This window comes from Aminicella lysinilytica (genome assembly GCF_004362975.1).
Lineage (GTDB): Bacteria > Bacillota > Clostridia > Peptostreptococcales > Anaerovoracaceae > Aminicella > Aminicella lysinilytica.
Genome location: NZ_SNXO01000008.1, coordinates 1 through 57671, shown reverse-complemented (window position 1 = coordinate 57671; position 57671 = coordinate 1). Strand labels below are relative to the sequence as shown.

General features: G+C 44.6%; 55 protein-coding genes and 1 riboswitch (1 of these 56 running past the window's edge). Of the genes, 11 read left to right on the top strand and 44 right to left on the bottom strand.

What is annotated here, in order from left to right; translation table 11 throughout:
- The 8 genes from EV211_RS03455 to murI all read right to left on the bottom strand — a co-directional run.
- On the bottom strand, window positions 1-587 hold the 5' portion of the coding sequence (locus tag EV211_RS03455; protein ID WP_133528039.1) for a deoxyguanosinetriphosphate triphosphohydrolase. Its footprint begins 430 nt before the window's first position; only the first 587 of its 1017 coding nucleotides appear in the window; its start codon is at window positions 585-587; its stop codon lies beyond the left edge, outside the window.
- Window positions 588-601: 14 nt separating this feature from the next.
- Entirely contained in the window at window positions 602-1030 is a 429-nt protein-coding gene (gene dut, locus EV211_RS03450) for a dUTP diphosphatase (RefSeq protein WP_133528038.1), read from the bottom strand.
- A gap of 1 nt (window position 1031) precedes the next feature.
- Entirely contained in the window at window positions 1032-2285 is a 1254-nt protein-coding gene (locus EV211_RS03445; RefSeq protein WP_133528037.1) for a M16 family metallopeptidase, read from the bottom strand.
- Complete coding sequence (locus tag EV211_RS03440) at window positions 2282-2470, bottom strand: hypothetical protein (protein WP_133528036.1); 189 nt, start codon at window positions 2468-2470, stop codon at window positions 2282-2284. The genes EV211_RS03445 and EV211_RS03440 overlap by 4 nt, the downstream gene beginning before the upstream one ends.
- A 107-nt stretch (window positions 2471-2577) precedes the next feature.
- Window positions 2578-2982, bottom strand: a complete 405-nt coding sequence (locus EV211_RS03435; RefSeq protein WP_133528035.1) for a CYTH domain-containing protein — start codon at window positions 2980-2982, stop codon at window positions 2578-2580.
- Between the two features lie 131 nt (window positions 2983-3113).
- The gene (locus EV211_RS03430; RefSeq protein ID WP_133528034.1) at window positions 3114-5096 is read right to left on the bottom strand and encodes an MBL fold metallo-hydrolase; all 1983 of its coding nucleotides are present in this window, start codon (window positions 5094-5096) and stop codon (window positions 3114-3116) included.
- Between the two features lie 26 nt (window positions 5097-5122).
- Window positions 5123-5674, bottom strand: a complete 552-nt coding sequence (locus EV211_RS03425) for a hypothetical protein (RefSeq protein WP_133528033.1) — start codon at window positions 5672-5674, stop codon at window positions 5123-5125.
- 21 nt (window positions 5675-5695) lie between these two features.
- Window positions 5696-6511: a glutamate racemase gene (murI, locus tag EV211_RS03420; RefSeq protein ID WP_133528032.1), complete on the bottom strand. Its 816-nt coding sequence runs from the start codon at window positions 6509-6511 to the stop codon at window positions 5696-5698.
- Between the two features lie 65 nt (window positions 6512-6576).
- Between murI and pepF the strand changes: the two genes are divergently transcribed.
- Genes pepF through EV211_RS03405 form a run of 3 tightly spaced genes read left to right on the top strand, consistent with a single transcriptional unit; the run spans window position 6577 to window position 10101 of the window.
- Window positions 6577-8376: an oligoendopeptidase F gene (gene pepF, locus EV211_RS03415; protein ID WP_133528031.1), complete on the top strand. Its 1800-nt coding sequence runs from the start codon at window positions 6577-6579 to the stop codon at window positions 8374-8376.
- 9 nt (window positions 8377-8385) lie between these two features.
- A complete protein-coding gene (locus EV211_RS03410) occupies window positions 8386-9189 on the top strand; it encodes an NAD(+)/NADH kinase (protein WP_133528030.1) in 804 nt (267 codons plus the stop codon).
- 15 nt (window positions 9190-9204) lie between these two features.
- Window positions 9205-10101, top strand: coding sequence for an RluA family pseudouridine synthase (locus EV211_RS03405; protein ID WP_133528029.1), 897 nt, complete (start codon window positions 9205-9207; stop codon window positions 10099-10101).
- 24 nt (window positions 10102-10125) lie between these two features.
- Here the strand turns inward: EV211_RS03405 and EV211_RS03400 are convergent, their stop codons facing one another.
- A complete protein-coding gene (locus EV211_RS03400) occupies window positions 10126-11031 on the bottom strand; it encodes a DUF975 family protein (RefSeq protein WP_133528028.1) in 906 nt (301 codons plus the stop codon).
- A 24-nt stretch (window positions 11032-11055) separates the two neighbouring features.
- Window positions 11056-11874 carry a DUF975 family protein gene (locus EV211_RS03395; RefSeq protein ID WP_133528027.1) on the bottom strand — a complete coding sequence of 273 codons (819 nt, stop codon included), beginning with the start codon at window positions 11872-11874 and terminating at the stop codon, window positions 11056-11058.
- An 89-nt stretch (window positions 11875-11963) separates the two neighbouring features.
- On the opposite strand from EV211_RS03395, the gene EV211_RS03390 reads away from it, so the two are divergent.
- From EV211_RS03390 to EV211_RS03380, 3 genes are all read left to right on the top strand, one after another.
- Window positions 11964-12599: a thiamine diphosphokinase gene (locus tag EV211_RS03390; RefSeq protein ID WP_133528026.1), complete on the top strand. Its 636-nt coding sequence runs from the start codon at window positions 11964-11966 to the stop codon at window positions 12597-12599.
- Between the two features lie 26 nt (window positions 12600-12625).
- Window positions 12626-12725: riboswitch (TPP riboswitch) on the top strand.
- A 45-nt stretch (window positions 12726-12770) separates the two neighbouring features.
- On the top strand, window positions 12771-13412 hold the full coding sequence (gene thiT / locus EV211_RS03385) for an energy-coupled thiamine transporter ThiT (protein WP_133528025.1): 642 nt from the start codon (window positions 12771-12773) through the stop codon (window positions 13410-13412).
- A 53-nt stretch (window positions 13413-13465) separates the two neighbouring features.
- Window positions 13466-14242 (top strand): enoyl-CoA hydratase-related protein, encoded by a 777-nt coding sequence (locus tag EV211_RS03380; protein WP_133528024.1) that lies wholly within the window; start codon window positions 13466-13468, stop codon window positions 14240-14242.
- A gap of 69 nt (window positions 14243-14311) precedes the next feature.
- Here the strand turns inward: EV211_RS03380 and EV211_RS03375 are convergent, their stop codons facing one another.
- The 16 genes from EV211_RS03375 to trmL form a co-directional block, all read right to left on the bottom strand.
- Window positions 14312-14560 (bottom strand): hypothetical protein, encoded by a 249-nt coding sequence (locus tag EV211_RS03375; protein WP_133528023.1) that lies wholly within the window; start codon window positions 14558-14560, stop codon window positions 14312-14314.
- 76 nt (window positions 14561-14636) lie between these two features.
- Window positions 14637-16250, bottom strand: a complete 1614-nt coding sequence (locus EV211_RS03370; RefSeq protein WP_133528022.1) for a HAMP domain-containing sensor histidine kinase — start codon at window positions 16248-16250, stop codon at window positions 14637-14639.
- Complete coding sequence (locus tag EV211_RS03365) at window positions 16237-16932, bottom strand: response regulator transcription factor (RefSeq protein WP_133528021.1); 696 nt, start codon at window positions 16930-16932, stop codon at window positions 16237-16239. Before EV211_RS03365 ends, EV211_RS03370 begins: the two co-directional genes overlap by 14 nt.
- 12 nt (window positions 16933-16944) lie before the next feature.
- The gene (locus tag EV211_RS03360) at window positions 16945-17394 is read right to left on the bottom strand and encodes a COG2426 family protein (RefSeq protein WP_243108540.1); all 450 of its coding nucleotides are present in this window, start codon (window positions 17392-17394) and stop codon (window positions 16945-16947) included.
- A complete protein-coding gene (locus EV211_RS03355; RefSeq protein ID WP_166635354.1) occupies window positions 17391-18428 on the bottom strand; it encodes a lysylphosphatidylglycerol synthase transmembrane domain-containing protein in 1038 nt (345 codons plus the stop codon). The genes EV211_RS03360 and EV211_RS03355 overlap by 4 nt, the downstream gene beginning before the upstream one ends.
- On the bottom strand, window positions 18403-19089 hold the full coding sequence (locus EV211_RS03350; protein ID WP_133528019.1) for a polysaccharide deacetylase family protein: 687 nt from the start codon (window positions 19087-19089) through the stop codon (window positions 18403-18405). The genes EV211_RS03355 and EV211_RS03350 overlap by 26 nt, the downstream gene beginning before the upstream one ends.
- Window positions 19080-20171, bottom strand: a complete 1092-nt coding sequence (locus EV211_RS03345) for an MGDG synthase family glycosyltransferase (RefSeq protein WP_133528018.1) — start codon at window positions 20169-20171, stop codon at window positions 19080-19082. The genes EV211_RS03350 and EV211_RS03345 overlap by 10 nt, the downstream gene beginning before the upstream one ends.
- Window positions 20172-20272: 101 nt before the next feature.
- Window positions 20273-21901: an acyl-CoA dehydratase activase gene (locus EV211_RS03340; protein ID WP_133528017.1), complete on the bottom strand. Its 1629-nt coding sequence runs from the start codon at window positions 21899-21901 to the stop codon at window positions 20273-20275.
- Window positions 21898-23169 carry a 2-hydroxyacyl-CoA dehydratase subunit D gene (locus EV211_RS03335; RefSeq protein ID WP_133528016.1) on the bottom strand — a complete coding sequence of 424 codons (1272 nt, stop codon included), beginning with the start codon at window positions 23167-23169 and terminating at the stop codon, window positions 21898-21900. Before EV211_RS03335 ends, EV211_RS03340 begins: the two co-directional genes overlap by 4 nt.
- Before the next feature lie 77 nt (window positions 23170-23246).
- Entirely contained in the window at window positions 23247-25253 is a 2007-nt protein-coding gene (locus EV211_RS03330) for a sodium-translocating pyrophosphatase (protein WP_133528015.1), read from the bottom strand.
- Between the two features lie 101 nt (window positions 25254-25354).
- On the bottom strand, window positions 25355-25588 hold the full coding sequence (secG, locus tag EV211_RS03325) for a preprotein translocase subunit SecG (RefSeq protein WP_133528014.1): 234 nt from the start codon (window positions 25586-25588) through the stop codon (window positions 25355-25357).
- A gap of 89 nt (window positions 25589-25677) precedes the next feature.
- Window positions 25678-26427, bottom strand: coding sequence for a triose-phosphate isomerase (gene tpiA / locus EV211_RS03320; protein WP_133528049.1), 750 nt, complete (start codon window positions 26425-26427; stop codon window positions 25678-25680).
- Between the two features lie 20 nt (window positions 26428-26447).
- On the bottom strand, window positions 26448-27632 hold the full coding sequence (locus tag EV211_RS03315; RefSeq protein WP_133528013.1) for a phosphoglycerate kinase: 1185 nt from the start codon (window positions 27630-27632) through the stop codon (window positions 26448-26450).
- Window positions 27633-27651: 19 nt separating this feature from the next.
- Window positions 27652-28671 carry a type I glyceraldehyde-3-phosphate dehydrogenase gene (gene gap / locus EV211_RS03310; RefSeq protein WP_133528012.1) on the bottom strand — a complete coding sequence of 340 codons (1020 nt, stop codon included), beginning with the start codon at window positions 28669-28671 and terminating at the stop codon, window positions 27652-27654.
- 94 nt (window positions 28672-28765) lie between these two features.
- Window positions 28766-30148, bottom strand: coding sequence for an RNA polymerase factor sigma-54 (rpoN, locus tag EV211_RS03305; RefSeq protein ID WP_133528011.1), 1383 nt, complete (start codon window positions 30146-30148; stop codon window positions 28766-28768).
- A 61-nt stretch (window positions 30149-30209) separates the two neighbouring features.
- Entirely contained in the window at window positions 30210-30680 is a 471-nt protein-coding gene (gene trmL / locus EV211_RS03300; RefSeq protein ID WP_133528010.1) for a tRNA (uridine(34)/cytosine(34)/5-carboxymethylaminomethyluridine(34)-2'-O)-methyltransferase TrmL, read from the bottom strand.
- Between the two features lie 118 nt (window positions 30681-30798).
- On the opposite strand from trmL, the gene EV211_RS03295 reads away from it, so the two are divergent.
- Window positions 30799-31770, top strand: coding sequence for a homoserine dehydrogenase (locus EV211_RS03295; RefSeq protein ID WP_133528009.1), 972 nt, complete (start codon window positions 30799-30801; stop codon window positions 31768-31770).
- Window positions 31771-31781: 11 nt separating this feature from the next.
- Entirely contained in the window at window positions 31782-32282 is a 501-nt protein-coding gene (locus EV211_RS03290) for an SEC-C metal-binding domain-containing protein (RefSeq protein WP_133528008.1), read from the top strand.
- A 630-nt stretch (window positions 32283-32912) separates the two neighbouring features.
- Here EV211_RS03290 and nth read toward each other — a convergent pair.
- Entirely contained in the window at window positions 32913-33536 is a 624-nt protein-coding gene (nth, locus tag EV211_RS03285) for an endonuclease III (protein ID WP_133528007.1), read from the bottom strand.
- Between the two features lie 102 nt (window positions 33537-33638).
- Between nth and EV211_RS03280 the strand changes: the two genes are divergently transcribed.
- On the top strand, window positions 33639-34301 hold the full coding sequence (locus EV211_RS03280; RefSeq protein WP_133528006.1) for a GntR family transcriptional regulator: 663 nt from the start codon (window positions 33639-33641) through the stop codon (window positions 34299-34301).
- Window positions 34302-34359: 58 nt separating this feature from the next.
- Here EV211_RS03280 and clpB read toward each other — a convergent pair whose 3' ends face one another.
- Together clpB and EV211_RS10665 are read right to left on the bottom strand one after the other, a co-directional pair.
- Window positions 34360-36951, bottom strand: coding sequence for an ATP-dependent chaperone ClpB (gene clpB / locus EV211_RS03275; RefSeq protein WP_133528005.1), 2592 nt, complete (start codon window positions 36949-36951; stop codon window positions 34360-34362).
- A gap of 168 nt (window positions 36952-37119) precedes the next feature.
- Window positions 37120-37287, bottom strand: a complete 168-nt coding sequence (locus EV211_RS10665; RefSeq protein ID WP_166635353.1) for a hypothetical protein — start codon at window positions 37285-37287, stop codon at window positions 37120-37122.
- Between the two features lie 297 nt (window positions 37288-37584).
- On the opposite strand from EV211_RS10665, the gene EV211_RS10870 reads away from it, so the two are divergent.
- Both EV211_RS10870 and EV211_RS10865 read left to right on the top strand, forming a co-directional pair.
- Entirely contained in the window at window positions 37585-37872 is a 288-nt protein-coding gene (locus EV211_RS10870; RefSeq protein WP_243108539.1) for an IS110 family transposase, read from the top strand.
- Between the two features lie 15 nt (window positions 37873-37887).
- Window positions 37888-38433 (top strand): transposase, encoded by a 546-nt coding sequence (locus EV211_RS10865; protein WP_243108538.1) that lies wholly within the window; start codon window positions 37888-37890, stop codon window positions 38431-38433.
- A gap of 16 nt (window positions 38434-38449) precedes the next feature.
- Here EV211_RS10865 and EV211_RS03265 read toward each other — a convergent pair whose 3' ends face one another.
- The 15 genes from EV211_RS03265 to EV211_RS03195 all read right to left on the bottom strand — a co-directional run bounded on the left by EV211_RS03265 (window position 38450) and on the right by EV211_RS03195 (window position 57508).
- The gene (locus EV211_RS03265; RefSeq protein WP_133528004.1) at window positions 38450-39310 is read right to left on the bottom strand and encodes a hypothetical protein; all 861 of its coding nucleotides are present in this window, start codon (window positions 39308-39310) and stop codon (window positions 38450-38452) included.
- 250 nt (window positions 39311-39560) lie between these two features.
- The gene (locus tag EV211_RS03260; RefSeq protein ID WP_133528003.1) at window positions 39561-43610 is read right to left on the bottom strand and encodes a hypothetical protein; all 4050 of its coding nucleotides are present in this window, start codon (window positions 43608-43610) and stop codon (window positions 39561-39563) included.
- Window positions 43611-43615: 5 nt separating this feature from the next.
- The gene (locus tag EV211_RS03255; protein WP_133528048.1) at window positions 43616-47872 is read right to left on the bottom strand and encodes a type II secretion system protein; all 4257 of its coding nucleotides are present in this window, start codon (window positions 47870-47872) and stop codon (window positions 43616-43618) included.
- Window positions 47873-47923: 51 nt separating this feature from the next.
- Complete coding sequence (locus EV211_RS03250; protein WP_133528002.1) at window positions 47924-48517, bottom strand: hypothetical protein; 594 nt, start codon at window positions 48515-48517, stop codon at window positions 47924-47926.
- Entirely contained in the window at window positions 48517-49104 is a 588-nt protein-coding gene (locus EV211_RS03245) for a hypothetical protein (protein WP_133528001.1), read from the bottom strand. Before EV211_RS03245 ends, EV211_RS03250 begins: the two co-directional genes overlap by 1 nt.
- Before the next feature lie 9 nt (window positions 49105-49113).
- Window positions 49114-50118, bottom strand: coding sequence for a pilus assembly protein PilM (gene pilM / locus EV211_RS03240; RefSeq protein WP_133528000.1), 1005 nt, complete (start codon window positions 50116-50118; stop codon window positions 49114-49116).
- A 15-nt stretch (window positions 50119-50133) separates the two neighbouring features.
- Window positions 50134-50895: a prepilin peptidase gene (locus EV211_RS03235; RefSeq protein ID WP_207667981.1), complete on the bottom strand. Its 762-nt coding sequence runs from the start codon at window positions 50893-50895 to the stop codon at window positions 50134-50136.
- A gap of 14 nt (window positions 50896-50909) precedes the next feature.
- Window positions 50910-51347, bottom strand: a complete 438-nt coding sequence (locus tag EV211_RS03230) for a hypothetical protein (protein WP_133527999.1) — start codon at window positions 51345-51347, stop codon at window positions 50910-50912.
- 146 nt (window positions 51348-51493) lie between these two features.
- A complete protein-coding gene (locus EV211_RS03225) occupies window positions 51494-51901 on the bottom strand; it encodes a prepilin-type N-terminal cleavage/methylation domain-containing protein (RefSeq protein WP_133527998.1) in 408 nt (135 codons plus the stop codon).
- Between the two features lie 122 nt (window positions 51902-52023).
- Window positions 52024-53232 (bottom strand): type II secretion system F family protein, encoded by a 1209-nt coding sequence (locus tag EV211_RS03220; protein ID WP_133527997.1) that lies wholly within the window; start codon window positions 53230-53232, stop codon window positions 52024-52026.
- Window positions 53233-53271: 39 nt separating this feature from the next.
- The gene (locus EV211_RS03215) at window positions 53272-54324 is read right to left on the bottom strand and encodes a type IV pilus twitching motility protein PilT (protein ID WP_133527996.1); all 1053 of its coding nucleotides are present in this window, start codon (window positions 54322-54324) and stop codon (window positions 53272-53274) included.
- 9 nt (window positions 54325-54333) lie between these two features.
- Entirely contained in the window at window positions 54334-56007 is a 1674-nt protein-coding gene (locus tag EV211_RS03210; RefSeq protein ID WP_133527995.1) for a GspE/PulE family protein, read from the bottom strand.
- 21 nt (window positions 56008-56028) lie between these two features.
- Complete coding sequence (locus EV211_RS03205; protein ID WP_133527994.1) at window positions 56029-56541, bottom strand: hypothetical protein; 513 nt, start codon at window positions 56539-56541, stop codon at window positions 56029-56031.
- Window positions 56542-56546: 5 nt separating this feature from the next.
- Window positions 56547-56873 carry a type IV pilus modification PilV family protein gene (locus tag EV211_RS03200; RefSeq protein WP_133527993.1) on the bottom strand — a complete coding sequence of 109 codons (327 nt, stop codon included), beginning with the start codon at window positions 56871-56873 and terminating at the stop codon, window positions 56547-56549.
- Window positions 56874-56896: 23 nt separating this feature from the next.
- A complete protein-coding gene (locus tag EV211_RS03195) occupies window positions 56897-57508 on the bottom strand; it encodes a hypothetical protein (RefSeq protein ID WP_133527992.1) in 612 nt (203 codons plus the stop codon).
- Window positions 57509-57671: the final 163 nt, after the last annotated feature.

Sequence of the window (57671 nt, the reverse complement as noted above, 5' to 3'; positions counted from 1 at the left end):
ATGGCGTCGTCTATATCATGGTTGATATAGGCTATCCTGTCGCTGATTTTAACGATCTGGCCTTCAGGAGTCGATGCCATCAAGGCGCCGGTATGATTTACTATGCCGTCTCTGACTTCATAAGTCAGATTCATACCCGGCTTGCCGTTATGCAGTTCCAGAATATCTACCACACGCAGACTCTGTTCATTGTGGTGAAAACCGCCCGGGAATATATCGTTCAGAACCATTTCTCCATTGTGACCGAATGGCGTATGTCCCAGGTCATGGCCAAGAGCTGTCGCCTCCACCAGATCTTCATTGAGATTCAAAGTCCTGGCAATAGTGCGTCCTACCTGTGTCACCTCCAGAGTATGAGTAAGTCTGGTCCTGTAGTGATCCCCTTCAGGCGCCAGAAACACCTGGGTCTTATGCATAAGCCTTCTGAAGGCCTTAGAGTGTATTATTCTGTCCCTGTCCCGCTGGAAATCCGTCCTGAAAGGACACTTTTCCTCAGAAACAGCCCTGCCCCGGCTATATAAAGACTTGCATGCCTTCTCTGACAGCTGTTCTATTTCTCTTTGTTCCAGATCTTCTCTTTTAAACATACTCTGCCCCCGCTCTACCTGCCTGTGTGACCGAAACCGCCCTCGCCACGCTGAGTATCGGTCAGTTCCTCAGCCTGTACCAGTTCCACCTGCTGGCAGGCAGTAATTATAACCTGCGCTATACGTTCTCCGTCATTTATGACAAAATCTTCCCGGCTCCAGTTGATCAGGGGCACTCTTATTTCGCCTCTGTAGTCGGAATCTACTGTACCTATGCCGTTTACAAGTCCTATGCCGTGCTTGATCGCAAGTCCGCTTCTGGCTCTCACCTGGGCTTCATAGCCCTGCGGTACCTCAAAATACAGGCCTGTAGGTATCAGGGCCCGCTCTCCGGCCTTCAGAACAAAAGGTTCTTTGCAGCTGGCGGATATATCGAATCCGGCTGATCCGGGAGTTTCGTACTTTGGTATCCTGCCGCTTTTGCTTATTATCTTCATTTTCATATTATTTACCCATGATGGATCCAAGATCCGTTCTCGTATTACTTACCACTACAGCCGAATAGTTATTGAAGTCACTCATGATTTCCTTGACTTCTTCTATCTTCTCTATAGTCACATCATCGTAGCCTTTGATCACTTCCTCCGGCATGAACACTCTATCGATCAGAATATAGTTTTTGCCGTTGAGTATCATTCTGGTAGATGTGCTCTCCTGGCTGAAAACATAGCTTGATTTCAGCTGTTCTTTAGAAGACTCAAGTTCATCTGCTGTGACCTTTTCCGATGCCAGCCTGTCCAGTTCTTCTTTGATGCCCATAATGGCCGCCCGGATCTTATCATGGCTGACTCCGGCATACACCTCGAAATACCCTCCGTTACCAAAGGTTCCCATTGACGAGAACACAGAGTAAGCCAGGCCCTTTTCTTCCCTTATATTCTGAAAAAGTCTGGAACTCATACTGCCGCCCATGATATTGTTGATTATCTGATATACGAAGGAGTTGTCATCGTTGAGAGTGGCTCCAGGAGCCCCCAGACAGATATGAGACTGCTGGATATCCTTCTTTATCACTTTATTTGACTTTACAAATGCCGCTGGTATAAACTGCGGCGCATCCTCTACAGTCTGCCTTAATGACATGAATTTATCCGAGAAATAGTCGCAGATATCGTCTGCATCGAATTTCCCTGCTACAGATACTACTATCCTGTCACGAACGTACTGTTTATCTACATAATTTCTGATAACATTGTGTGTTATCCTCTTTAGTGATGTAGGTGTGCCTATAATTGAATTTCCAAGTGGACCGCCCTTGAACAACTGCTCGATCAGAGTATCGTGGGCCAGGTCATCAGGCTGATCCTTGGTCATCTTGATTTCCTCACAGATCACCTTGCGTTCCTTATCCATCTCATTCTTATCGAAAAGTGAATTTTCCAGCATATCAACCAGCACATCTGCTGCATCTCTATAATTCTCCGATAAGGATTTTACATAGTAACATGTGGCTTCCTTACCTGTGAAAGCGTTGATCTGACCGCCTATGCGGTCGATGTCAGCTGCTATATCCTTTGCTGTTCTGTTTTCCGTTCCCTTGAACATCATATGCTCAACAAAGTGTGATATCCCCGCGTTTTTATCTGTTTCGTCTATGGCTCCTGCTCTTACCCAGATGCCTATGGCTATAGACTGTACCTGCGCCATTTCTTCCATAATGACTCTGACGCCGTTACTTAAGGTCCTTGTTTTGATCATTCTTCTCCATCCCCTTTATCCTTATTATTCAGTATAAGCATGACTAACAGCGCTATTGCAACAGCAACTAGCGCGATCATCTCTGCCTTTTTTCCGAAATAGTCTCCCAGTGCGCTGGTAAACATCATTATACCGAAGAATATCAGCAACACCACTATTATTATATATACCGCTGTCTTTTTCATTTAATACCTCGCTGCTGAACATTGTACCATTATTTCATTTGACCTGCAATAGATGAAAAACAGGTCACGACTAATGCCATGACCTGCTCCTCATCTATGTAAATATATTAAATCTTTCGGAAGATGCCTGCATCCTCCAATCCCTGTGTCAGCCAGCGAGGAACGTCTCCCTCAGTTCTGACCCCCATGATATACTCACCGGAAAGTGACCGCACAGCGCTGCCGTCATTAAAACGGCCCCTCGTCATATCCGCTGCGCCGGTACCTTCCGACCAGTATTTGAAATTAGTATCGAATGTTACTATTACATCGTCGTTGCGTCCGCTCATCTGAAGCCTTTCCATAGAAATCACCACTCGCGGATACCTCTCGACCCTTTTGCTGAATTGATTATATTTCTTACCGAACATGAGCTTGAAAACTCTGCTCTTCTTGTAATTATCGTATTCCAGATCCATGTATATGGATGCCATCAGTGTTCTGTATTGAGTTTCATTTAGTACGTATTCCATTTCGTCACCTCCAACTCTTTTTAACAGTTCCAAGTATAGCAACTGTTTTCGACAATATAATGTGCTCATATTGAAAGAATCAAGAATGATGTGTGTAGGTACTGTGTGTGAAATCCGTCTATCCCTTGGAATCAGAAGTTTTCAAGAATGTGATCGATTATGTACCAGGCATTTTCTTCAAAAGCTTCTCTTGGCTGTTTCTTGCTTCTGTCCTTTTCCCAGTACTTGTTGCAATAAGATCCAAATATTTCCTGACGTGTCTGTCCTTTGTCGCGGCATTGCAAAATGAAGTCTTTCTCCGATTCTGCCGCCCTGGCATAAGCCTGAAAGAAATACTCGTTCCTTCCCTCGGGAATAAGTCCGTAATGAGGGCAAATCACTCTTCTGGCTCCGTAAGCCCTGCATTTCTCAGCGGACCGCAAAGTGTCGCTATAGCTCTTTAATATGGATGTATGAACATCCCCCGGCGAATGGAGCACTCCCGTGCTTTCGCAGGCGAACATTATACTCTGAGGTTCCAGAACATAAGTCAGTGAGCAGTCTGTATGGCCTTTCGTTTCCAGTACAACAAAATGTGACCCGCCCAGGTCTACGGTATCGCCATCTTTCACGGCCATGTCCAGCCTGAAACCGTCTACGAGGACCGGCTCCCTGGAATCGCCAAATGAATCCCGTGCGGCCTCACCTAGCCGTTTCATTGTCCTCCTGGCTCCTCTGCTGGCAAATACTTTTTCTGCCTTGGCCGCTCCGACAACGATTGCATCCGGCCACTTCTGCAGAACATACGGCAACGCCCCTATATGATCGTAATGGGTATGAGACATAAGCACATAATCAAGTCCGCTCCTGCCTTTTTTCTCCAGTGCTTTGCTGATATTTTCTATGAGTTTCTCATGACAATAGGCCATACCGGTATCATAAAGGGCCGTTTTGTCCCGTCCGAAAACCAACAGGCTCTCACCGCCTGAGCCGGCCGTTACCCTGACTATGTTTTCAGGATAGTCGAATCTGCCTTCCTCTGTAAAATCGGAGAAATCGTCTGCCCTTCCATTCTTTTTCTTTTGTATCATTACCTTGAAAAAATTCACTGTCATCATAGTGATTATCGCCAGACCGTAATAACCTTCCACAGGATAAAGATAAGCAACTACGTTCTTGAAGCCCGTAAGCCCCACTGCAAATCCTATAATTATGGCTACGATTATGACCTTGCTTTTCCATGGTCTGTCCGGCAGTTTGGTGGTGAATCCGTAGAATGTGCTCGTTGCCGCCGAATAGATGGCAGCATACAGAACAACGCCATAGAGTATATTTGCAACTGTGGATATTCTCAGAGAATAACCCAACATTGGCAGGTCCAGAACATCTGTATAAGCCATATCCTTCTGCAAAGCCATAACGAGTACCAATGTCATGACTCCCAGGGCGAAACCTCCGATTACCGAACCTATGAAGGCCTGTCTTTTACTTTTGGCATTCAGAGATGCTGAAGCACCCATCGGTATCATGCCGAGCATATTGTACGCGACGAAAACGAAGGCAGCGAATATCCAGTCCGGCGCCATAACGCTTGGCTTAAAGCCTGATGTAGCGCCGCTTTGCTTTATGTCTGAAAATATAACAATGATGCTGCAGCCAACAACTATTGCAAAGAGCATGGGCACTATGAATTTAAACAGTTTGGATATACGCTCGAAATCTCCAAGGACAGTAATAGCAACAAGAAATGCTATGATACCGCCCCCTACGGCCTTGCTCAGGCCGAATTCCTGATTGAGGAAAGAACCTCCTGCCGCCGACATGGAGATAATAGTAGTAAATAAAAAAGCAGCCATAGAATATCCTATGCCTTCAATGACAACTCTATTATCCGTAAAAGATACTATAGTGCCTATGTCAGTGGTATCCTTTTCGATGGAAATATAGTTTATCATAAAAGCAATGGCCGCAAAGCACATAGCCGAAATGAATATTCCAAGATATGCTTTACTGCCAAAGACTCCGAAAAACTGCCAGCTCTCACGGCCGGATGCGAAGCCGGCCCCCATGACCGACCCCACATACATGGCCGCAACTCCTATGAAATTCAACTTTTTACTTATGGGCTTAGCCACTTACTGCCTTCCTCCTTGATTATCCTCTACTGGTCCATATCTGCCAGATCAGCAAATGTCATAATGAATTCGCTTAATTCATAATCCAATGCTTCAGTAAAATCGTATCTGTACACTTTGCCTCCGAGTTTTTCTTCCCTGCACAATGAAAGGGCATCTCTGACCGGTAATTCGCTTACTTCCTCTGTTTCATCGTCTACGCATTCCACATTGTCCGTATCGCTGTACCACTCTCTGAATTTCCCTAACTCGTCTGCAAGCTGCAGCATCGTTTCATCTGTATCATCATTATCGTTATCTCCGGTCACCGTCTGAGCCATGCCTATCATTACGCGCTTGATGTTCATCAGCAACGTAAACATATCTGTCTCGCCATCCGGCACCCAATCTTCTATCTGGTCGAAATAATTCTCCAGAAGTTCTGCAAATGTATTCAGATCTATATCCTCAAGCAGTTCATATATAAGGTCGCTGCTTATATCTTCGGAGGACTCCAACAGATCTGCGACATTCTCAAAATACTGAAAATCCGCACCGTTTTCCATATCCAGCATCTCATATAATCTTTCTTTATCCATTTTGACCTCCAATTTTAATTTCTATATATCTAAGTTCTTAAATCTTATATTCAGTTCATCCTGCTCCTTGCCCAGAATCAACTGTATCATGTTAACGAAGTTTTCCGATAAGTCACTGGCGTAGAAGAAATTCTCTCCGCCGTTAGGCCCTGCGAACATATTCCTCTTCTCCAGTTCTATATGCACAGCAGTTGCCACCTCTTTAGAAGAGTTGACAATATTAATGCCTGGATAAATGCGCTGCAGATTATCTTTTATCAAAGGATAATGAGTACAGCCCAGAACCAGGGTATTGATGTCATTGTCTTTCATAAAGTCATCCAGATAATACTTGATCGTCAGATCCATTATCTTATTATCTATTATGCCCTCCTCAATGAGCGGGACAAATGCCGGGCACGCCTTGGAGTACAAATGTTCCATTTCAGGATTCTTCTCTCTTATTTTCTTCTCATAGGCGCCGCTTCTGACAGTGACTTTGGTTGCCAGAATGCCTATCCTGTCCTGAGGGCTGCAATCTCTTGCAACTACCCTGGCCGTTGGTGAGATCACCCCGATCACCGGTATTTCCGGAAATGCCTTTCTAAGGTCATCCAGACAAGTCGCGCTTACAGTATTACAGGCGATCACGATCATCTTGACATTCTGCCGTGCCAGGAAATTGCCTATCTGCAGAGTGAATTGTCTTATAGTATCAGGAGACTTGGAACCGTATGGCGTCCTAGCTGTATCTCCAAAAAAAATAATTCTCTCGTCAGGCAGTTGCTTCATCAGATGAGGTATACTTGTCAGCCCGCCGATACCGGAGTCAAAAAAACCGATAGGTCTGTTGTCCATCTGTAAATCCTTTCATTTTTATGATATACTACATGTTAGCAATATTATACTACAAGGAGGTAGAAATGGGAAACAAAAAATTGAAAAGCAGAGACGAACTGGGTTCAGAATATAAATGGGATATTGAAGCTATGTACGACTCTGAGGATAAATGGAACAGCGATATAGCAGACTCTCTCGCAGCAGCTGAAGAATTCACGGCGTATCAGGGGCATTTAGGCGATTCCGCGGCTACTCTTGCAGATGCGCTCATAGCCAGCGATCACATCGAACAAAGGTTAGAGCGGGCATATGTCTACGCCAGGATGAAGCTGGATGAAGACAACAGAGTCTCAGCCAGCCAGGCAAGGCATGACAAAGCCATAACCACCATCGCGGCCGTGTCTGCCAGGTTAAGTTTTGTACTGCCTGAGATAATATCACTGCCGGAAGAGACAGTTGCCGGCTTCCAGAATCAGGAACCCCGACTGGCCCAATATAAGCATGTGCTGGAAAGTGCCATGCGCGAGAAGAAGCACGTCCTTTCAATCAAGGAAGAAAATCTTATGGCTCAGATGAGCGAAGTCACAGGAGCTACAAATACGATATTCACCATGCTTAACGATGCTGATATCAAGTTCGGCACAGTTACTGACGAAGATGGTGATGAAGTCACTCTGACTCATGGTAATTATATCAACTTCATGAGATCACAGAACAGAGACCTGAGGAAAGACGCCTATATGCACTGTTATGAGGCGTACAAAGGCCTTATCAATACTATCGCCACTAACTACAGTTACAATGTCAAAACCGACGTGGTGACTACCCGCATCAGACACTATGATTCTTCCAGGCAGGCAGCCCTTTCCGGCGACAATATACCTGAGACCGTTTATGATAATCTGGTTGCTTCGGTCAATGAGTATCTGCCTGTTCTTCATGAATATATGGAGACCCGCAAGGAAATGCTGAAGGTGGATCAGCTGAAGATGTACGATGTTTATGTGCCGCTTACAGATGTACCGGAACGTAATATTGACTTTGAAGAGGCTGTTTCCATTGCAAATAAAGGACTGGCCCCTCTTGGAGACGCATATCTGAAGAGGTTCAACGATGGCATCAGTCAGAAGTGGATAGACGTATATGAAAATGAAGGTAAGACCAGCGGAGCTTACAGTTTCGGGTCTTATGACAGTTATCCTTATGTTCTCATGAACTATGATAATAAACTGGAAGATGTGTTTACTCTCGTTCACGAGATGGGACATTCAATGCATTCAAGCTATACCAGAGAAGCTCAGCCATTTACCTACGGAGATCACTCCATATTCACCGCTGAGGTCGCTTCTACGGTCAATGAATCACTGCTCATGAAATATCTCCTGAAAACAGAGAAGGATCCGGCTATGCATAAGTACATTCTGAATATGTACATAGAAGCCTTCAGAACTACTCTTTTCAGACAGACTATGTTTGCTGAATTCGAGAAGCTGACCCATGATCAGGTGGAGAGTGGCGGCAGTCTGACAGCTGAATGGATGAATGAACAATATGATAAACTTAACAGTAAGTATTTCGGGCCTGCCCTTTCTCACGATGATTATATCAAATACGAATGGGCCAGGATCCCTCATTTTTACAGAAGTTTCTATGTTTATCAGTATGCTACAGGCTACTCTGCTGCTACAGCTATATCCAAGAAGATCATAGATGAAGGTGAACCGGCAAGAAACGCTTACATAGAATTCCTTAAAAGCGGAAGCAGCGATTACCCGGTGGAGCTTCTTAAGATTGCTGGCGTAGATATGGAAAGCAAAGAGCCTGTAAACATGGCTATGGAGACGTTTAAAAAATTAGTTGAAGAATTCAAAGGATTGATATAAGGTATATTTATGGAAAAGAAAATAATCATTTTTACAAGGGATGACGCTACATCCAAGAATACTGAACGTATACTGCGCAAGAAACTGGATAATACCGGCTATCTTGTCACATCTTCCTATTGCCCTGATGCAGACCTTCTGGTATGCATTGGTGGTGACGGAACTTTTTTGGAAGCTATACATAAATTTGATTTCCCAAGCATGCCCATCATAGGCATTAATACCGGGCATCTTGGGTTTTTCCAGGAAATAATGCCAGCCAAAATGGATGACTTTATTTTCAACTTTTCAAATAACAAGTATTCTTTACAGCCTTTATCGACTGTTAAGATACAGATCAATACTAAATCCGGGGAAACTTATGAACACATTGGACTTAATGAAGTAATAATCAAGAATTCCAACGCGAGGACAGTACATCTGAATATGTCCATCGGCGGAAGTTTCATTGAACGTTACAGCGGTGATGGCATACTCGTAGCTACTCCTGCAGGAAGTACTGCTTACAACTATTCACTGGGCGGAAGCATAGTAGACCCGAGGCTGAACCTGCTTCAGGTGACGCCTATGGCTCCTATGAACACCACAGCATATCGTTCCTTTACCTCCAGCGTGCTGCTTCCTTCAGAGTTGTCTCTGGACCTGATACCTGATATGTACGAGGAATCAGCTCTCAGCATCATTTACGACGGGTTCAGAAAGACATATGATAATGCCAGATCACTTACTGTGAGTTTTTCAGATATCAAGGTCAACCTGCTTCGTTTCGAAGGTTACGATTTCTGGACTAAAGTTAAAAGCAAGTTCCTGTAGAGAAAGCAGAGTTGAATGAGAGAATTTAGATTTACAATAACCAAAGAAGACGAAGGCGTGGCTATAAGAAAGCTCCTGAAGAACCATTTCGATTTTTCTTCGAGACTGTTTGCCAAACTCAGGGCCCAGAAACTTGTATTGCTGAATGACCGTCCGCTGGAGGGCTGGATGAAACCTGAAGAAGGCGATGTAGTAAGAGCTCTGATGCCTGAGGAAACCAGTCATTTTCCGCCAGAGGATATCCCCATCGATGCTGTTTATGAAGATGAGGATCTGCTTATAATAAACAAACAGGCAGGCTACATAGTCCATCCTACCAAGGGTCACCCTGTTCACACTATGGCCAACGGAATAATGAAATACATGAATGATACTGGCCAGTCCTTTAAGATAAGATTCGTAAACAGACTGGATATGGATACTACCGGTTTACTCATAGTAGCGAAGAATTCCCATGCTCAGGACGAACTTGTAAGACAGATGCAACGCAATGAACTTTCCAAGTACTATATGGCCATCGTTAACGGTATAGTCAAAGAAGATCAGTTCACCATAGATCTGCCCATAGGCCGCGTGGATCCTGATAAACCTGCCAGAGAAGTAACATATAGTGAAGCTGGAAGGCCTTCAGTGACCCATGCCAAAGTCGTAGAGAGATACTCCAAAGGTTATACGCTGGTAGAATTGAAACTTGAGACAGGCCGCACTCATCAGATAAGAGTACATATGTCTCATATAGGCTATCCTCTTGTAGGCGATTATCTTTACGGCGGAGACAATCCATGGCTCATCGAACGTCAGGCTCTTCATGCATATAAACTGCAGTTCAAGCACCCTGCTACGGGAGTGCCTGTTACAGTAACCGCTCCCCTGCCTGAAGATATGCAGAAAGTAATAGAGAAAGTCCGCTGAAGACTTTCTCTTTTTATTATCTATTTACTTCTCGATCGTCTCAGTTCCGGATCTTCCCGCTCTGAGTTTTTCATAGAATCCCACCAAAGTTGTATATCCGTACTCTGTCAGCAGCATGAACGGTATCGAACCTATCATTACTGTGATTGCCAGCGGAAGACTTATCATCTGATGTGAACCATTAGGAAAAATAGTGCTCACGAAGAATACCAGGGCTATCAAAGGTACCAAAGCCGCTATCAGCCATCCGATGAATGACATCATAAGACTGAAAAGTTTTCCCTTATGATGATCCATAAGCTCGTTGCTTTCGCTCAGGCACTTGAATATGCTCTTGCTCCTGTCATCGGCCATGATCAGGTAAGCCATGCTGTACTTCAGCTCAGAATAGACAACGAATACTATCGATACTACGAAAGCCACCAGTATCACTATCATAATGAGTACGAAGAACAGATGATTATAGATGATTATCTTGCCTACATTATCTACAGTTGCATAGACTAAAATATACGAAAAGGCACATACCAGAACAATCATCATAGGCCAGTAAATAAGCAGCGTTTTAACCACATACAGACCGACTGACTTCAGATAGTCTCTGAATCCGCTCACTATCCTTCCCTGCTCTGCATGGCCGTTTCTGGAGAAGTTTATGAAGAAATCAGCTCTTCCTAAAGCCATTGGCCCACACACCAGAAGTCCGTAAATAATAGTCAGTAAAGGTAAATCTATTGACTCCCCTTCTGAACTTATTACGAGAGTCCCCGAGTAAAATGTCATTATAATGCATTCAGCAAAAGATACTATTGCGAAATACAATAATACACCCCAGAAAACATTTATCCAATTATTTATTAATTTATCTCGTGCCGACAGGCGCATGATCTCCGCGCTGTCGGTCACGATAATATGTTTATCGTCATTCATAAACTAGTCTCCCTAAGATAATGATCAGAACTGACCCTGACCACTGTTATCTTTATTCTCATCAGACCCAGAGACGAAGTAATGGTCTGCTTCATTAAATGTCGGCTTTGATTTAAGATTGCCTGTCATCATATCATACATTACGGTCTGGCCTGTCTTGAGATATGCTACAGCTACGCAATAAAATGCTGTAGCAATGACCGACAAAGCGAAAGATATCACATCACTGCTGATTATATCCTTATTCGAAACGAGACCCAGCGGTATAGCTCCTAATATCATCCATCCGATATATGAAATATCCAGACAGAACAGTTTGGCTTTGTTTCCATACATCATATATTTACTCTCAGCGATGCACTGCATGATACCTTTAGATGAATCGTCGGCCAAGATGTAGAAAGCCTGGCTATATCTGAAGGCTGCAATTATCCCCGGTACTATGAGCAACAATGACCAGAAGAATGTAAACAACGCAACCATGACAGAAAGGCCAAAACACTTGAAGTAGTATTCAAATCCATTAAACACATAACCGGGATTAATGTCCTTCTTTCTGAAGAATGCTATCAGGAAACTGCACATACCAACTGCGAAGACGCCGGTAAAGAACATCTGATAAAATCCCGCCAGATATGATACTTTCACATTCTGCCCTACAACTTCATTATACTGCGATATGGTTCCTATTGAAATAAAGTTATTCATGAAATCAGGAATGATACCTATCATTACATCATACAAAAAAACTCCGAGAGCCACCGGTATCCAGTTATTGGTAAGAGCCTTTCTCGCTATGGCTCTCATTACTCTGCTCTCTTCATTAACAATTATTCTATCCAATTTGATTCTCCTTATTTATTTCTAACTCGTATTATTATATAATAGAAACAGGTTTAAGGCAAATCAAATTATTGAAATGGAGTTCTATCATGAATAAATGTCTGATAATCACATCCCACGTCGATGCCATAGAGAAGCTGGCTATAAACAGTGCCGACTATGATTGCGTCATTTGCGCTGATGGTGGTCTTCTGGTAGCGAATAAACTTAAAATAACTCCTGATCTGCTCATTGGCGACTATGATTCCATGGCTATGCCTGAAAACACAGATCTTATCAAACTACCTATGGAAAAGAACATGACCGACAGTGAAGCCGCTATAGATCTGGCTGTTTCCAAGGGGTATGATGACATAACCGTACTGGGTGGTCTGGGCGGCAGGTTCGACCACACTATGGGTAACATCGGCATGCTGGCCAAATACTCGGGCAGCAACACAGGGCTTACCTTTGTTGACGGTTGCAACCGTGTGTTCATGTTGGAGCCGGGCACCTATGAAATACCTAAGTCAGGTCACAGATATCTGGGTCTGATTGCCTACGGCGGCACAGTGACCAGCCTCACCATCAAAGGCGTCAAATACCCTCTGGTCAATCACCTTCTCACCGATGACACCACCCTAGGCGTCAGTAACGAGATCCTTTCAGATTCCGCCCACCTTAACTTCAGGAAGGGAAGACTTCTGGTAATTCTGTCTTCTGATGTTGACAATCACAGTAGATAGTATTATGATTGTAGTCGTTGCAATTAAATATTAGCTAGGGGAGCTTGAGCTGAGACTTGCCGCAAGGTAAAACCCTCATAACCTGATTCAGTTAATACTGACGTAGGGAAGCAGAAAGTCAGGAAGAATACTCTTCCATTCCCCTCCTTAACAGAACTAGGAGGTTTTTTTATGTTTAAGGATCTGCAAGGATTCATGGAATCCACTCGCGGACAGATAGTCGTTATCTGCGTGATAATAGTTATTTTCTTATTGATACTTATACCAAGGAAAGATCAGAAGAACAAAAAGGCTGATGTAAAAGCCATGACCATTTCTGCCCTATTGGTAGCTATCGCTATGGTACTTGGTCAGATACAGCTTTTCCGCATGCCCCAGGGCGGCGGTATCACGCTGCTTTCAATGCTGCCGATTGCCCTTTGTTCCTACTATCTGGGCACTCGCAGAGGCATAATGGCCGGCATGTGCCTGGGCCTTTTAAATCTGATCTTCGGACCTTATGTCATTCATCCACTACAACTTTTGCTGGACTATCCTATTGCCTTCGGTGCCATGGGTATGGGCGGTATATTCCGCAATCAGAAAAACGGTCTAACAAAGGGTTACCTCTTTGGCGTTTTCTGCAGGTATATATGTGCTGTGGTTTCCGGGATCGTTTTCTTCGGCGCCTATGCACCGGCAAATTTCAACGCTGTAACATGGTCACTCTGGTACAACCTGACCTACCTGGGAGTGGAAGCTGCTATTACTGTAGTCGTCATCTCTCTTCCTCCCGTCAAGAAAGCTCTTAAGGGGTTGAAAAGCCAGATATAAAATGTTAAGATATTAACAGAATGATAATGCTTTGAAGAAAGGGAGTTTTTCAAATGTACGAGAATATCAAATATGAAGTTAAAGAAGACATCGGTTATATCACCATCAACAGACCTCAGGCTATGAACGCTCTGAACATGGACGTTCTGAACGAGCTGACAGAAGCATTGGCTGAGATCGAAGCCGATGATAAAGTCAAGGTAGTAATAGTCACAGGTGAAGGTAAAGCCTTCGTTGCAGGCGCTGACATCGCTCAGATGAGCAAACTCAACGCAATTGAAGGCAGAGCTATGATGGCAGCCGGCCATAAAGTAATGAACACCATAGACCAGATGGAGAAACCGTTCATCGCAGCAGTAAACGGATTTGCTCTTGGCGGAGGTTGTGAACTTTCAATGGCCTGCGATATCAGAATAGCTTCTGAGAAAGCAAAGTTCGGCCAGCCTGAAGTCGGTCTAGGCATCATACCTGGATTCGGCGGAACCCAGAGACTTGCAAGATTCGTTGGCAAAGGAATGGCTAAATATCTGATCTACACAGCTGAGATGATCAAAGCTGATGAAGCATATAGAATCGGTCTGGTAGAGAAAGTCGTAGCACCTGAAGAACTTATGGCTGAGGCTGAGAAAGTCGCTAAGACTATCGCTTCCAAGGCTCCTATCGCTATAGCCACCGCTAAAGTCGCTATCAACAACGGCTTCGATATGGATCTGAAATCAGCCAGTAGACTTGAAGTAGAAGCTACTACATCATGCTTCGCTTCCGAAGACAAAAATGAAGGAATGGGCGCATTCCTTGAAAAGAGAACCCCAGAATGGAAGAATAAATAATCCAACCTAAAGAATCCAAAGAAATCCGTGTTGCTGACACGGATTTCTTTTAAAGTCTTCGTAGAAGACTTAGATATTTCGCCTGCTCTGGCGGCCACTGAACCATGCTCCCGTCACCCCTGTCAAAAGCATGATAAACATCAATATCAATAGCGGATCTCTGACAATCAATGACTTCACAGACAAAAACACATATAGCGCTACCAGATTAATCGGTATGATCAGTCCGAATATCGGATTGCGGCATTTGTAGCCTATAAGGAATTCCACTCCCGCCATAGCTACTACCAGTATAAATGATGATGTCAGATAAAGCATGACCGTTCCCCCTTCTATGATACATATTAACAATACAATCATAACAGGGGCTTGCACCTGTCTTAAGTTTATCTTATTACATTCTTAACAATCTTATAGAGAACTCCGTCTTCATGCCTTTGTCAGGCTTATCCATTACCTCTACAGTACCCTGATGGCGTTTGACTATTTTGTTCACCATGGCCAGACCCAAGCCCGAACCTCCGCTGCTCCTTGACTTTTCTCCCATTACAAACGGGTCGAATATATCGCCTTTGATTTTCTTGGAAATACCGATGCCGTCATCGCCTATCTTGATTGTAACGCTTATATCGTCATATTCTATACGGCAGTACACAGTCTTGCCCGGCTTATTATATTTCATGAAGTTGTTAACAAGATTGCTGTAGACTCTGTTGAATTTACCTATATCTAAATTCACCATGATAGACATCTCCGGTATATCAACATCGACGAAATATCCTGCTATCTCAAGCTCGTCGAAAGCCCTGGCGAAAAATTCCCTGGTATATTCACATATGTCTACCGGTTTCATATCATAGGAATAATCCGGATGATCCAGCTTGGTATAATCGTGTATCTCGTTTATCTGCTCTGCTAATGACTCAGCCTTGTCGGAGATAATGCTCAGATATTTATCCTTCTCCTCCGGCGGTACCATACCGTCGCTTATTGCCTTGGTATATCCCTGGATTACTGTTATAGGCGTCTTAAGATCGTGGGATATATCCGATATTATCCTTTGGTTTTCATTCTGCAGATGCTGATTCCTTTTTTCCAGTTTATATAGTGCAGTTGACATAGCGTTAAAATTATCACATATATCGACGAATTCCTTCGGTCCTGCGTATTGCACCTGTTTTCCTGTCTCGCCACATGACACTTCATTCATTCCCTGTTCCAGGATCCTCAGTGGTTTTCTGACACTTCTGCTTATCCACAAACTGAATAGTATCAACATCAATATGTACATACAGGCGAATCCTATACCAACCGCAAGAAATATTCTTTCTTTCTTTCCAAGGCCTCCCCTGACCCCTTTTTTAGTATGGCTGACTATAGTGTACTTGTTTCCGGATGTATCAGTGAACCTTATCTTGTTTAATTTATATCCGTTCAACTCTCCTTTACTGATATATGCATACTCAGTATCAGTATATCTTTCTTTATCTGAAAAAACAGTAGATATTACTATTGCATTGTCATAATCCGGATCCACTACATCGGTATTAGAATCTACACCAGTGTCCTTCATACCCACAGTCGTTGAATATATTATCACACAACCCTTGTTTCTTCCCTTTTTAATAATATCACTGTCGAAGTACTTTTCTGTATTATAGTACGGAATTATCTTCAGCAAAGCGCCTGTATACTTGATGCTTTTTTGCCCGGTCCTGCTGGTATAAACAGTCCTTAAGTTGCTGTCGATCACATCTATATATCCATCTTTACCTACATAGGGATCCACATCAATATCTCCGTAATTACTGACGGTGGTTTCCTTATATACTTTTGAGAGATCGTTCAACTTGTTGTTTTTATCGAATTTATCCAAATTGATGACTGTAACATATAACACAAAAAATAGAAGTATAACCAAAAGAACGGAAAAGACTACGTAATTTCTGATGATTATATTGGAGAACTTCCCCTTGATTCTTTTGTTCTTGTTCTTATTCTTTATCAATTTTATAACCTATTCCCCTGATATTTCTTATGTATTTAGGATCCTTGGAATTATCGCCAAGTTTCTCTCTGAGCTTGGAAATATGAACCATCATAGAGTTATCATCTGTGTCATAGTAATCGCCGAAGGTGCTTTCGCAGATCTGCGCCTTAGTAAATATTCTTCCCGGGTGTTTCATAAGCAAGGCCAATATCTTGAATTCAGTCGGCGTAAGGATGATCTCCTTATCCCCTTTCTTAGCGGACATTTTCTCCAGATCTATGGTAAGATCCTTGATGGTATATATCGATCCGTCAGTCTCCTTATTATCATTCAACTCATAATAACGTCTGAGATTGGATTTGACTCTGGCCACTATTTCCAGGGGATTGAATGGCTTGGTCATATAATCATCTGCGCCCATGTTCAGCCCCAATATCTTATCGCTGTCCTGATTCTTGGCAGACAGGAATATAATAGGGAAATTATGATCCTTCCTTATTTTCATAGTCAGTTCATAACCGTCCATATTAGGCATCATAATATCGAGAACTGCCAGATCCACCTCGTGTTTAGTGATCAGATCGTAAGCTTCCACTCCATCTCTTGCTACTATGACATTATAATCATTGCTCTTCAGATACAGTTCCAGAAGATTTGCAATATCAATGTCGTCTTCAGCTACTAAAATCGTATAACTCATTTTCTCTCCCTATTAAAGGCTTATTACGCCTACAGTAAGTAAAGTAACTATCAGTCCCGCAGTAATGACTCCAAGGAGTATCATTGGCACTGCGGATTTTAATCTCATATCAAGCATGGCCGCTATAAGCGCGCCGGTCCATGCGCCCGTTCCCGGTAATGGTATGGCAACAAAAATAAACAGACCGAACTTCTCGTATTTTTGGACTTTCTCGGCCTTAAGCGAAGCTTTATTTTCCAGTTTGGTTACCCATCTGTCAAGTCCTGCGCTTTTAGTCCTCATCCATTTGAAAATACTTCTGATGAAAACTATGATAAATGGTACCGGAACCATATTCCCTATAACTGATATGACCATGGCCAGCCAGGGATCCATGCCCTGAGCTGCTGCTATTGGTATAGCTCCTCTGAGTTCCACTACCGGAACCATTGAAATTAGAAATGTCGATATTATCTTAGTCATTTGTCCTTCTTTTTCATTAATCTATACATGAAACAACATACTGCTATTCCAGTTATTATAACACAGATATAAAAGTTAAGGCAACGGGTAAGGACCATAGCCGGCCCCAGCAGTTTTTTCGGATACATCAGGCGAAATGCTATTATGAAGGCTCCCTCGCTTACGCCTACTGCTCCCGGCAATGGAAGGAAAGCGACTACTACATATAATATCGACTGCAGGGATATTATCTGAAAGGCAGAATAACTATCCAAGCCAAAACCCATATATACGAAATACGGTACGCTGAACATAGCAATCAGCTGAATGGCCGTAGTAACCAGAGACTTTACAAGCAAGCCTTTGTTCTCTTTGAAATAAACTGCGCTGCTCCTGTACTCCTGGATCATGAGATCCGCCTTCACCTCAAGCACATCAGCCTTTTCTTTGCTGAAGCGCCTCACTATCCCTACGCCGAAAGCACAGATCACGGATATGGCACGCTTGGAAAAAATCGCCATAAACAAGAATATCACTATAAGAACGCTCACTAGTATCCCTATTAGCAATATGAATCTTCCCCTACCCATAGTTTCCACCAGCAACCGCCTTTGTGCAACATAACCTGTCACTGCATATATGGTAGCTATGATCTCGAAACTCATGAGTTCAAACAGCAACGCCAACGTCCCATGTGAAACCGGCACACCGTCTCCATGCATGAAATAAAGCTGCATAGGCTGTCCTCCTGACGATGAAGGTGTGACCGAACTGAAAAAAAAGCCTACTATGGCATATTTGACAGCTTGAAAAACAGATATGTCATCTCCGAAAGCATTGAGAGGTCTGCCGATGTTAAGGCCCTCGCCGGTAGCGAATACCGCCATAGCGAGGAGACCACCTAGGATATACCTGAACTTTACCAATCGAATCGAAGTGACTATTTCTCCGATGCTTATATGCCTGAAAACCACATATATCGTAAGGCCCAGCACTATGAAAAATACGACTCCATTGATGAGTATCTTCTTAATCGTCGATGAGTTTGAATTCATATCCTTCATCCTTCCAGATAGGAATGACCTTTTTCAGTGCTTCTATGGTCCTTAGAGGCGCGTGATTCTTTCCTCTTCCATCATGAAGACAGACTACATCGCCATTTTTCGTGCGTTTCAATAGTTTTTCCGCGATTATATCAGCAGTAGTATTGCCCCTCCAATCCTCTGCCATTACATTCCAGATGACCTTCTTCAGGCCGTTTACATCCATATTCATAAGGGACCAGAGATTGACTTCACCCCATGGAGGTCTGTAGTATTTCGGATCAGCTCCGAGATTTCTCAGTATAGCCACTGTATCATGGAAATCTCTGTTCGTATAAGCCGGCGTACTGATCAGAGCGCTCCTGTGTTCCAGGGAATGAACGCCTACCTGATGACCTTCTGCCATTACTCTTTTGACCGTTTCCGGATATTCTGCCGCGAAGGTGCCCACCATGAAGAAAGTCGCCTTAACGTCCTGCTCAGCAAGCAGATCCAGCAGATCAGCAGTGTACTGAGAAGGGCCGTCGTCAAAAGTAAGGTATATCACTTTCTCAGATCTGTCGTGACTGGTCATATATCTGGTCTTGCCAACTACTGTAGGAATGACGCCATAGGCCAGCCCTGCAGTACCCGCTACTGCCAACAGTGCTTTTTGTTTTTTACTTAACTGCATTTCAACTCCGCTTTCCCCATATCGCTTAGTATTTCTGTTATTATATCACATTTTTCATCTTTTTTTACTATGGTGTACATATTGTCTTTCATGGCCTCAATGTCGCCGGCATTGTTTATGTATGCTTCAATGTCGTCTGCGGTGGCATCTTTCTCATACCACAAAACTCTGCCTATGTGTTTTTTCTCTATGTATCTGGCATTGCCTAGCTCCTGCAACAGGAAAGGCCTTACTATATACATCGGCGTACCTGTGTTTATGGCTTCGAACATTGTCACTCCGCCGGGTTTGGTGATTACAGCATCGGATTCCTTCATTAGTTTACTAATTTCTTCAGTATATCCCAGTACCCGGAATCCCGGATACTTGTCAGCCATCTTTGTTTCCAGTTCCTTATTTTTTCCGGCTACTATAGTGACACGCACATCATCCATATGAGACAATCTGTCAAGCAGTTCATCGCTGCCCGGCAGCAATCCCAGTCCACCGCCCATAACGAGGAGTTTTCTCTTTTCTTCAATGTCTTTCTTAGTTGTTTCATCAGACTTGAATTCATTCCTTACAGGAACCCCTGTGATCCTGATGATGTCAGCATCTACTCCTTTCTCAATAAGAGTAGCTTCCGTCTCTTCCGATGATACGAAATACAACCTGGTATCCTCTGCTATCCAGTCGCTGTGCGCCGGAACATCTGTAATGCATGTGTACATAGGTATACTGTTTCCGCTCATTTCTTTATATGCTGAAATATAATTTGAACAAAGTGGAAAATCAACTATTATAGCATCAGCATTGTTGTCTTTGACCAGCTTGCTTATCCTCAATGCTATGATATACTTCAGCGGCAGACCGCTAACTTTATTACTTGCATTGCCGATAGCGTTATACAATCTGGCATTCCTGAATACCAGCTGATCATAGCATGTATAAATGAGTTTACTTGTTTTTGGCAGTAAAAAAGACATGAAATCTACGATGGTAGCCTTAATGTCACTATCGTTTTTCTCTATGTCTTCTTTAATGGCTTCAGCCACTTTATAGTGCCCCATGCCGAAGCGCGCCGTTAAAATCATGATATTCATATATTCATACTCCTTTTGAATTATGAATATATTATAACTTCCAATACTTAATCTAACCTTAACTAAATATTAAAATTCTATTACAAATTTGCCGAAAATTCCTATTTCCCCTCAGCAGCATCTAAAGCGAACAGAGCCGCGCCTATAGCGCCGCAGAGATCAGGGATCTCCGGAACTATGACTTTCTCTCCAATCATATCCTCTATGCACCCTACTACACCTTCATTGCGGGCGCCGCCGCCTGTCATCATATATCTGCTTTCGCCTCCAACTCTGTTGACAAGGGCCATAGTCTTGGAAGCCACGCTTTTATTGAGGCCGTGAACGATATCTGGTATCTGTCTGTTATCTGCTATGAGCGAAACCACCTCAGATTCCGCAAAGACAGTGCACATGCTGGAAATAGTAATATCTTCCTTCCACATGGCCCCGGCTTTACTAATTCCATCCAGATCCATTTCCAGGACTTTAGCCATATTTTCCAGGAACCTGCCGGTGCCTGCCGCGCACTTGTCATTCATAGCGAAATTCTTTACCTTGCCCATATCGTCCAAAGATATGGCCTTGCTGTCCTGGCCTCCTATATCTATTATAGTTCTTACTCTGTTATCCATATGAAATGCCCCTCTGGCGTGACAGGTTATCTCCGTGACACTGTCGTCGGCAAAATCAATATTATTTCTGCCGTAGCCTGTAGCAACTATAAGAGCTATGTCATCCTTTGCCACCCTAAGGGCCTGGAAGGCTTTCTCAGCGCCCTTACTGGCCTTGGCTCCCGTACGGACAATAGCGCTGTCTACGAGGCTGCCGTTTCTGTCTAGAACCGCAACATTAGTAGTAGTCGAACCACTGTCTATGCCTACGAAATATTTACCGTTTCCTGTCATGGTCTTCTCCTCCCTTATGCCCATACTTTCCACCAGACCGCCGACTCTCGTGGATAACTGTCCCAGAGACTGCATAGTGAAGTCTGTCTCTATTTTCACCATGGGCACTGTTGTTTTCCGCCTGAGGCTCTCATATTCGAAGCCGTAGTAATCGCAGAACTTCACCGTGTGATATATGATCCCTGCAAGATATGGATCTTCTGTAAGTTCTCTCCGTCCGGCCAGATCAGCCATACGCAGACACGGGATCTGCCCAAGTAACTTTGCGGCGTAAGCCTCCATCAACTGGGAAAACCCTTCGTCTGCCGGCGACAACTGTACTGACCTGTTGCTGCTGCATGTGAGATCCCTCACCGGCAAAGGCACCATGTCATTCACCGTGCTGTACAGGCCGTCGCCAACTCTCGCGCCCAATAAAGCAATATACTTTTCCCGGGGTATTTTTTGTTCAGGTACAAAAGCCAGCCTGAAGAGTTCGCTGTCGAAGGTTTTCCCGCTGTAACGGCCGTATTCCTCCGCCAGGCGCATAAGTTCATCTCTAAGGTGGATCCTGGCGCAGCTGTTGTCGTTGTGGGGCAGGTCCATTATGAATATAAAGTCCATGTCATCCTTCAGAACATCATATACCCGCCTGACACTGTCGCAGCAGTTTACCATAATTAATTCTTTGATACCACTGTTATGGACATTCTCCAGAAACGCCTTCATGTGACTGCACATATTCATATGGGTCACAGATTGGGCGTAATCGAAATTGCTAGCCTCAGAATTCAGTAGCCTTGGTTCAGCTCCAAAGGCCTCCAGTAATTCCACAGGAGTATATTTACAAGTGTATCCTATCATTTCAACGCCTCCAGCTGTTCTATGAACGCTCCTATCCTTGTGACCATCTGACCTTCCTGAATATTTCTGCTATCACAGCCATCTCCATCCAGAGTAAGAGTAGGAAAACCTGCCTGTTCAAATGCCGCCTTGGCCATAGGGCCGCATCCAAGGGTCTGCTTGCAGCCCCAGTGGCAGAAATACAGAATACCATCTATGTTCATCTTTCTGGAATACTCCAGAACTCTGTCTATCCTCCGCTGGCCAGAACCGTTGAAATGATTCTTAAGCATCTGCCTTGAAAGAGATTCATATGGCTTAGCAGGATCCAGTTCGGTGAATCCGTCATAGATCATATCACAGCTAACAACTTCGATCTTGTCATTGTAGTTGAATATATCAGCCACAGACTTCTGCCAGTAAGGCATCGTGTGGACCCACATTATCCTTACGCCCGGCGTAGACTCAGGCAGCTTCTTCAAATCTCTGATCATCCGCTCTGTATACTGCAGCACTTCTTCAGATCCCAGAAGCACGTGGGTTGCGAAGATATCAAGCATATGATAGGTTATCTTGGTTTTCTCATGTTTCACAGCCTTAAGTGCCAGTATTTTCCTGTAGTTTCCAATGGTCTCAGCCGCCCTGTTCATTATTCCGGCTAATTTCTCCGGATCCATGTAACGCCCGGTAGTCTCCTGGAGGAAATCCACCATATCGTGAAGCTGGCTGGCCATATAATCTACATTGGTCTTGCTGCAACCTGTAGGTACATCCAAAAGAAAATGCGGCACATGGAAATACTCAGCCAGGTATCTGAAAGAGAGCTGATTGGCATCGCAGGCCATTGAAGTATTGACTATGCAAGCCGGCTTTGGCAAAACTCCTGTCTCTGCCATGCCTATGAGCATCTTATGATATGAACAAAGGGTTTCCGGTACGCCACATTCTTCTGCTTTCTCAAGGAACACATTTTCACAGGCAGAGGCTGTCATATAGCAACCGAGGCCTTCCGGAAATACCGGTTTAAGGCCCATAGCCTGCAGAAACTCACAGGGAGTGAATATGCTTACTATGACCGTACCGTCCGGATGTGCCAAAGGCCCTGCCATAGCCTCATTACACAGATACATAAGGTACTTACGTGCAGGCAGATCTTCCTTATTTCCTGCGTATCTTGTGACTACTCCAAAACCCCTGAAAGCTCCTATGAGGATTTTTCTGGCTCTGCGCGGCTTCCTGCGTATCTCTTCTGTTGTAAATTCTCCAAATTTCTTAACCAGGTCTTTCATCGTTACCTCTTATTAAAAAGGACCGCAGTACAGACGAAATCTCGTATGTGCTGCAGTCCTCATATTAGCTTAATTGATTAGAGCAAGCCAGCTCCGAACAGTGGTGCGAATACCAGTGAAACGATAGTCATGAGCTTGATCAGAATGTTGATGGAAGGACCGGATGTATCCTTGAACGGATCTCCGACTGTATCTCCAACAACAGTAGCTTTATGGGTTTCAGAACCCTTGCCGCCATAATTGCCTTCTTCGATATACTTCTTGGCATTATCCCATGCGCCGCCTGCATTAGCCATCATGATAGCCAGCAGTACGCCTGATGACAGTGCTCCTGCAAGCATTCCGCCAAGAGCATCTGAACCGAGGATAAAACCTACTGCAATAGGAACTACGATAGCCATAAGGCCCGGAACGATCATTTTCTTAAGTGCTGCTGTAGTTGAAATATCTACGCACTTAGCATAATCAGGCTTGGAAGTTCCTGCAAGGATACCTTTATCCTCTCTGAACTGTCTTCTTACCTCTTCTATCATTTCGTTTGCAGCATCACCAACTGAATTCATAGTCATAGCTGTGAATATGAATGGTAACATTGCTCCTATGAACAGACCGATAATAACGATTGGACTCAACAGGTCTATGGCATGTAAGCCGGACACTGTTGCGAAGGATACGAACAGTGCCAGTGCAGTCAATGCTGCAGAACAAATGGCAAAGCCCTTTCCTATGGCTGCAGTAGTGTTACCAACTGAGTCAAGTTTATCTGTAATATTTCTTACGTCTTCTGGAAGCTCTGCCATCTCGGCAATTCCTCCGGCATTATCTGATACAGGACCGTAAGCATCAACTGCTACAGTGATTCCTGTGATCGACAGCATGCCGACAGCGGAAAGAGCGATTCCATATACACCTGCGAAGTTATATGAAATGTAGATTCCTATAACGATGCAGATTATTGGCCAGAGAGTTGAAAGCATTCCTACTCCCAGTCCTGAAATGATTGTAGTTGCGGCACCTGTCTGTGACTGTTCAGCAATTTTCTTAACATGCTTATAGTCAGCTGAAGTGTAGATCTCAGTGATCTTGCCTATGGCAACTCCTACTATCAGTCCTGCGATGATTGCATATGCATAATTAAATGTTCCAAGCATGACCTTACTTAGCCACAAGGACGCTACTACTACGATAGCAGCACTTATATAAGTGGCCATATTAAGAGATTTAGCCGGGCTTCCCTTATCGCTTCCTCTTACACACAGAATGGCTATTACTGATGCTATCAGACCAACTGCTGCAAGGATCAACGGGAAGATGGCTGCTGTGCGCTCATCAAACATAGCGCTTACTTCAGCCTGCTGTACAGCAACTGCTGCAAGTGTAATAGCTGAAATTATAGAACCAACGTATGACTCGAACAGGTCAGAACCCATTCCTGCAACGTCTCCAACATTGTCTCCAACATTATCTGCGATAACGGCCGGGTTCCTTGGATCATCCTCAGGGATACCTGCTTCGACTTTACCTACAAGGTCAGCGCCGACATCGGCTGCCTTAGTGTAGATACCACCACCTACTCTTCCGAAGAGAGCCATGGAAGAAGCTCCGAATCCAAATCCTGTTACGCATTCCACTACAGTAGCCAGATTGAGTACGCTGAATACGATTCCTAGTCCAAAAAGACCAAGACCTGCAACACAGAGACCCATAACTGATCCACTTCTGAAAGCGATCTTCAATGCTTTAGGCATTCCCGATTCCATAGCGGCATCGGCTGTCCTTACATTACCAAGCGTTGCCACGTTCATTCCGAAGAATCCTGCTAATACTGATAACAGTGCTCCGCAGAGATAGAGAACTCCTGTAGTCCAGTTGATACAGATTCCAAGTGCCAGGAACAGGACTACTATGACAACGGCCATGAACTTATACTCTCTCTTCAGGAAAGCAAAAGCTCCTTCTCTGATAAAACCAGAGATTTCCTTCATTCTGTCGTTTCCATCACTGCACTTCTTTATCCAGGCAGCCAAACCAAAGGCTACGAGTAAAGCAATTATTGCGCAGATAGGAGCAACAAACTTCAACATATAATACCTCCTCTTCGCTCATTAAGTTATAAGAGGCACTCGTAAAAGCACCTCTTTAAAAGCGAATGTATAAAAATTATCAATAAACACTTAATAAGTGATTATTTGCCCAGGGTAACTAGTACTAGTGACAATACTATAAACACTACTGACAGAACTATGGTAATTCTGTTCAATATAGCTTCATAACCGCGGCTCTTCTTCTTGCCGAAAAGCTGCTCTGCTCCGCCGGCGATAGAACCGGACAGACCGTCACTGTTACTGGACTGCATAAGTATCACAAGAATCATCAGTGCACTTACGATCGCTAAGACAACCATCATTGCAGTATACATTAACTAACCTCCTCTTAGAACTGAAACAGTTCTGAATATAACTATCTAACTTTATCACAATAAACTTTAAAAATCAAGTATTTTAGTTCCTAAAAGTTGATGATGCCCATAAACTTATCGGGTTTAAGGCTTGCTCCGCCTACGAGGGCGCCATCCACTTCTCCCATATTCATGATTTCTGTGGCGTTTTCCGGTTTGACACTGCCGCCATACTGGATAGTGACCTGATCGCAAACGTCTTCGTCATAAAGTTTTTCTAATACTCTTCTGATAAGGGCGCACATTTCTCCTGCCTGCTCAGCGGAAGCTGTCTTGCCCGTGCCTATAGCCCATATCGGTTCATAGGCAATGACCATCCTTGCTACCTTATCAGCTGAGAGTCCATCCAGATCTGCCTTGATCTGATTTTCCACTATTTCTGATTCTTTCCCGGCTTCCCTTTGCTCCAGGTTTTCTCCTACACAGAGGATAGGGACTATATCGCTTTCGTTTAATAACTTTTTGAGTTTGAGATTTACTGTTTCATCTGTTTCGGCGAAGTACTGCCTTCTCTCGGAATGACCGATTATGCAGTAATCCACGCCTATTTCCTTCAGCATAGGCAGAGATATCTCCCCTGTGAAAGCACCTTCGTCCTCAAAATGCATATTCTGAGCTCCGACGCCTATGCAGGTACCGGCAAAAGCCTTCTTCAGTGTCTCAAGTTGTGTGAAAGGCGCGCAGATCGCTGTCTTCACATCTGTATCCTGATACAGTTTCTTGAACTCTTCAGCGAATTCAAGCGCTTCTTTATTGGTTTTAAACATTTTCCAGTTTCCTGCTATAAAGGGTATTCTCAATGCCATAGCTAAACCTCCTGCTATTTATCTTCTATTACGGCGATTCCCGGCAAAACCTTGCCTTCAAGGAATTCCAGTGAAGCGCCGCCGCCTGTTGAAATATGTGTCATTTTGTCTGCAAATCCAAACTGTTCCACTGCAGCTGCAGAATCTCCGCCGCCTATGATCGTTATGCCTTTACACTCTGCCATAGCCTTTGCTATAGCCTTTGTGCCTTCAGCAAAGTTAGACATTTCGAAGACTCCCATAGGACCGTTCCATACGACTGTCGCAGCCTTTGCGATAACATCCGCATACATTGCAACTGTCTTAGGACCTATATCCATGCCCATCATATCCGCAGGAATCTTATCATTATCTACAGTTACTATTTCTGTATCGTTGGCGAATTCCCTGCCGCAGACTACATCTACAGGCAAGAGCATTTTCACTCCGGCTGCCTCGGCTTCCTTCATAAGGTCGCCGGCAAGTCCGATGTTTTCTTCATCCAAAAGTGATTTGCCTATTTCCAGGCCCATCGCTTTAAAGAATGTGAATGACATGCCTCCGCCTATGATCAGCGTGTCGACTTTGCCGATGAGATTCCTGATAACCGGGATCTTATCTACTACCTTCGCTCCGCCCATAATTGCAACGAACGGTTTCTTAGGATCTTCCACAGCGCTGCCCAGGAATTTCACTTCCTTTTCTATAAGGAAGCCCGATACTGCCGGAAGATAATCCGCTATGCCGGCCGTTGAAGCATGGGCTCTGTGAGCCGTGCCAAAAGCCTCCTGAACGAATATCTCTGCCAGTGACGCAAGTTCCCTGGCGAAGTCTGCTCCGTTATCCGTCTCTTCCTTCCTGAAGCGCACGTTTTCCAGAAGCATTACCTGGCCCGGTTCAAGGTCGGCTGCAGCCTTCCTTACCCGGTCGTCTACTACTGTAGGACTGCTTATGAACAACACATCCTTATTCAGGTATTCAGAGAGCCTGTCAGCAACAGGTTTCAATGTGAACTCCATCTTGGGCTCGCCCTTAGGCCTGCCCATATGTGACATGAGAATCACTTTGGCGCCGTGCTCCATCAGATAATTGATGGTAGGCAAAGCCGCCTTTATTCTGGTATCGTCGGAGATCTTGCCGTCCTGCATAGGTACGTTGAAATCACACCTGACGATTACTTTCTTTCCTTTGACATCGATATCCCTGATAGTTTTTTTCATAATCGATTCCTCTATTCTCCTATCTGTGATCCACTTCATACATGTGTTTGATGATCTCCAGAGTTTTGCTGGAATAACCGTACTCGTTGTCATAATAAGCAATGAGTTTGAAGAACTTGTCATTAAGCTCGATACCTTCTCTTGCATCGAATATGGATGTATGAGCATCTCCTACGAAATCGCCTGAAACTACTTCATCATCAACATATTCTATTACACCGTGAAGGTCAGTATCGGCAGCGTTCTTTACGGCTCTGCAGATATCTTCATAGGAAGCTGACTTCTTCAGCATTATGTTCAGGTCGATAACAGAAACATCTGCTGTAGGTACTCTGTATGATATGCCCGTCATTCTGCCTGCCAGATCAGGGATAACCAGACCAACTGCCTTAGCTGCGCCTGTAGTAGATGGAATGATATTTCCAAATACGGATCTTCCTGTTCTCCAGTCTTTCAGGGAACGGGCATCTACTACCTTCTGCTTGGCTGTTGCCGAGTGGATCGTAGACATAAGTCCCTGGTCGATGCCGAAGTGATCGTTTACGACCTTGCAAAGTGGTGCCAGACAGTTAGTAGTACATGATGCGTTAGATACTACATCCATGTCAGGCGTATAGTTATCTGAGTTTACTCTGTAAACAAAAGTAGGCGTGGTCTTATCTTTCGCCGGGGCTGATATTATGACCTTCTTAGCTCCTCCGTAAGTAATATGATCCATTGCCTTTTCTGTAGTAGTATAAGCGCCGGTAGCCTCTACAATGTACTCGGCTCCACAACGATCCCATGGAATGTTCTTAGCTTCGCCTTCACTGTAAACAGGTACTTTCTTGCCGTCAATGAGAAGTCCGTCCTCATATCTGCCCAGTTCCTTAGGAAATCTGCCGAAAGTACTGTCATACTTCAGCATGTAAACCATGTAATCAATGTCTGAATTACGAACATTGATACCTGCTATTTCGATCTCGGGCATATCCATTGCTGCCCTTATTACGACTCTGCCAATTCTTCCGAATCCGCTTATACCAACTTTAATTGCCATCTCAGTATCCTCCTCGAATTAAAAATTAGTAGTGATTGATTATTGATTGATTAAATTATTTATTTCAACATCCTTGACGGATATTAAAAACCATTTAATATCGGCGTCTCTTAGAGGAGGACTGTATGCCCATGCCCTCTCTGTACTTAGCCACCGTACGTCTGGAAATAACTATTTCTTTCTCCCCCAGCATCTCAACTATATCGTGATCGCTGAAAGGTTTCTTACGATCCTCGCTGTCTATGATATCCTTGATCATAGATTTGACACTGTTGGAAGATAAACCTTCTCCGTCGCCGGAAGGAACGCCGCTGCTGAAGAAATACTTCAGCTCGAAAACTCCCCTCGGACTCTGGATATATTTACCGTTGATTGCGCGGCTGACTGTCGATTCGTGTATGCTCAACTCATCAGCTATCTGCTTCAACGTAAGGGTCTTAATAAACTTTTCTCCTTTATCGAAGAAATCTATCTGATAATGTACTATGGCCGAGGCCACATTGAATATTGTCTGTTTTCTCTGTTCTATGCTCCTTATGAGCCAAGTGGCAGAATTGAATCTGCTCACCAGATACTTATTCAGTTCCTCATCACTCTTGGCTTTCTGAGAAAGCTGTGAGTAGTATGAACTGACCATAAGCTTAGGAATGCTGGAATCATTACTGCTGACAATGTATTCGCCGTTGATTTTCTCCAGAGTCACATCCGGTACCACATACTTGGTAGATTCTCCGCCATTGGCAAACTGCCTCCCCGGCTTAGGTTCCAATGTCCTGATAAGATCTATTATAGCCTGGACCTGATCATTTCTCAGGCCTACTGTCTTGGCTATGAAACCGATCTTATTATCGGCCACATCCTGAAGCATGTTTTCCAGTATATATTCTATTTCCTCTGTAAGTATTCCGCGGGTAGCCAGCTGTATTTCCAGACACTCGGCCAGATTCCGTGCGCCCACTCCACAGGGTTCCATAGTATGAACATAGGCGATGACCTTCTCAACTCTGTCATCATCCACGTTGAATTCCTTCATTATTTCTTCATTAGTAACGGTAAGGTAGCCGTTGTCGTCAATAGCATCAACTATGTAGTTGCCTATTTCCTTATCTAACCCTTTCAGACTGGACAGCTGCATTTGCTCAGACAAAAAATCCTGCAGAGTCAACTCTGCGGAAGTATATTGCTCGAAGGAATAATCCTCATGATCAGGAGAATTCTCCCACTGTCTGTAATTGCCATCATCATAATCATCCTCGACTATCTTGTCTCGGATATCGACTTCTACTGCCACAGGTTCGCTATCGTCATCGCCTGCAGATTTATCTTCTTCCAATATCGGATTCTCCAATAATTCATTCTGAACATAATCTGACAGGTCAATGTTACTGAGCTGCAGTATCTTGATAGCCTGGATCAATTCTGGCGTCATGGACAGCTTCTGGGTCTGCTCAATTGTCAATTCATATCCAAGTTTCACTTAAATCAGCCTCACATTCTACCGTATCGCTTATGCAAATATTATACCATATCCAGCGTAACTATTTCAACCCTGGGAAGCCTAATTGTCGTAAAGCTTCGAATAATATTATATTGGCAGAATTAGAAAGATTGAAAGACCTCAGTCTGGTGCTTTCACTCATTGGTATCCTTATAGCCTTTTCTTTGTGCGCCTCGATGAAATCCCGCGGCAATCCTTTGGTTTCGCGGCCGAACAGAATCATGTCTTCATCATGAAACTCCACATCTGCGTAACACCGGCCTCCCTTTGTAGTAGCCAGATACATGGTCCTTCCCGCATATTCCTCCATGAAATCCTCTAGACAGTCGTGGACCTCCAGCTTCACGTACGGCCAATAATCAAGGCCGGCCCGTTTCACGGACTTGTCGTCTATGTTGAAGCCCAGCGGCTGGACCAGGTGCAGCACAGAATCTGTTGCCGCGCACGTCCTGGCGATATTGCCTGTGTTAGGCGGTATTTCCGGTTCTACGAATACTATATGTAATGCCATTGTTATTCCCCCTTGCCTATACATAATACTAGTTTTTTGGCAAAAGTTAAAGACAAATTTTTTCTTTTGTGATATTATGAATTTTAGATTATTACGGCATAGCCGCAAAGGAGGAACAATGAAGAAAGTAAATATCGGCATCCTCGGCCTGGGAACTGTAGGCGGAGGCACATACGACATTTTGAAAATGAATAAGGAGCTCATTACGAGACGTACCGGCGTTGATTACTGCGTCACCCGCGTTCTTGAGATAAATATGAAGGCGGTCGAGGCTCACGGCGTCGATCCGGCCATCGTCACATCTGATGTTGACGCGATCCTGACCGGAGATGATGTGGATATCGTCATCGAGTCCCTGGGGGGCGTAGAGCCATCGTCATCATTCATGCTGAAGGCTCTGAACCATGGCAAAAGTGTCGTGACCCCGAACAAAGCTGCTGTTGCGGCTAATTATGAGAAGCTCACGTCTGCGGCTAAGGCCCACGGTGTTCAGATCCGCATCGAAGCCTGCGTCGGCGGTGGGATTCCTGCCCTGACGGCTATCACAGAGGCTCTGGCGGGCAACGAATTCACAGATGTCATGGGGATACTCAACGGTACCACCAATTATATCATGACTAAGATGGGTGATGAAGGCCTGGCTTACGATGCTGTCCTGAAAGACGCTCAGGCAAAGGGTTTCGCTGAGGCTGATCCCACGGCAGACGTTGAAGGCATAGATGTGGCAAACAAACTGTCGATCTTAATGGCTCTGGCCTTTGATAAATATGTTGCGCCTAGGGATATTCCTACAGTCGGCATAACCGGCGTTACTATGGATGACATAGCTGCCGCAAAGGCAAAAGATTGCAAAATCAAGCTTATCGCTCATGCTTCTATTGACGAAGCCGGCAAGCTGTCTTATGAGATCAAACCTATGGAGATCCCGTACAGTCACCCTCTTGCAGGTGTGTCTAACGAATTTAATGCTATATATGTTACGGGCAACGCCGTAGGTGAAGTAATGTTCTACGGAAAAGGCGCCGGCGCCCTTCCGACTGGAAGTGCCATCGTCGGTGATGTAATATCGATCATGAAAGCTATGGCTTAGGAGGAAATGAAATGAGTTTATATGAAGATTGGAAAAACCTGCTGGATAATCAGACTGATGATTCTTTCAAGGATTTCTGGAAGGAATACAGTGATGGTGAAGTAGCTATTTACACTTATATCCTGGCTCACCACAGAACACATCTGAAGGGTAAGGTCAGCGAGCTTGCTGAGAAGTTCAGTTGCCGTCCTGTAATATTCGAGGGTTTTTTGGATGGCATCACATCCAGCCTGAAGAAGGATATCGATGTAGAATCCATAGATGAGGATTCGGAGATTGATCTATCTGTTGACTTCGAGAAATTGTATTATAACATGCATAAGGCTGATGCTGCTCATCTTTATGAGCTTCCTCAGTGGGAGAAGGTCCTGGATGAGGAAAAACGTGCTTCTATTGTTAAGGAGTATAACAAGTCTAAGGTCTATCACGCTCCTAAGAAACCTGGCCGCAATGATCCATGCCCATGCGGAAGTGGCAAGAAGTATAAGAACTGCTGCGGCAAGAACTTGTAAAAGCTGTGAAGCCTTCACTGGTCCTCATAACAGAGAACCATATAGTCTCACTCGTCAAGAACAGAATGTGTGACGAACTCGTTGAAATATCTAAAGTCTCCTTCGGAGCCTTTAAAAATAGAATCCCTTCGTAAATCATACAAGTAAGATTTACTCTACGGGATTCTATTTTTTATTTCAACTCAGACAGCGTCGCACATTTGTCTGTTCTTGTTACTCGTCCGCGACTATGGTTGTACCTGTCACTGCGGAATCGTTCAGGCCTCACAGTCTTTTACTGCCATGCAAATGCCATTTCAACATCGTTATTGATCAAACATCCAAGCCAAAACCTAAGATTCTTTCAAGTATGTAGGCTAACCTGACCCGCTACGATTCCGCAGGAGCAGATACAGACCACGATGAAGTAAAACAGCAAGAATAGCGAAGTACCATGCACTGTATGAAGTTGAAGCAAAGGGTGAATACGATGATAAGACCATACTAGTATGGTCTTATCAAGTAATCATCCTTTAAAGCCTTGAAGAGGCTTCCACGCTTCAACAAGTTTGCATGGTACTCTATTCTTGGTTTTATGAATCGTAATGGGCTGTTCGCGCACGAGGACAAGTAGCTAGGTCAGGTATAGACCTACAGGTTCTTCTCGCAAAACTCCTGTATGCAGCATTCCTCACACTTAGGTTTGCGAGCTGTACAGCAATTGCGGCCGTGGAAAATCAGCGAATGGTGAGTCCGTGACCAGCGCGACTCAGGAATACAATCCATAAGAGCGAGCTCCGTCTTCAGCACATCCTTCTCGTGAACCAGGCCGATACGGTTAGAAACACGGAAAACATGAGTATCTACAGCTATCCTTTGTTGACCGAAACCAACAGAAAGCACCACATTGGCAGTCTTCCTGCCTACCCCCGGCAGCGAAACCAGACTGTCATAATCATTAGGCACCTGACCGCCGAAATCATCGCGCAGGCGAGCCGCCATAGCCACGATATTCTTAGACTTTGTCCTATACATGCCTATAGTCCGGATCAACTCAGCCACATCCGCTGTGTCAGCCGCCGCCAGGGCAGCAGCATCCGGGTAAGCCGCAAACAACGCAGGCGTTACTTTGTTCACGCTGACATCAGTCGTCTGAGCAGACAGTGCTACGGCTACGATCAGCTGGAACACATCTACATGATCCAGCGCACATTTTGCTTCAGGATATTCATTATCCAAAGCATCTAATATCTTCTTTACAATCTTTTTATCCATGGGTACATTATATATTCCGAAGGGGTAAAAATCAAGTTATCTACTTCCTTGACAGGTATCTTTAATGAAAGTATAATTGTTTACATAAACGGAGGTAATCTCATGTCGATCAATCAATATCTTGAGGAAGCTAAAGATACTAATCAGCCCCTTTCCAGTGATTTGTTTTCCAAACTACAGGAAGATATCCTGACAGGAAAACTGGAAAACGGAGATAAACTGACTGAAATGCGCATATGCAATGAATACAGCGTAAGTCGCACACCGGTACGCGAGGCACTTCGCCAGCTGGAAATGAACGGCCTGATAAAGACCGTTCCGAACCGCGGAGCTTTTGTGGTTGGTCTTTCAGAACAGGATATTTCTGACATGTACATACTCCGGGCTGAAGCCGAGGTCATCGCCGTAAGATGGGCCATCAAGCGCATCACTGACGAGGAAATGGAAGCCCTCAACGAGACATTTGAGTTCATGGAATTCTACACTATGAAGAACGATATTCCTAAGATGCTCAACATCAACCTGGCATTCCATAAGATCATATACGATGCCACCCATAACAGGATGCTTAAGCAGGAACTGAATGCTTATCAGCTGTACCTGCGGCACAGCAACCCTTCCAATTACTACGCACCTAATTATCTGAGAGACGTGCTTTCTGAACACCGAGCCATTTATGACGCTTTCATCGCAAAGGATGTAGATGGTGGCGCCCTGGCTATGAAAAGACATATGGAAAACTCAAGGAAAAGAAAATTCCGCTGAAAAAACAAGCGCACCAGTAATTCGTTACTGATGCGCTTTTTTGATGCATTTATTTATCCTATTTTGTCGTAAATGTCAGACCTCTGTCGCCCGAGTTGATTTCAACGGTAGCACCGTCGACTACATCGCCGCGGATGATCATTGAAGCCAGCTCTGTCTCTATGTGCTTCTGAAGGTATCTCTTGACCGGCCTTGCTCCGTAGTTAGGGTCATAGGCTTCGTCTGCGATCTGCTTCTTAGCCCCATCGGTAAGTTCCAGCTTGATGTCGCGCTCTGCCAGCCTCGATTCCAGCGCCTTCATTGACAACTCGATTATCTTCACTATCTGAGTCTCTGTCAGCGGACTGAAGAGAACTATGTCATCTATACGGTTGAGGAACTCAGGTCTGAAGTGATTCTTCAGCTGGCCCTCTACCTTTTCCTTGGTTGCCGAGTCGATGGTCCCGTCGTCCTTCAGATTGTCTATCAGATCCGCGCTTCCGATGTTGGAAGTCATGATTATAATAGTGTTCTTGAAGTCTACTGTCCTGCCCTGATTGTCCGTCAGGCGTCCGTCGTCCAGCAACTGCAACAGTATGTTGAAAACGTCCGGGTGAGCCTTCTCGATCTCGTCGAACAAAACGACACTGTAAGGCCTGCGTCTTACGGCTTCGGTCAGCTGTCCGCCTTCATCGTAGCCCACATATCCCGGAGGCGCGCCTACCAGTCTTGAGACTGAGTGCTTCTCCATGTATTCGGACATATCTATTCTTATCATGTTTTTCTCTGTGTCGAAGAGAGCCTCTGACAGGGCCTTTGCCAACTCTGTCTTACCTACGCCTGTAGGACCCAGGAATATGAATGAACCTATCGGTCTGTTTTCATCCTTCAGTCCGGCTCTGGCGCGGAGTATGGCCTCTGCCACCGATTGAACGCCCTCATCCTGACCGATGACCCTCTTATGAAGGATCTCCGGCAGTTTCAGAAGCTTCTCCCGTTCAGTTTCTACCAGCTTGGCTACAGGTATTCCTGTCCATGTGGATACTACATCGGCTATTTCTTCCTCGCCGACTTCCTCCTTAAGGATATGGTTTTCCTCGGCAGTATCAGCCTTGGCCTTTTCTTCCTCCAGTTTCTTCTCCAGATCAGGCAATTGCCCGTATTTCAACTCAGCCAGCTTTTCCAGGTCGTAATTTCTCTCGGCCTCTTCCATCTGCTGCTTCACATCTTCAATCTGCTGCTTGGTGTCCTTGACCTGAGATATGGCGGCCTTCTCACTTTCCCACTGAGCGCGCATAGATGCATTCTCATCCTTCAGCTGGGCAAGTTCCTTCTCCAGAGTTTCCAGTCTGGACCTGGAGCCCTTGTCTGTCTCCTTGGAAAGGGCCTGCTTCTCTATTTCCAGCTGCATGATCTTTCTGGATATTTCATCCAGTTCCGATGGCATGCTGTCGATTTCTGTTCTGATCCTGGCTGCCGCTTCATCCATAAGGTCTATGGCCTTGTCGGGCAAAAATCTGTCTGAGATGTATCTGTCTGACAGTTTGGCGCAGGCAATCAGAGCGTTATCGGTTATCCTTACGCCGTGGTGGATCTCAAAGCGTTCCTTGAGGCCACGGAGTATGGAAATAGTGTCCTCCACCGTCGGTTGGTCTACGAATACCTTTTGGAATCTACGTTCCAGAGCTGCATCTTTCTCTATGTATTTTCTGTACTCGTCCAAAGTCGTAGCTCCTATGCAATGGAGTTCTCCTCTGGCCAATTTAGGTTTCAGGATATTTCCTGCATCCATAGAGCCCTCAGTTTTTCCGGCTCCAACTATGTTGTGTATCTCATCGATGAACAGTATTATCCTGCCCTCGGATTTCTCCACTTCATTGATTACGGCTTTCAGTCTTTCCTCGAACTCGCCTCTGAACTTGGCACCTGCGATCAGACTGCCCATATCCAGTGCGAAGATGGTCTTATCCTTAAGTCCTTCCGGAACATCACCCTTTAGTATCCTCTGGGCCAGGCCTTCAACGACGGCAGTCTTGCCAACGCCGGGCTCGCCTATGAGAACCGGGTTATTTTTTGTTCTACGTGACAGGATCTCTATGGTGTGCCTTATCTCGGCATCTCTGCCTATGACAGGGTCAAGCTTGCCTTCACGAGCCATATCTACCAGGTCGCGGCCGTACTTTTCCAGGGCGTCGTAATTCTCCTCAGGGTTCTGACTTGTGACCCTCTGATTACCTCTGACCTTGGACAAAGCCTCCAGGAATTTTTCCTTGGTTATGCCGTATTTAGCAAATATCTTAGTCGACGGCGTACCCTTCTCGTTCAGAAGAGCCAGGTACATGTGCTCGACGCTGACATATTCATCCTTGAAATTGTCGGCTTCCTTCTCAGCGTTAAGGAACAGCTGATTCAGCCTTCTTGTAGCATAAACATTGGCAGCATTTCCGGAAACCTTAGGAAGTTTCTCCATTACTGCCTCCAGATCTGCTATCATAAGTGACGGATCTCCGCCCATATTCTTTACGAGCTTAGGTATAAGCCCGTCCTTCTGCATAAGTAACGCCAGGTGCAGGTGCTCGCCGTCCAGTTCCTGATGCCCTTCTGAAATGGCTATGTTCTGACAGTCCATGACCGCATTCTGCGCATTCTGTGTATATCTTTCTATATTCATTATTTTCACTCCCCTTCGGTTATATTATCAATCTCTAAGTAATAATATATACCTGTGAATACAAAAAGTAAAGAGATTTTTAGCACTCTCGCTATAAGAGTGCTAAAAATCTCAAAGGACAGCACAATTACCACTTGATACTCACTTACTTTCAAGTATTGCACAAATCTACTCTTTGATATCGCAGACAGCTATGCCTATCATTCCAGCAAAAATTATTCGAATAAATACAGTAACATTATCCTCATTATTTATCTGAACGCTAGCTATGAGTCCCATGATTGCTAAAATAAGTAATCCCCAGGCATACTTTCTTTTTGGTTTATTTATCTTCATACTTTCTCGTATAATCTAATTATCAAATATCAGTTGATAATCGTCATACTTCTCCTTTCTCATTTTTTGTTTGTAGCGTCGGACATATTCCGACGATATAATATATTTGCACTGTGGATTTGTATCTATAATTCTATAGCTTTGACTATTACAAGGAGACACAGACCACAGTCTTTTCGTTTTACTGGTAATGAGTTAGTTAACACTTTGATGTTTTTATTTACGAGTCTACACAGCGGAAGATCCTGTGGCAAACATGCAGTGCTTCGTTATAACCCATAACCTAAGGAGGTTTTTATGTACTATGTAGGAATTGATATTTCCAAGTACAAGCACGATTGTTACATCATCAATTCTGATGGTGAAGTGATTGCTAACGACCTTGTCGTTAAAAACGATGCTGACGGTTTCTCCAAACTTCTTTCTGTCCTTTACTCTTTAAAGTCACTAACTCGCTTGCGTGATGCTTTGGTTCGTCAACGTAGCTTCTATCTTGTCAAGATCACCAATGTACTTGATCACGTTTTTCCTGAATTTAAGCCATTCTTTGGCAATAAATTCTCTGTGACTGCTCGCAAAATCTAGCGTAATCGCTTCACATTGGCAAAATTCTTTAACCTCAAGGATCTTGCAACGAATACCGTTGGTGAAACAAACGAGATTTTGGATTCAGAACTGTCTGTGCTGCTTGATTTGCATAAGACAATCGCCGCCAAAGTTGATGAACTTGAATCTCAAATCATTGATTTGATTACAGCCCTCGATAAACCCACTCTGTCTATTTATGGTGTGGGGCCGTTATCAGCTGCCGTTATTGTTTCGGAGTTCGGTGATATTTCTCGGTTCAAATCCCCTGCTCAGATGCTTTCTTTTGCAGGAATGGAACCAGTGTATTATCAATCCGGGATCTCCGAACATACCGGGAAAATGGTTAAGCGAGGTTCCTCACATTTGCGATTTACACTTATGAATGTTTGCATTCCGCTGATCAGGTTCAATCCCGTGTTTGCTGCATACTATAACAAGAAACGTAGTGAAGGAAAACCTCACAGAGTTGCATTGTCACACGTTGCTAAAAAGCTTATCCGTGTGATATACACTTTGGAAACGCAAAACGTTAAATATGATCCAAATCTGCTTCGTTAGTTAATTAAGATTCAATTTAGTTAATCACATATCCGCATTTATACACCGTACCTTTCGTGGCATATTTTTTATAACCTTTCTCATAGTACCATTTAGCTTTCAGTTGTCTGCAATAATCCCCGTTTAGCCAACCGGCTTTAGACTTTTTATGATAATTAATTTCTGTTTTTACTGACAAAGACTTGGCCTTTTTTTCATCTGTAGTTGCTTTTTCTATTATGTACCCTGCCAGTACAGAGGCAATTAATTTACATGCTGGAACTGCCCAAACTATAACCGCAGAAAGCGCTGCCTTTGTATACTTTGCAATATTTTGCTCTAATTCAATATCACTATAATTTATTATAGTAGGCCCCTGTGTATAATCCGAAGGCTGGCCATAACTAGGGCTTGTCGAGTCATGATAATGTACATTTCCAGCTGCTTTGAATATAACATCAGGATTTGATCCCATTTCATAATTATAATGTACTTCTTTACCATTTATAAACAAATTATTATCACCATCAATTGTAACAATATCCTCAACGGCTCCCTCTTTAAAGTAATAGTCAATGCTACCATCTCCGTTGTTTACAACATTTGCATATGTTATAACTCCATCATCACCAATCTGGTATTTATACTTATAGGCATTATTGTTAACGTCTATTTGCATTAGGTTACTACTACTTATTCCAACCACATCCAACTCACATAAGTCTGACTGTACATTATCAAACTTAAAGCCATTAAGTTCTGTATTTGATAAGTCGCATATTTTGTTAGCCAAAGTGTTATCTTCATGCGCTAAATTGTCCCCACAGTTTGCAAATGCAATACTTGTCATTATGTTACATAGTGCAAAGCATATAACCAATGAAATGATTTTTCTCATTTTTTTCGTCGCGAAACATCTATATATTATAGACATCACGCTCTCCTTCCTGTAAATAAGTAATGCTATCCCATCTTTGGGCTATGCATTGTCAAAATAAATAATTGATTCTACTTGAATTTCTCATGGCTTATAATTTTTTAAAATGAATCACTCCCCTTGTAAAATACCCTTTTGTGCTATCCTATATAATAGTAAAGGTGATTCAGGAGCGTTTTGTGACATCTATAATAAAATTAATTATATTATTTTACTTATTTGCTGTTTCGATGCTCAGCGTAGGATATTTTTGGTTTGCTACCTGCCAGGTCCCCGTATCCCAGTTGCTGAAGCTGGTGATATCGGCGAAATCCGCTGCCTTCAGTGATCTGACTCCTTCCTGTACCAATGTCTTGTTGGCGCAGGTATAGCAGTAGGAATCACTCTTGAGAACAGCGCCTGCCGTAAATGTCCGCTGGCTTGTGACGATGTCCCCATGACTGTCCAGTTCTATTGCATAGCAATTATCTATGGTGTTTCGTTTGTTGTTTCCTCCCAGGAACAATATGGCCGTACCCTTTGTCTTACTGTTGAAATCTGTGACCGCGTAGGAATCGTTTATGGTCAATGCTCTCTTATCGCTATATACGCTGTGGGCTATGAATCCGCTGGTCCAGCCTCCCTGGGCACTGCTGTCTATGGATGTCCTGCTGTAGCATTTCTCGATTCTTGTATCATTGCTGGCGACAGTCTTCTCGTAACTGCCCGTGTAGCCTATGAGTCCGCCGATGTAATTGTTTGCTGATGTGCTGCTTATGCTGGCCTCTGCTCCGCTGGCGCTAACATGCCCGCCCTTCAGATAGCCTGTCAGACCGCCGATGATACAAAGGGTATTATTGCTGTTGACGCCGCCGTTGCTGCAGTCTGCAGTCACGTCTGCTTCAGCTGTGCAGTTGTTGATAACGCTGGCGTCCTGCTGGAATGCGGCAGAATCGCAGGCGCCGGAGAGTCCGCCTATGCGCATATGATTCATGCCCTTACCTTTGCATGTCAGTTTACCTTCTGACTTACAGCTGTCCAGATATCCAAAGTTCTCAGATGATCCGATGAGTCCGCCTGCGTTGATTACGTTAGATGTGGATCTGTAGTTTACATTAATGGAAATGTCAGTCGAAGAATCTCTGATGCAACCTTTGTTGCTTCCTGCCAGACCTCCTATATTCACTTTGCTGGACGCCTTGCCAACAGTTTGGTTCAAGACTAAGCTGACCCTGCCTTCCAGCTTGAGTCCGACTATTGTCCCTTTGCCGCTTACGCTCTCGAAAAGCCCGGCAGAGGCTTCATTCTTCACTGTTTCGCTAAGGCCTTTGATAGTATATCCGCCTGCACCATCGGTTTTCGCCGCCGTATATGTACCGTCGAAATCGCCGCTGATTACCGGTCCATTGTATTTCTTTGTCAGCTTTATATTGCATGACTGCCAGAAGCTTGATGTCGTATATTTATTGACATTCTCAAACTGACTGGCTGTCCGGACTTCGTAAGGATCGTCCTCAGTGCCCGGTTGCCATGATCCGGCCTTGCCAATAGCTCCGGCGAAGGCACGGTTAAAGCTGAAGCGGAATGTGCCAGTCCAGTTGCCCTTCTTTAGAGATATAGTCGGGCCTGTGATCTTATCCTTGCTGCCGCTGACATCTCTGACTTCATAGAAATACAGAGTCTTTCCGCTTATGGTCACCTTTTCCGGAGCCCTGTAAAACGAAGATGTTTCAATCTTGTTTTCTGTGAGAAGTCCATAAACAGGCTTGCCGCTACTGTTTACTGTATCTAAATTATTGTAAACCGAACTGACGCTGACCTGTTTATTTCCGGTCAGGACGCCTTTCAATATCTTCCATCTGTAATTGCCCCTGGATCCCTCTCTGTAGGTGAACATGGCCTTGCCATTGAGTTCTTCGCCCAGGCCATCCGGCTTCTGCCAGTCGCCGTAGTGGGCGTAGTTGGCTGAGGTGCTTCTGGCTCCGGCGTTATTAACCATAACAAAAGGATACTTTTCTCCATTTATGGTCTTGTCGAAGGTTCCTGTCTCATGAGTTATTGTGGAATTGTCGCGGGCGATCCTGCTACTGTCGTAGTAACCGGCCTTCTCAGCTTTTCCCGTGATTTTTGCTGAACTACCTATAGCCTTCGTCTTCCCGCTGATGCCGGAGAGATAATAAACATTGCTAAGGGATATGTTCTTTGCCATGCCACCAAATGTTCCCTTATGTGCGCCCCTTACAAGGCCTGTTGAATAGCAGCCGGAATAACTGTGGCCACCGTTACTGCCCACATCACTTCCTATAAGTCCCCCTGCATTAACGGCCTTAGCTGAGCATGTAGAATCACTGTTAGATACAGTCACCTGATCATCGAAAGCCTTTATCTTACCAATCAGCCCGCCTGCATTTGATTTAGTATCTTCAGTCAGTAAATCGCCCTCATCAGCAGTTACATTCATATTTACAGATGAATATTTCCCGGACTTCGTGTGACCGCCGGCATAGGAGCTATCCACAGTAGCCTGAGAGTCTATAGCTCCGATCAGACCGCCTGCATTGCCTGACGCCGCCCTGACGATCGCCGAAGCGCCGCAGAAATCCACGCTTACCTTTGTGCCGGGCATATTGCAATTGCCAATGAGGCCGCCGGCATTGCCGCCTTTAGTCGTAGAAGTATTTACAGTTCCGCCTTTGACGAGAACATTGAAAATCTCCACATCGCCTGCAGAGTACCCGTTGCCGTTAGCCGTGGCAACATCCCCAGCCAGAGCTCCGGCATTTTCCGGCGCAGTCACGTGAAAATCCTCCAGAGTCAGATTGCTGACCTTGGTCGACGATGATATCCTGCGGAAAAGCCCGGCATTACCGGCGGCTTCGTCCTTGATGTAAGTGCGGAGGCCGTTGTTCATGATTACCAGGTCGCTGATCTTATGATCCTTGCCATCGAAAGCCGTGATGGCGTCATTGCTGATTCCGTAATAACTGTTAGAAGCCAGAACTATGTTCTTGCCGTCCTTGTCCTTCTCATATCCGTAAATATTCACATTATCGCCGCCGATAAAATTGTCCCAGCTTATATCTTCAGTCTGATATACGGAACTGATGGCATACCTGGCGCCGGAATCTCCGGTTCGCCTCGGAAGATTGGAAACACTGTTGTCCAGATTCTCCAGATGTCTGATATTGGCGATCTCCGCCGTAGCGCCGTAGTCATTGGTTTCCTGGCCTGTCGAAACACCGGCGAAAAGGCTATTGCTGACGCCTACATTACTGGTGACACTGATACCAAAAGCAGCCGATGTGCCGCAGGTCGCGTAAACGTCTATGTCTTCCCCTGGGATCAGGTTTCCGCAAAGGTCAGCAAAATGACAGCCCTGGCTGGTGATGTCGTCCAGGGTTATGGTATATTGCAGAGTTTTGTCTTTGCCTGTGCCAATGGTCTTCACTGTCCAGAAGTTTTCATCCCTGTCTGCGGCCTCTGTGCCGTCATCGTTCAAAGTCAGGTCCAATGTAGCCACCTTGCCGCTGTCTGCGCCAACTACTTTCAGAGCTATATGAGTGTCAAACTGCACGCCCTTCTTGGTTTTCCTGAAATAATTCGGGTCCGTGACTGTCACAGTCAGCTTGTTTCCGTTGTTTACCAGAAGACGAGGCTTTTCCAGAGTAGTGTTTACCTTACTTATACCGCTGCCGTTGCAGTATCCGATAACGTGGGCATCGCCGCCGCTGTTGGTAACATACTTTCTACGCTCTTTCTGTGCGCTGCTGCTGTTTCCTCTGACCTCGCTTCCCAGAGTCATCTCGTTGAGGCCCTCTTTACTGTCAGTGTAGAAAACACTCTTAACTTTAGCCTTGGCGAAATCATATTCGATTATATAGTATCCACCTGTCCTCAGGCTGCTCTTAATAGAGCCTGCCGGCAGAATATCTTTCAGTATGGTGTCTTTCAGGTCTGCTGCGCCGCCCGGCACATAGGAAAGACAGTAATATGAAGCGGCTGAACCGCTGACATTGCTGATTTCAGACCCCAGGTATCCCCGGCTGTTGCTACTGTCATATTCCGACAGCCCCCCGGATTCGCTTATCTGGGTAAGCTGGTTCTGAGCCGTAACAAAAATTTCTCTGGCGCAGTTGTCCAGTGAATCTGCCCGGCTGGCTCTGGTCACAGCCCCGGAGATAAGGATCACTGCAACTATAATAAGGGCGGCGCTGATCCCTATAGTGGCTATCAGCGCCGCGTTCCCTGATTTTCTTCTGTTTTTGGTTTTCTCTTTAAACATACTCTCTATTCCGGATTATCCTGTAGTGTTGGGTAGGATGCGCCATCCTTGATCTCCCATATATTATCGAAGTCGAATCCTGTAAATGTAGTCGGCAGTTTATACTCGTCAGCACTCTTAATGTAAACAATATCATCGTTCCAAAGAGGTGCCGCCAATGCATAATTCTGCAAAGAACTATTCTGAGCAATATCATGGTGACCGTCAAAGCAATTCTTCGATACAATTGTTCCGTCAGCATCCCTCTCGACGGCATGATTATAATGGGATCTCGTGTTTCCGTGGTTTTCTTTTATAAACAGCGCCGGAATTGCATCTGATCTGCTGGTACTGTCAAAATAAGTCGAAGCATAACAGTTAGTACATATCCACTTGTCATCTGTTTCTATGGTTCTCGTTGCTTCTCCAATGAATCCACCTATATTGCTGGTGCTTTGTATATCCATATACAATATGTCCATCTTGCTGAATGACCCTGTAATAAGCGGATAATAAGAATTTCCGTATCCATAATTGAAGTATGTGGCTGCCTTTCCAATAAATCCTCCGAGATTAGTCTCAGCAGACCTGCAGTCCATAGTGCCTTCCGCCTTGGAGTCGTAGATGTTGCATCCCAGCAGATATCCTGCAAATCCTCCTACGTTCATATGCGCTGTAGTATTGTATGTCGTTTCATAGTATGTCTTTATATCTGTATTTGAAGCACACTTGGTTATATCCGGTTCATTTTGCTTATATTGAGATACCAAGCCTACCATACCACCAACATTGATGTCTCCATATCCGTTACGTCCGTAGCAGACAACACTTCCGCCTGCTGAACAGTTGGTCAACACACCATTTTCGTTAACCCTTCCAACAAGTCCACCTATATTCATCATTATAGTATCATAGTTGCCTCCCGTAGTATCAGTATATAATGCGCTTGTATCATATGTTCTGCTTATGTCTACATACAATTTATTATCTTTATCTGCTGTACTGCAGTTTTCCATGGTACCTGTGTTTGTTCCAGCAATCATACCAACATCACTTACGGAATAACTGCTTACATTTATGTTGCTATCAGTGATGGTGACACCCTTCATAGTTCCATAATTTGACCTGAATAATCCCAGACTGCCACCGCCATTGCTGTCGCTGATGTTCATCCTGGTAATATTGTAACCGGTGTTTCCTTCATATGTGGCATCATATACGCCATTGAAATTAGCATATACTACCGATTCTGAATAAGCATTATTCCTTAGATCTATATCACAGGACTGTTTGTAGTAATATCCACTTGAGTAATATCCACTTGAGTAATATTCTATGTTATTCAATTGAGCTTCAGTTCTTACATGATACGGACAGTTCTTTGTTCCCAAATCGTTGTTGGCGCTGATTGCAGCTCCAAACTTAACATTGAATTTATAAGAAACACTATATTTCTTTTCTGTATCAAGATACCACCTTCCTGTATCGCCCCAAGTATTACTTGTACATATAAAGAAGTAATATGTTTCATTTCCTATTTTAATACCATTTGGGTTATCCGTATCCGCACGGAAGTAATAACGCCCATTATATGAATCCGGCACTATATTAGTCTTAGCCAGCATACCATAGACCGGCGTATCCTCGCTGTCGCTTATATAGTCGCCCTGGTTATGGGTCTTGATAAGTGAATCGTAGACTGTATCTACTACAACTTTGCCATTCTTGACTGTAGCACCCTTAATATACCACTGATATCCATCGTTCTTATTGCCTTCTCTGTAGGCCATAAGGTTAGTCCCTATAATATTCTTTTCCGCTACTGGCCAATCGCCATAGTGAGCGTAGTTGTCCGTATTTACTGCCCCTGTCTTATTGACCATACGATAAGGATCTGTAGTCAGTGTCCCGTCTTCCGGATATGATTCTGAAGCAGTTGTCTTGGAACCAATGTTACCTGAGCTCACATCATCGCCTGAAACACCGCTTACTGTACCCTTGGCATTATTATTATTCGCTATCCAGCTAAGTGAATCGCTGTTTATGCCCTTGAGATAATAGCAATCATCGAATTCAGTTTTCTGGGATGTTCCAGCAAAGGTTCCTGTCTTGCCGGTGGAACCACTGACAAGACCAGTAGCATAACAATTTACGCAGTCCTTGTTACCGCCATTATATCCATCATACCCTATGAATCCGCCTGTGTGATAACCCTTGACGGAACATGTGGAATAGCAATTCTCTATATCGACTTTGCTCGCATTACCTATTTTTCCAAGGAAACCTCCTGCTGCCGGTACATCGTTATTGCTGTTTACTACGGATGAAGCGCCTGTAACATTATAATCATCCTTAGAATATTCACCATTCTTAGTCCTGCCTGCAGAATAGCAATTGGTAATATTTGCAGTGCTTCCGATTTCTCCAATGAAACCACCTGCATCACCATTTTCTGTTTTTACTGAATCAGGAGATGTACTGCAGTCTGTTACAGTTATTATACCACCATTGTTAGACTTGCAATAACCCATAAGACCTCCGGCATTGCCCTTATTCATAGTAGCCTCAAATGTTCCGCCGTCCACCAGAACATTCTTAACGGTAATATTTACAACTAAATGATTGCCATCTTTATTTGCTTCAGCAATCAGAGCCGCAGCATTTTTATATGAATAAACATCGAAATCTTTCAATGTAATATCCGAAACAGTGAAATCTGCAGCCACCAATCTGAAGAGTGCTCCGTTACTGTCTCCTGCCGGTGATTCACTCTCTGTTTTATTATCGATCACGATGTTGCTGATGGTCTTCTTGTTTCCTGTATAGGTTTCCAGATTATAGTTGTATATGCCATAATAACTGGTGGTCGCAAGGCTGTTCGAGGTACCGCTCTTGTATATCTTGAAGGCGCCGGAACTATCTTCCACCTTATTGGTGAAGTCCTTGTAATCAATGTTTTTACTCTGATTGACTGCCGTGATTATATACTTATTCTTAGTCGTATCAGAAGTAGTCACTGCCGGAGCTGTATTCTCAGCCATCGGCAGACCCGATACATTCTTGTCCAGGTTCTCTATGTGTCTTATGCAGGTAACATCAGCCGTTGCAGTTCCCGCGTAAGTAGTCAGACCATTCATGTCTGGCGTTACTGATTCGAAAAGGCTGTTGGTCTTGATGCTATCGCTGCTTATGACCTGAGTAAGCACATTGTTGCTTGAGCATGTGGCCTTGACCGTAATGTCCTCCCCCGGTATGAATGATGTGAACATTTCAGCGAAATGCCCGCCATCACGAGTGATGTCGTCCAGATTTATGGTATATTCCTTGGCTGTATTGCCATCGTCGGATTTGACAGACCAGCTGTCATAGTAGATCTTATTATCATTGGTCTTGGCGCCCTTATCCCCCGATGATGTCAGATCCAGAGTCAGAGTTTTAGTACTTCCGCTCTGGAGGCCTGTGACCGTCAGATTTATGTAGGTCTTCAGCTGGGTGCCGCCGCCGGACCTGAAATAGTTAGGATCCGTGACCTTTACCTGCAGCTTGTTGCCGTTGCTCACCTGGATAGTCGGCGCAGTTATTTTTGTTCCCAGAACGTTGACCATGGCCCCGCCGTAATAGCCCAGCACAAAATCATCGCCGGTGGCGCTTTTATAGCCCATCCTGGCAGATTGCCCGCTATCGCTGTCGGCTCTGACCTTACTGCCTGCGGCCGTGCTGTTCAGATACGATCCGGCACCCTCGTCGTTTACGCTGAGAGTTTTAGAATCATTATAAAACACACCATAGACTGTGGCAGTCCTGATGTTATACTCGATTATGTAATATCCGTCTGTCCTCAGGTTCTCGTCAATTGAACCGAAAGGCAGAATATCCTTGAGAATGGTATCGTTCCGGGTAGAAGTGTCTCCCGGTTTATAGACTATGTAATAATATGCGTTATCAGCATCTTTACCGTTTTCCGGCCATGTCTTGCCGGTGGCTTCCTGGAAATCAGACGGTTCGTTAGTCATAGCCGTGCCCAGCCTGCCGTCAGCGTTATTGGCAATATCATAGGATTTCAAAGCGCCTGATGCCTGAGCTTGGGTCAGGTGGTTCTGGGCCGCGATAAATATTTCCTTGGAATTATTGTCCATTTCCGTCAGTTTAAGGACATTAGAATAGTGAAGTATGGCGACCATGCCTATGGCGAGTAAAATCACCGTAATGGCCAGAGTGCCTAACAGCTCCGCAAGAGTAAAACCCTTCTTGTTATTGAATTTTACACTACTTTCCCTAAACATTATCTTTCTCTATTCTTCCCTTGACCCGTACTGTACCTGCCTATACTCCAATCAGTTGGTTGTCGTAGTGGATGTAGTGCCTGTAGTAGCAGAATCCGCTTCCTGCAAGCCATCGGAATTCTTAGCTCCGTAGAGAGTCTCGAAGAATGTTACCTGCATGGTTCCATTGACTGTGCTGTCTGCGGAAGTCAGGCTGATAGTCCTGATAAGGCACCTGTATTTGCAGTTATGTATCTCCTTGACTATGGCCTTGGCCGAGCTGTAACTGCCTGTAGTAAATGTAATGGTTACGTTCCTTCTTACGGCGTCTCCATCCTTGACAGGATCAGCAAATTCCAGATTGAAACTGCTGGTTCCCGAGAATATACTGTTAAGTGCCTTAAGTTCTCTTTTCACATTGTTATATGCGTAGACCACGCCTACGTTGCCGGCTTTATTAGTGGCCATTTCCGATTCCATTTTCTTGATGCTCATGGACTTGGTCTGCTCTGTCTGCAATGTAGTCTCCAGCTTGGCTGTGTCATATTTCTTGATATTAGCCTTTACAGGCTTATATACGAATTCAAAGTATAATATTCCTACGAGAAGAACACACATAACAAGGAGCAATATCTTTTCTCTCTTAGTAAATTCTCTGCTCATCATTACTGGTCACCTCCCGCTTCTTTGAAATTCACGGACAGTGTGGCTGAAACCGTGTTATCAGTCGAACCTGCCGTGGACACATTCACGTAGGATACGGAACTGCTGTCTTCCAGATCTGATACTATGCCTGATACAGTCTTAAGACTGACGTCGTCAACTGTTACCTTGGCAACATTACCGGAAATATCTATGGCAGTAACATTTGCCTTATCTGAAACATTATCGTTGATAACGCTCATGACAGTGGCTCTGTCTGCTTCTATTTTCTCGTCATCGTTAAGATATCCGTTTCCATATTTGCTGTATTCTTTTCTGATTTTGGCATAGTCCTTGTTATTTTCCTGTAAAGTGCTTATCTGAGACTGCATAGTCTCATAATTGTTCTGAGCCTTGACAGAATCTGAAATCAGATCTATTACCATGAATTTTACAAACACTGCAAGTATGATCAGGAACACGACGAAAATCGCTATCTGGAATTTAGGATCATTGTGATCCTTCTCTCTGACGACCAGGTTGATGGAGGTCTTTTCCGGATACTTTTCCTTCTTGCCTATCTGTTTGCTTCCAAGACTTTTAAGATCCATAAGCTCCTCCTATTCCCAAACTATTCCCAGAGCCTGCGGCCCCTGCACTATCTCATTCTTCAAAGCTGTATCATCAGTTATGAGCTCTCCTATGCTGACCATCTGATATCCTGCCGCCTCTGATATGGAATCTATGAGAGGCCTGATATTTGCTCCTCCTCCGCAATAATATATCTTATCCAGATCATTATCCGGATGGTTGAATCCGTAGAAGTTCATTACACGCATTATTTCCACGCCTATCTGGCCATATATATCGTTCAGAGGATCGCTGCTCAGTACGCCGTCCTTATTATTCTCCGCATTGATCTGAGCTATGTGTTCATCCACAGCATCCTTATCTGCCGCCGCAGTTATAAGAGAACTGCAGCCCGGTTCCATATATCTGGTGACCTCGAACTCTCCCTTAGTGAAAAAATACAGTTTGATAGTCCGATGGCCCAGGTCCAGAATAGCGTAGTCCTTCTTCTCCGTAATATTATGGACTTCTTCATAATCCTTGATTATATTCCTGTAAGCCGACGCTTCCGGAGCCGCCAGAGTAAGTCTCAATCCTGCTCTCCTGAACATGGTCTTATACTTATCTATAGTTTCCTTCTGGACAGCTACGCCCATAAGATCCATCTCGCCTTTACCGTTGACCGCCTCATGATCGATGCTTATTACAGAATAATCGTAGTAGTATTTATCGATGTCTTCTGTTATATAATCGTGAAATTCAAAAGGCAGGTTCACCTTAAGCTGATCTATGGTCATAAGGGGCATAGTCATACGTGCTATGTATGTAAGCTTGTCAGGAAGCGCTATAGCCGCTTCCTTTGCCGCCATCTTATGCTCCTCCAGAGTTTCCTTAATAAAATCCGCCATGGCTTCCCATGATACGATCTCGTCATCTTTCACAAGATTGTCCGGCACCTTCACGTTGACATAATCCTCGACTACGCCGTTTTCGCAAAGAGCCATCTTCATCTTGTAGCTGCCTATTTCGAATCCGATGAGTTTTTTCTTAGCCATTCTTCTGTCCTCTCACTACAATAAAGTAAAATACCAGTTTACAACTTCGCAGCCGAACAATATGCTGAAAAATGTTGCCAGAGATATTGCCGGTCCGAAAGGAATTTTCTTTTGTTTAAGCACGATCACGAATACTATGCCTGCAATGCATGCCAGGATCAGGTTGAAAAGTCCGATCCACGGCCCTATGTAAAGGCCTGTCATGAAAAAGAGCTTGATATCGCCGCCGCCGAGGCTTTCTTTGTGCATCACTTTGTCGAACAAAAGGCTCAGCACAAGCATTCCGCCTGCAATGGCGAAGGCTCCTATGAGGCCCAGCTTCAACTGCATCTGCCAGGGTTCTTCCATGAGGGGCAAAGTCACCGCCCACCAGACTATGCCGGCGATGATGAATCTGTCCGGGATGATATATTTGTCCAGGTCTACAAGGGATAATCCCATGAGTATACAGATGAGCACCAGATATCTCATGGCCTCGAAGGTCACATCGAACCTGACGACTACAGCCACGAAGGCTACTGCCATGACCAGTTCTATTATCATGTATCTGGGCGAGATCTTCTTGCCGCAGTATCTGCATTTGCCCTGAAGGAAAATGTAACTGAATATGGGCACCAGATCTAAGGCTCCCAGTGGATGTCCGCATACTGCGCAGTGGCTGCGTCCCTTGGTTACGCTTTCTCCGTTAGCGATCCTCCAGGCCATGCAGTTTATGAAGCTGCCGAATATGGCTCCCAGAATAAATGCGATGGTCAATATGTATATTGTTAAAAACAAGCTCTGTCCTAGCACTAATTCGCTCCCTGTACCCAACTGAGTCTAATGGTCATATTCTTTCCCTCGACCTTGATTATCATACTGTTCTTGTTGCCTCTGTAATAGGTGCTGCCTATTCTAAGAAGGCCGTATTCGTTGTATCCTTTCATCTTGTTCGATACTATGTCATGAGTGACTCTGTCGTAATATCCGACGGTCCAGCCTGAACTGTCTTTATGATAGCATTCATCCTTCCTGCCGTCGCAGTCGCTGATGACGCAATCACTGGAAGCAAGGTCTACTCTGGCCACAGATTCAGCGGTATTAGCCATCATGGCGTCATTGCCGTTGTCCAGATAATTGTCCAGCGTACTGACTCCCATATAGACTATGAATCCCAGCAGAATGCAGATGACCGTGATGCAGAACACTTCCAGTACTGAAAATCCTCTCTTGTCACTCAAACTTCTCATATCTCATTCCTTGATACTTTCCAACAAGCCCTCCTGTAGGCCCATTGTAAAATGTCAAGATAACTTATCTTATATTATGGTTTTAGGGGCCGCAACCCGACGGCCCCTTAGGAAAAATGTCAAAACTGTGAATTAGGTAATTAGGGTTATTTGCCTGGTGCAACCCAAGTTGTAGCAGTTGAACTGTCATCCTTACCCGCGGTCTGAGTGATAGTAACTTCTACTATCTTGCCTTCATGATCGACAGTACCGTCTTTGTATTTACCATATCCTGTGATTCCGGAATTTGTCTCTGTGACAACGCCTTTATCTGCATTGTAGTAATATACTGCTCCGTTGGTATCCTCTGCGCTCAGGTACATAGTAACTGCTGCGCCCTTTGCAGCTCTTTCATTGGCTAAATCAGTAGATTCCTTAGCTTTTGTAAGCTGAGAAGTGAAGATAGGGATGGAAATCGCTACCAGCACTGCTATAATAGCAACTACTACCAAAAGTTCTGCAAGGGTGAAACCCTTCTTACCATTCTGTCTGTTTTCTTGAATCATGTTATACATATTCTTTCCTCCTATTTTTAATCGTTTAAATCAATTTACATACTGTTATATTACAGCCTTCCGATCGGGTTGTAGTCGGTTTGGCATGCAATCATAAAGTATAGAGATAATTTCATACTCACTTACATGAGATTATACATGGTGAATATCGGCAGATATATGGAGATCACTATGAATCCCGCGAATATGGCCATTACCACCAATATGGTCGGTTCCATCTTGGCTATTGCCTGGGCCGTGGCGTGTTCTGCTTCATTGTCGAAGTAGTCGCCGATGTTGTCCAGAGTCTCGTCAAGTTCTCCTGTTTCCTCGCCTATGGCACACATCTCCTTCAGGGTCTTCGGAAGATGGTCGCTGGTCTTGACACACTCACCCAGTGGCCTTCCTTCTTCGATTTTCCCCGACATAGATGATATTTCCATGCCCAGAACATAATTGTCCATGACCTTTGCCGTGACTTCCACAGCCTTGTTGACTGTCAGTCCCGAGGCCAGAAGCACCGCCATGGTATTGGCGAACTGGCTGGCTCCGTTAAGGACATTAATCTTACCCAGTACAGGCATCTTCAACTGGACTCCCGCCCAGAAGGTTCTGCCCTTCTCTGTATTGAAGTAGATCTTCAGCCCTACCACCAGGGCCAGAATAACTGCTATGATCAATATCCAGTAACTGGCGAAGAAATCTGACATGGCTATCATCATTCTGGTCATTACAGGCATCTGCCCTCCCAGATCGCTGAAGGTAACCGCTATGGTCGGTATGACCTTGACCATTACCACTATGAGCACGATGACGGCTATTGCCAGGACGAAGGCCGGGTATGTCATGGCCCTCTTTATTTTCTGAGAAGTTTTATATGATTTCTCATAGTACTTCTCCATCTGGCTGAATGAATTTTCCAGGGTTCCTGATTCTTCTCCGGCTCTCACTGTCTCCAGGAAAGTAACCGGCAGGCCCTTGGCGTTCTTCTCGAAACTGTTTGCTACGCCGTTTCCTTCTGCCACATCGTCGGCAGCTCCCTCCAGCATTTTCTTCAGCTTCTTATCTTCTGTCTGTTCGGCTATCATTGTCATACATCGGGAGATATTGACTCCGGATCTGAGAATGATGGCGAACTGGGAACACATGACCGAAAGGTTCTTGGCGTTGACCTTCTTGCTTCCCACCTCCATGGACAGGAAACCTGTCTTTTCTTTGACGGGGGTAAGCTTGGTGACTACGGGGCAGGTAGCCTTGATCTTGGCTACTGCAGCGAACTCATCGGTCGCCTGGACTATGCCTCTGGTATTGATACCGTCAGCGGTCACAGCCTTATATTGATATGTTATCAAGCCTGCCTCACTTCCTTTCCTTTCGCTCTTGCTGTAGTTTTATCTTATTGAGATATATTTTTTGAAATAATCCTTGTCCATAGCCGCCTCGAAAGCCGCTTCCGGACTGACTATCCCTCTCTTGCTCATGTTGATCAGGCAATTATCCATAGTCAGACTTCCTACATTGGCCGACGCCAGTATAGATGACTGCATCTGCGGTGTCTTGCCCTCTCTTATGAGGTTTCTGATAGCCGATGTGACTACCATGACCTCGCAGGCTGCTGCTCTGCCCTTTCCTGATGCTCTCACCAGAAGCTGCTGAGCAAGTACTGCCTTCAATGTGGTGGACAGTTGCAGTCTTATCTGCCCCTGCTTTGCCTCCGGGAAGACTCCCACTATTCTGTCTATGGAATCTGCCGCGGAATTAGTATGTAATGTAGCGAAGACCAGATGACCTGTCTCTGCTGCTGTCAAAGCTGTTTCTATAGTCTCCAGATCTCTCATCTCACCTATGAGGATGATATCCGGATCCTCTCTCAGTATGGCCCTCAGACCATCTGCGTAGCTTTCTGTATCCTTGCCTATTTCTCTCTGATTTATTATGCTCTTATCAGGAGTGTAGATATACTCTATAGGATCCTCCAAAGTGATTATATGCTCGCCTCTGGTGTGATTGATCTCATCCAGTATAGCCGCCAGTGTGGTGGATTTACCGCTTCCGGTCTCTCCCGTCACCAGGACTATGCCCTTCTGCCAGGTAGGAAATTCATCCACTACCGGCGGAAGTCCAAGATCAGACAACTTAGGTATCTTGTTGCTGAGTATTCTCAATGCCGCCGATATGCTGTTCTGCTGGCGGAAAAGGTTTATCCTCACACGCTCGTCTGCTATAGTAGCTGCCAGATCCAACTGGCCGATCTCCTCTATCTGATAATAGTACTTCCCTGCCAGTTCCTTGGCTATAGCCTTACAGTTATCATCTGACAGAGCCACCGGCTCAAGTTCTGTAAGCTGGCCGTCTATCCTGCACATGGCAGGTATGCCCTTGATCAGGTGAATATCTGAAGCTCCCATAGAAGCTGCTTTTCTGACGAGTTCTTCTACCTTCATATCTATCTCCTATTCGACCATGCCCAATGTCCTGCAGACCTCTTCTACCGTTGTAACGCCCTCTGATACCAGTGCCTCGGCATTCTGCTGCATGGTCACGAATCCTGATTCGCCGATGATCTGCTTGATCTCCTGTTTGTTGGCTCCATCGTTGATGCATTTCCTCAGTTTGTCATTTACAGGCAGGAATTCGAAGACTCCTGTTCTGCCTCTGTAGCCTGAGTGGAAGCACATGTCACAACCGCTGCCGTGATAATATTTCCTCCCCGGCACATCGTCGATGCCGGCCATCTTAAGTTTCTCTTTGTCAGGCTCGTATTCCTCTTTGCAGTTTTTGCAGATGACGCGAACTAACCTTTGTGATATTATGCCCCGCAGGCCGCCTGCAATCAGGTACGGCTCGACTCCCATGTCATGAAGTCTGTCTATAGCCGATACTGCGTCTTCTGTATGTATGGTAGATATTACCAGATGTCCTGTCATTGCGGCCCTCATGGCGATTTCTGCCGTTTCTCCATCTCTGATCTCGCCTACGCAGATTATGTCAGGGTCCTGCCTCAGGATGGCCCTCAGTCCGCTGGCGAAGGTGAGCCCTGTCTTCTCGTTGATCTGCACCTGTGTGGCCCCGTCGATATTGTACTCTACAGGATCCTCCAGGGTTATGAGATTGGTGGACTCATTGAGCAACTCTTTGATAAGAGTGTACATAGTCGATGATTTACCGCTTCCAGTAGGTCCTACTATGAGTATAACGCCGCTGGTATTAGCCATCATCTTATCGAGTTTGTCTGAATCCGCATCCATAATGCCGATGCCTCTGCGATCCAGCATGTTCTCATCTCTGGCCAGAAGTCTTATTACTACCTTCTCGCCGTATATTGTCGGCAGGGTCGACATTCTCATATCGATGTCCTTGCTCTTAAGTTTCATTTCAGCTCTGCCATCCTGGGGTATACGTCTCTCGACGATATCCAGGTGTCCCATGACCTTCAGCCTTGAGATAACAGGATCCTTCAGGTCTCCCGGGATCTTCAGAATGTTGTGGAGTCTTCCGTCTATTCTCATTCTGACGTTCATGTCTCCACTGGAAGGTTCGAAGTGTATATCGCTGGCTTTCTCGGTATATGCTCTCTCTACAATGGAGTTCACCAGTCTGATAGTCGGCGCATTGGCGTTGCCCTCGTTGATTTCCTCAGCCTCATCCTGTCTGATGCCGGCCTCAGCTCTCATCTGAGCCATAGCCTCTGCCGCGCCCTCGTTTCCATATAACGTATTGATGGCGTGATCTACAGCTGTGGAAGAAGCGATCATCGGAACTATCCTCTTCTTGGAGGTTTTCCTGGCCTCTTCTATAGCCATGAAGTTCATTGGATCTGCCATAGCCATGAATAAAGTATCCTTCACAAGTTTCACCGGAACGATGTTGTCTTTTCTGGCTATGTGCTTAGGCACATAGGATGACATTTCCGGCGGGATATCCACCTTGGTCAGGTCGATGAAATCGATACCAAGCTGCATTCTGAGAGTTTCGATCAGCTGTGACTCTGTAATGTACCCGTTATCGACCAGCACCTTACCCAGTCTGTCCTTGGACTCCTTCTGTTTGGCCAAAGCCTCATTCAATTGTTCCTCTGTTATCAGATCTACCGACAACAGCATATCTCCAAGACGTTTGTACTTCATCCTGAGCTCCTTCAGGTCAGATCACTCGTTCAGAGGTCTGACTGTTATAGTCTGCTTCGACACTGTAGTGCCGTCCTTCTTAACTTCTATAGTCGCAGTGAAGAGTTTATCATCGCTGCTGTAATTGTATGTTATCGACGGTACCAGCCCGTCAGTCATGGTCTTAGTTGACAAAAGCTGTATGTTCTGTGTGCTGTCTCCCGTCGCATAGGCTTCCATAATGCCGAGGTTATCAGCTGTGCCGTCCCCGTTAACAAAAGACATCTTGTAGCTGTTGTTGCCGCTGACGAATGTCGGCGTGTCTGTGCCCTCTATGTCTTCGGCAAATTTCAACTCATCGCTGACTTTGGTTATGGCTGTTGACATGAGCACCTGAGCATTGGCCTTAAGGGTGATGCGCTGGTATGCGTTCTTCACGACTACTATGCCTCCGCCTATTATGGTCACTACCAGTATCAGTATCAGGACACTGGCCAGCGTCTCCGATAAGGTGAAGCCTTTCTTATTCATTTTTTTCTCAAACAAATATTTCATAGCTATTACTCTACTGCATATGACATAAGCTTCGAATCAGCATCACTGTAGACACTGACGGTAATATCCGATACCAAAGAGCTACCCTCCTTGATGCTTATGGTTTTCCCTGTACTGACAGTTGCTTTGCCGGCGTTCTGGCTTTCCATAGCCGATTCGCCATTATACTGAGTAGTCATCTTAGTCTGACCTTTGTCAACCATACGGCTGGATGCCATGATCATAGTCGACAGTACTACAAGCCCTACGGCTATTATGAGAACTGATATCAGCACCTCTGCCAGAGACTCGCCTTTTCTGCTTATTAATTTTTCTCTGATCATATCTGCCATAAAAACACTTCCCGAAATCTACCCTACTGCATCTGCTTGCTGATCCTGACATCTGTCCAGGTCAGGTTGGTCTCTATCTGAGTACTGCCGTCAGACAGCGTTGTCTTATACTGCTTCTTATCATTTATGAAGGTTGCCGTCCCGCTTACATAGCAGGTGAAATCTCCACAGTTGAAACTGACCGATATGTTATAATTTTTATCCATAGTAAACTGACTGGTCACATCTTTTATATTATCTTCTCCGACACTGCTGGAAGGAGTTATTGTCAGATCTTTCGATGGCAATGTAGTTGCCACTTCCTGATTTACCTTGAATACCGTAAGGGCGTTATCCTTAAGGAACTTATCAAAATTGGTGTCCGGTTTACCCTCTGTGACCGTGGTAGTGTATTCATCAGTCTTACTGTTATATACACAATCAAAGGTCTTGTCCATTATCTCAGTTTTAAACATTCTGGCAGCTGATGTGGCTGAATAATATGATTGCTCATCCGTAACCAGGTTACTTACTCTACCCGAAGCACCTGTTCCAGCTGCTAGTACTACTGATCCCGCTACGGCGCATAAAAGAAAAAACAGCAATGCAATCAAAATAGTAGCGCCCTTTTCAGACTTCATTCTATTTGTCAACATTGCTCCACCTCTCCTACACACACTTGATATAACCTAATTATAACAATAAAGCATTAAAATTTCAACAAAAGGGGCTGTCGCATTAACGAATAAGAGATTCGTTAATGACGAGGCCCCTTTTGTATACAAAAAACAAACAAAAAGCAAAATAAAAGCCTGTGTA

Coding starts and splice junctions, on each gene's coding strand:
- clpB (WP_133528005.1), bottom strand. CDS start 36,951: ATGAATATAGAAAGATATACACAGAATGCGCAGAATGCGGTCATGGAC.
- EV211_RS03445 (WP_133528037.1), bottom strand. CDS start 2,285: ATGATCAAAACAAGGACCTTAAGTAACGGCGTCAGAGTCATTATGGAA.
- thiT (WP_133528025.1), top strand. CDS start 12,771: ATGTTTAAGGATCTGCAAGGATTCATGGAATCCACTCGCGGACAGATA.
- EV211_RS10870 (WP_243108539.1), top strand. CDS start 37,585: ATGTACTATGTAGGAATTGATATTTCCAAGTACAAGCACGATTGTTAC.
- EV211_RS03205 (WP_133527994.1), bottom strand. CDS start 56,541: ATGAAATATTTGTTTGAGAAAAAAATGAATAAGAAAGGCTTCACCTTA.
- EV211_RS03345 (WP_133528018.1), bottom strand. CDS start 20,171: ATGAATATCATGATTTTAACGGCGCGCTTCGGCATGGGGCACTATAAA.
- EV211_RS03400 (WP_133528028.1), bottom strand. CDS start 11,031: ATGAATGACGATAAACATATTATCGTGACCGACAGCGCGGAGATCATG.
- EV211_RS10665 (WP_166635353.1), bottom strand. CDS start 37,287: ATGAAGATAAATAAACCAAAAAGAAAGTATGCCTGGGGATTACTTATT.
- EV211_RS03435 (WP_133528035.1), bottom strand. CDS start 2,982: ATGGAATACGTACTAAATGAAACTCAATACAGAACACTGATGGCATCC.
- EV211_RS03290 (WP_133528008.1), top strand. CDS start 31,782: ATGAGTTTATATGAAGATTGGAAAAACCTGCTGGATAATCAGACTGAT.
- EV211_RS03295 (WP_133528009.1), top strand. CDS start 30,799: ATGAAGAAAGTAAATATCGGCATCCTCGGCCTGGGAACTGTAGGCGGA.
- EV211_RS03425 (WP_133528033.1), bottom strand. CDS start 5,674: ATGGATAAAGAAAGATTATATGAGATGCTGGATATGGAAAACGGTGCG.
- EV211_RS03195 (WP_133527992.1), bottom strand. CDS start 57,508: ATGTTGACAAATAGAATGAAGTCTGAAAAGGGCGCTACTATTTTGATT.
- pilM (WP_133528000.1), bottom strand. CDS start 50,118: ATGGCTAAGAAAAAACTCATCGGATTCGAAATAGGCAGCTACAAGATG.
- EV211_RS03350 (WP_133528019.1), bottom strand. CDS start 19,089: ATGCAGTTAAGTAAAAAACAAAAAGCACTGTTGGCAGTAGCGGGTACT.
- nth (WP_133528007.1), bottom strand. CDS start 33,536: ATGGATAAAAAGATTGTAAAGAAGATATTAGATGCTTTGGATAATGAA.
- EV211_RS03230 (WP_133527999.1), bottom strand. CDS start 51,347: ATGAGAAGTTTGAGTGACAAGAGAGGATTTTCAGTACTGGAAGTGTTC.
- EV211_RS03335 (WP_133528016.1), bottom strand. CDS start 23,169: ATGAAAGACCTGGTTAAGAAATTTGGAGAATTTACAACAGAAGAGATA.
- EV211_RS03330 (WP_133528015.1), bottom strand. CDS start 25,253: ATGTTGAAGTTTGTTGCTCCTATCTGCGCAATAATTGCTTTACTCGTA.
- gap (WP_133528012.1), bottom strand. CDS start 28,671: ATGGCAATTAAAGTTGGTATAAGCGGATTCGGAAGAATTGGCAGAGTC.
- EV211_RS03265 (WP_133528004.1), bottom strand. CDS start 39,310: ATGAGAAAAATCATTTCATTGGTTATATGCTTTGCACTATGTAACATA.
- EV211_RS03360 (WP_243108540.1), bottom strand. CDS start 17,394: ATGACTAAGATAATATCGACATTTCTAATTTCAATGGTTCCGGTAGTG.
- EV211_RS03375 (WP_133528023.1), bottom strand. CDS start 14,560: ATGCTTTATCTGACATCATCATTTATACTGGTAGTAGCTATGGCGGGA.
- EV211_RS03340 (WP_133528017.1), bottom strand. CDS start 21,901: ATGATAGGATACACTTGTAAATATACTCCTGTGGAATTACTGGAGGCC.
- EV211_RS03260 (WP_133528003.1), bottom strand. CDS start 43,610: ATGTTTAAAGAGAAAACCAAAAACAGAAGAAAATCAGGGAACGCGGCG.
- murI (WP_133528032.1), bottom strand. CDS start 6,511: ATGGACAACAGACCTATCGGTTTTTTTGACTCCGGTATCGGCGGGCTG.
- EV211_RS03355 (WP_166635354.1), bottom strand. CDS start 18,428: ATGAATTCAAACTCATCGACGATTAAGAAGATACTCATCAATGGAGTC.
- EV211_RS03255 (WP_133528048.1), bottom strand. CDS start 47,872: ATGTTTAGGGAAAGTAGTGTAAAATTCAATAACAAGAAGGGTTTTACT.
- EV211_RS03245 (WP_133528001.1), bottom strand. CDS start 49,104: ATGGATCTTAAAAGTCTTGGAAGCAAACAGATAGGCAAGAAGGAAAAG.
- EV211_RS03365 (WP_133528021.1), bottom strand. CDS start 16,932: ATGAGTTATACGATTTTAGTAGCTGAAGACGACATTGATATTGCAAAT.
- EV211_RS03440 (WP_133528036.1), bottom strand. CDS start 2,470: ATGAAAAAGACAGCGGTATATATAATAATAGTGGTGTTGCTGATATTC.
- pepF (WP_133528031.1), top strand. CDS start 6,577: ATGGGAAACAAAAAATTGAAAAGCAGAGACGAACTGGGTTCAGAATAT.
- EV211_RS03225 (WP_133527998.1), bottom strand. CDS start 51,901: ATGTATAACATGATTCAAGAAAACAGACAGAATGGTAAGAAGGGTTTC.
- dut (WP_133528038.1), bottom strand. CDS start 1,030: ATGAAAATGAAGATAATAAGCAAAAGCGGCAGGATACCAAAGTACGAA.
- EV211_RS03250 (WP_133528002.1), bottom strand. CDS start 48,517: ATGATGAGCAGAGAATTTACTAAGAGAGAAAAGATATTGCTCCTTGTT.
- EV211_RS03210 (WP_133527995.1), bottom strand. CDS start 56,007: ATGAAGTACAAACGTCTTGGAGATATGCTGTTGTCGGTAGATCTGATA.
- EV211_RS03315 (WP_133528013.1), bottom strand. CDS start 27,632: ATGAAAAAAACTATCAGGGATATCGATGTCAAAGGAAAGAAAGTAATC.
- secG (WP_133528014.1), bottom strand. CDS start 25,588: ATGTATACTGCAATGATGGTTGTCTTAGCGATCGTAAGTGCACTGATG.
- EV211_RS03390 (WP_133528026.1), top strand. CDS start 11,964: ATGAATAAATGTCTGATAATCACATCCCACGTCGATGCCATAGAGAAG.
- trmL (WP_133528010.1), bottom strand. CDS start 30,680: ATGGCATTACATATAGTATTCGTAGAACCGGAAATACCGCCTAACACA.
- EV211_RS03405 (WP_133528029.1), top strand. CDS start 9,205: ATGAGAGAATTTAGATTTACAATAACCAAAGAAGACGAAGGCGTGGCT.
- EV211_RS03410 (WP_133528030.1), top strand. CDS start 8,386: ATGGAAAAGAAAATAATCATTTTTACAAGGGATGACGCTACATCCAAG.
- EV211_RS03380 (WP_133528024.1), top strand. CDS start 13,466: ATGTACGAGAATATCAAATATGAAGTTAAAGAAGACATCGGTTATATC.
- EV211_RS03200 (WP_133527993.1), bottom strand. CDS start 56,873: ATGGCAGATATGATCAGAGAAAAATTAATAAGCAGAAAAGGCGAGTCT.
- EV211_RS03215 (WP_133527996.1), bottom strand. CDS start 54,324: ATGAAGGTAGAAGAACTCGTCAGAAAAGCAGCTTCTATGGGAGCTTCA.
- EV211_RS03280 (WP_133528006.1), top strand. CDS start 33,639: ATGTCGATCAATCAATATCTTGAGGAAGCTAAAGATACTAATCAGCCC.